This is a genomic window from Clostridium sp. X, from assembly GCF_055755365.1.
Window position 1 is genome coordinate 1898258 of the sequence record NZ_CM146912.1, and the last position, 57671, is coordinate 1955928.

Here is a 57671-nt window from a genome sequence, read left to right on the forward strand (position 1 = left end):
TTTGATGCAAACGGAGACGCTAATAAGTCAATGGCATATATAAAAACAATTGAAAACGGTGCATTCAAATTCTTAAAAACTCAGTCTGTAGCAAAGTAAATCATAAGCAGATTATTCAAAATATGCACGGTTGGTAAATTATTTACCTACTGTGCTTTATTATTTAAGAGATTAACATTTTTTACTACATAAAAGATTTAAATAAATGAAAGGAGGTTTTTCTTTATGCAAAATTCATCTTATTATATACAACTGTTGTTGTCAGGGGTAACTGTTGGTAGTCTCTATGCACTAATTGCAATAGGATATACAATGGTTTACGGCATACTGAGGCTCATTAACTTTGCACATGGTGAGATTTTCATGATGGCTGGGTTTTTTATGATTTATATTGTGACTTCTGGTGTGCCAGTTTATATTTCTATTCCACTTGTGCTGATTTTAACTGTAGTTTTAGGTGTTGTTGTTGAACGTGTGGCATATAAGCCTTTAAGAAATACCTCGAGAATGTCAATAATGATATCGGCAATAGGAGTGTCATATCTTTTACAAAATTTTGCTACATATTTCACTGGAGGACTTGCAAAGCCATATCCTTCAATACCAGTTATATCAAATACAATTAATATTGGTGGGATATCAACAAAGCTTATAACTATAATTACGCCTATTCTTACAATAGTCCTTGTTATTGGCCTTGTAATATTAATTAAACGTACAAAAATTGGTATGGCTATGCGTGCAGTATCAAAGGATTTTGAAGCCTCTCAGCTTATGGGTATTAAAATTAATAGTGTTATTAGTACCACATTTATAATAGGTTCTTTTCTTGCAGCTGTAGGGTCTATTCTTTATTTTTCATATTATGAGCAGGTAACTCCGACTATTGGGGCAATGCCTGGACTTAAAGCCTTTGTTGCAGCAGTATTTGGAGGGATAGGTTCAATTCCTGGGGCTGTAATAGGTGCATATATAATTGGTATCTGTGAAACCTTTATTAAATCTAATAGCGATTATTCAATATTCAGTAATGCTTTTACTTTTGTATTATTAATAATAATATTAGTAATGAAGCCAAACGGTCTGTTTGGAGAAAAATTATCGGAGAAGGTGTAGATATGAAGAAACGAACTAAATTAATAGCATCACTAATTCTTACAGCAGTGCTTTTAGGTTTTTTGCTCTACATAGATAATTCTTCATTAAAGAGTTCAATGCTTTCAACGGTTCTTCAAAAGGGTGTTATATATGCCTTGGTTGCTGTATCAATGAACTTGCTGAATGGATTTACTGGATTATTTTCTTTAGGGCAAGCTGGATTTATGCTTATAGGAGCGTATACCTATGCAATATTAACTATTCCTGTAGCACAGCGTGAATTTGTATATCAGTATTTTGATGGAGGAATAGTACAGTTTACAGTTCCTGTACTTGTAGCAATAATAATTGCAGGAATTATTGCGGCATTAACAGCATTTTTAATAGGACTCCCTGTATTAAAACTTACAAGTGACTATCTTGCTATAGCAACTTTAGGTTTTGCAGAAATTATAAGAGCCATAATACAGTGGAATAAAATAGGACCTCTAACAAATGGATCTAACCTTCTGCGTAATTTTCATACATATGATTCAATACTATTTCCTTTTGGTGTTTCAGCAGTATGTATATTTATAGTTATTCTATTAATACGCTCAACTTACGGCCGTGCTTTTATGGCTATACGTGAGGATGAGATTGCCGCAGAAGCAATGGGAATAAATCTGTTTAAACATAAGATGATGTCATTTATCATAAGTTCTTTCTTTGCGGGTATTAGTGGAGCACTTCTTGCAATGTTCCAAACAACTGTACAGGCAATGGCGTTTACTTCTGCAATGACATATGAAATACTTCTTATAGTAGTAATAGGAGGAATCGGCTCTATTACAGGAAGCATTCTTGCATCATTCCTGTTTGTTGCTAGCAGTGAGTGGTGGATGAGATTCCTTGATGAACCTATGTTCATAGGAGAATTTCAAGTTCCTTTCCTTCGTACAGGCTTTAGAATGGTAGTATTTTCAATAGTTATAATGATAGTAGTACTTTTCTGGCGTAAAGGTATTATGGGAACAGGGGAATTTTCATGGGATGGAATAGCTAGATTCTTTAAAGACCCGTTTAGATTAGTTTCAAGGAAAAAAGGAAAACGGGAGGTACAGGAAAATGCATGATAATTCAATACGAGAAAGTATACTTCGCTTAGAAAACATTACAATGCAGTTTGGAGGAGTTGTTTCTGTAAGCAATCTTTCAATGGAGATAAATGAGGGTGAAATAGTATCACTTATAGGTCCCAATGGAGCAGGAAAAACAACTTCATTCAATGTAATCACAGGAGTATATGCCCCAACTAATGGTGCAGTATATTTTAAAGATAAAAAAATAATGGAAAATTGTCCTAAGGGAAAAATGAAAAGTCTATATGCTGGTGAAAATAAGGACATGTATAAAAATACAATAGAAAAAACACCGGATCAAATTACAAAACTTGGTGTTGCAAGAACCTTCCAGAATATTCGTCTTTTTAAGGAACTAAGTGTGCTTGAAAATGTTCTTATTGCAAAACATATGCGTCAAAAGGCCAATGTTTTTACTGCTACTTTTAGGATGAATCGTAATGAAGAGAAGGAGAATAGGGAGGAGTGTTTGAAGCTTCTTGAAATTCTTGGACTTGCAGACCTTAAGGATGAAATTGCAAGCTCATTGCCTTATGGAAAGCAGAGAAGACTTGAAATTGCAAGGGCTCTTGCCACTGAACCTGAGCTTCTGCTTTTAGATGAGCCTGCTGCAGGGATGAATCCTCAGGAAACAATGGAACTTTGTGAGTTTATCAGAAGAATAAAGGACGATTTCAAACTTACAATATTTTTGATCGAGCATCATATGAATCTTGTTATGGATATTTCTGACCGCATATATGTAATTGATTTTGGTAAGGAGATTGCATCGGGTACTCCAGCTGAAATTCAGAATAATCCTCGAGTAATAGAAGCATATTTGGGGGTGAGCGGAGATGAGTAGTATTTTAAAAATTGAAAATCTTGTTGTTAATTATGGTGGGATTGAAGCTGTAAGAGATGTTTCAATAGATGTAGAAGAGGGGAAAATTATAACCTTAATAGGTGCAAATGGAGCAGGTAAAAGTACAGTTCTTCGTACTATTGCTGGACTTGTTAAGCCTAAGCAGGCTAATATAACATTTCAGGGAAAAGATATAACAGGAAAACAGCCTGATTATATAGTTTCTCAGGGTATTACATTGGTTCCGGAAGGACGTCGTGTATTTCCTAATCTTACTGTATTAGAGAACCTGAAAATCGGGGCATATCTTCGTAAGGATAACATTCAAGCAGATATTGACCATGTGTATGAGCTTTTTCCAAGGTTGAAGGAGCGTTCATGGCAGCTTGCAGGGACATTATCAGGTGGAGAGCAGCAGATGGTGGCAGTTGGTAGGGCAATAATGAGCCGTCCTAAGCTTATTATGATGGATGAGCCATCCCTTGGACTTGCTCCACTTATTGTGCAGGGAATATTTGATATTATAAGAACTATAAATAAAGAAGGCATTACTGTTCTTTTGATCGAGCAAAATGCCAATATGGCACTTAAGGTTGCTGATTGGGCATATGTACTTGAAACAGGTATAATTACAAAAGAAGGTACAGGACAAGAGCTTCTTTCTGACGAAAGCATTAAGGAAGCATATCTTGGTAAGACAAAATAGACTGTATCCTATTTTTACTATGGTACCTGGTTATGGATGTAAAGTGCCACAATTTTTAGCAAGTTCGGCGCAAGCCCCTCACAAAGGGGCCAGACCCTTGTAAAAATAAAAACTGATAATTTGTTTAGATTATAACAAAACAGCCTGACACTCCTAAGTGCCAGGCTGTTTATTTAAATACTTAATAAAATTATTATTTTTCTTCAAGTTTTTCTTTAGCAGTCTCAACTTCAAATCCATCTACGAAATTTTTTATGTCTTTTAACTTCGTATCTTCTGGAACTGAATCTGGGATTTCTAACTTCTTGTATAAATCCTCTATTTTTATACCTGTTCCTATTGATACTTCCCTTATTGTCATGTAACCTTTTAGCTCTTCAACACTGAGTTTAGTTTCAGAAGTTATTGCCTTAGGCAGTACGTCAAATAAACCAACAGATTTGCTTATTAGCAATCCTCCACAGAAAATCGATATTACAAGCAAAATAACTGTAAGAGGCCTTATAACTTTTCCTGAAGTATTATATTGCAGCGCATCTTTTTTAGGACATGAAAGTACACAAGTTTGACATCCAATACATTCCGCTGAAGTAACTTTGTCGCACTCAGCTACATTAATATTTACAGGACAGCTCTTGCTGCAAATTTTACAATTTACACATTTATCTTTATTTCTAACAATTTTTGATGGACTTAATTTTGACACTATACCATATACTGCTCCCATTGGACAAAGATATTTGCAGAAAAATCTATCATAAAGCATAGAACCAACTATAACAATAATCAAAAGTATAAATGCAACTAAGTATTCACCAGTTAAAGTGGACAGTCCTTCAGTTATATGTCCATAAGCTGCCCAAGGATCATAGGGATCTATCCATAAGCCAGCAGTTTTCCATGCAAAAATTATGGTTATTATTAGTATCACATATTTTAAATACCTTAGAGGCTTGTCTATTTTTGCGGGAATAATGAACCTCTTACGGAATATTTTTTTCCCTATTAAGCCAAAGAACTCTTGAAGTGCTCCAAAAGGACAGATGAATCCGCAGAAGCTTCTCCTAAATAATATTGATACAAGCAAAGTTATTGTCAATAAAGTCATTGTTCCTAGGAATATTTTTTGAATATAAGTACCACTAAAAATTACACTGTATAATGACTCAAGCCCACCGTAGGGACATAACGCATGAATTGATGGAGCTTCTCCACCACCAATTAACTGATGCAAATATGCTTCAATTGTTATAAGTACAAGAAAAGAAGCTAATAGTACCCATCTTATATATTTAATGAATTTATTATTTTTCATAATAAACATTTCCTTTCACATTATATTTTTATATACTTCAAAGAACATTAACTTTTTATTTAAAGTTAATAAAAGAGTTTATCGTGAGTATTAACTTCATTCTTTATTGAATAAAATTCTTCTGTATTTATTTCACCTTTTGCATATCGCTCTAAAAGAATTAGTTCAGCAGGTTCCGGGAATTCTGTATCCTCAATTACTACTTTTCTTTCTACATATTCATCAGAATCTATTTCTCCTTTAGCATATCGTTCCTTTAATATATATAGAATCTTAGTGTAGTTGTTTGAGCCATTACCTTTGTTTATAAATCTCAAAATGTATAGAAATATAAATCCAACTATTAACAGAGTTATTAACCAATCAAGCCCATTGAGTCCATATCCAATAGAATGACCATATCCCATAGAATCACACCTTCCATATTCAAATTTTACATTGTATACTTATAAATGAGATACGGAATAGGTTTGCTATTCCGTATAAGTCCATGCAATTCAAAATTTACTTAGTCAGGCTTGAATTATTTAAACATCCACCGCCTTGCATACCTCTACCTCTATTTTGTCCGCCCATTCTTTCGTTCATTTGACCTGGAGTGGTGCAGTTAGCAATATTTTCAGTAATTCTTTCTTTAGAAAGCTCTCCCTGTTCTTTAGTTAAAGTACCATTAGCAACGGCATCATCTATAATTTTAATTCTTTCTTCCAGCATGGAGCTTTTAAATTGATCATTTGTTATACCTTTTTCTTCAGCTAAGCTATATAATGTTTTGCCAGAATTTACGGCATCTGTTATTTCTGTATCAGTTACACCTTTACCTTTAAGTATATTGGTTATAACGTCAAATCCTCTAAAGCCTGTAATTCGACCTAATCTAGTACCTTGATAGTAGCCGGTATTAGTGTCAGTTGTAGCAGCATAGGCTGTTGCACCTAACCCAACAAGTAAAGTAATAGCGAGTGTTAAGATTAAATTTTTCTTTTTCATATATTTCAACTCCTTAATGTTTTTTTAGGTTGGTTAAAGTACTAAAGCTTTGCAAGTAATATGATTTAATCAACCTTATGTTTATATATTACTTTTAATTTTTGATAAAGCATTGTGGTAATTGTGATGGAAATGTGAAAATTTATAAAAAAATCATGTCTTCATATAGTTAAGTGATAAATATTGAATGAGTCACAAAAGGGTCAGACCCTTGTAAAAAGATGTAAAATTATTTTGTCATGAAATATAAGAAATAGACGTATTCATATGAGAATAGGGAATAGAGATAGTAAATAAAGTGGGGGAGCCGAAGAGGGATTTAATATATAAATAGAAGTAAGAACAGTAGAGTGTGAATATTCTACTGTTTTTCGCGTTAAGTAGGAGTTTAGTGAAGAGATGAAAAAGTCTGAGATGTTTAAACTATACGAGGAAATGATGGTGCTTTTAAAAAATACTCTTACAGCTATTGATAAGGCCTATGAAGATGGTAAAATAGAGATTAACAGAGTTCTTGGCTTCAGATGGAGTTTTTATCTTACTCCCCAGCATAAAGGCATAGTTAGGCTATACTATTGTTTCCATGTTAACTAACTTAGGTGGTTGACCAGCAGGTGTAGCTGTAACGTAAATTTTTACAAGACCAACTCTAGGTGCTAGTGTTACAGTTGTGGCTTTAGCTATAAATAAGTAGTTAATTCCATTTACAACTTGAGTAGCAACAGCTATAGGTTCAAAAGTAGAACCTACGAATCCTTTCAAAGCAGTATCGAGAACTTTTTTATTTTCATCACTAACAGGTACTTGTACAGACCATCCTCCAGGTATCAGATTACCCCCTCCTTAATTAATGGTTAGATAAAGATATGATTTATAATAATATATTGCTATGGAAGTAAAAAATTGCAAATATATTTTACTGCTTATATAAAATGATAGTTCTTTTAGGATAGGCGATTATAATGAAATCTTTGAGGACTTAGAGTTAATAGTGCAACTAATCAATTAAAACTTAGCAGTTTCTGTAATATGTTGAGCTTTAATTGGTTTTTTGTTATTTTAAAATAAAATTTCATATTAAGTTAGTTATTATTTTTATTATAGAATTTTTAGTGTTTGAGATTTATTCAAGTAAGTTTATAACAAAGATAAAAATTAATTGAGAGATATATAAGAAAATAATTAGTAAAAATATTGAGCAGGGGGGATAAAGATGTTAAAAGAAAACATAGAATTAATTGAGAATATAGTTTCTGTAATTGCAGAAGAAGCAGGATAAGGGGTTATATTATGCAACGAAAATGGAAAAATAATAGTAGCCACAATTAAAAGCAGAATTGGTAACGAACATGAAGGATCCAAAAAGATATTAAGAGGTGAATGTAACGAGATAGCAGTAACAGAACAAATGTGTAGCGAATTTAAACTTAAAGGAAAAGATGTAAGAGCTGGCTATAACTGCTTAATTAAATTTGGTGATAAACGCATAGGAAGTATTGGTATTACAGGGGACCCTGATAGGGTAAAAATTGGAGTGAAAATTGCAGCAAGAAATATAGAGATGTTTTTATATAAAATACAGAAAGAAAAAGAAAAAAGTGAAAAATTGACCACATTTATACAGGAAACATTCCTTATTATTAATGAGATAACTGTACATGCTAATGAAATTGAAATAATGACAACTAACTTAGACAAAATAGCTGATAAAAATAATAATAATGTAAAAAACATAACAGCAGTGATAAATGTAATAAAAGAAGTCTCCGAACAAATAAACATATTAGGTCTAAATGCAGCTATAGAAGCAGCTAGAGCAGGAGAAAATGGTAGAGGTTTCAATGTAGTAGCAAATGAGGTAAGGAAGCTAAGTCAAAGAACAAGAACGTCGACAGTTGATATAGAAAATACCATAACAGGCATCAAAAAATCTAATGGGGAGCTGATGACATCTTTGATGAACACTCGAAGAATAATAGGTAGTCAGTCTAGTTCTTTGAATAAGCTAAATGAAACGTTAAAAGAACTGGCATAATCCTAGCTAGGATTGTCCCGCATACGGTAAGCCTTATTGCAAAGAGGGAATAGACGAGTTTAAATGCGAATACCTTTTGCAAAAAAGAGCCACAGAAAAAACTGATGAAAATCAGCTATATAAATATACTCTATATTAAATGGGGTAAAGGTAGAATTTTGCTCTGATAAATAGTTTTTAAAATATAAGTATTTAATTGAGGATTCATTTACTTTTAGAGGTTTTTCCTACATTCTTTAAGTGGTGAACTAGCAACGCAATTACAGGAATTATAACTGCTAAAGGTATATGAGCATATGTTAGTGTAGGCACTTGACCTATATATATATGCTGAGGATAATTTTTAGCGATTAATAGTGAAGTAATCATAATAATTACGCCTAAGGGGATGGCTAAATATTTGACCTCCTTTGATTTTATAAGCTGTGCAGCTCCTAGCATTGCTCCATACATAAAAAAACTTATTTTTATAAATGCTCCAATTAGCATAATAAGAACTATAAATATATCTAACCTGTCAAAAGTTTCTCCTATTTTAATCATACGAATTGTTTGTAATAATGGGAAGAGAGAGTTAGAGGCAAAATCTACTCCCAAAACAGATATAAACATTATAGTATTTATGGAAATAAGTATTCCTTGAGCTATAATTCCCATTACTGCGGCTTTTCTCACCTTTGAGGTTTCAACTACAGAGGAAAAGAACATAGTAAATAATATACTTTCACCATAAGGAAAAGTGATAAGCTTCCAACCTTCTTTTATGACCGGAATTATCCCATTTTCGAGGACAGGCTTTAAGTTATAAAGCTTTAAAGCATAGGGTGTTGTTAAAAGAAATATCCATATCATGATGAAGAAAAATACCAATAGTGGTAAGAATAAATGCGCTGCTCGTGAAAGATTTTCAAATCCAAGGTAGGCAGAGTAGCCAATAACTAACATAAATATTAATGCAGATATACTTGATGGTAATCTTGGCATTATGGAAATTGCTATAAGGTCTATAATGTCTCTTAACACTCTTGCAGCTTCATATGCAAAAAAGACAGTGTATAATACACCAAGGATATAACCTAGAAATTTTCCGAAAATTTTAGGCATATATGTTACCACAAGTATCTTGTGGATATTTACTCCATAAACTTGTATATATAATTTGTAATATGACTCCTGGAATAATATAAATAAGGAGTGCTATCCATGCATCTTGCTTTGCCTTAGGTGTTATTAAAAAAAGTATAGCACTTCCATAAGGTACTAATATAATAGAAGAAAATATCTGATAAGCTGATATTCGTACTTTCAAGATAAACCTCCTTAAAAATTAATGTAGTTATACTATTCTTGTATTGGCTTAGAAATTATCCCTGGCCACTGTAAATTTGAATTAACGTTAATATCAACTTCTATGGTTGGAAAAATATGTTCCCAGTTATTCTCTAGTTTTTTCCAGACTTCTGGATAGTCTCTATATATTATACCTCCAAAATCAAAAATATCTGCATTAAGTTCCTTTTGTGCTGCATTCAAGGCTAGCTGAATTTCTTTTTTTATAGCTTTTTCCTGAACTTCATTTAACTCATCCATTACTTTGTAATTTTCCATAGGATTAAGGTTAGCAGTCATTTCTTTTAAGTTTCCTTTTGCATTAATACTTATTTGCATAATTACACTGTCATCTTTTAAAATAGGTTTTACCTTACTGCTTGCTTTTAATATTTCAAAGGTTACTATTTCATTAGCTTGATCTAGAACAGATATATTTCCAGTTTTAACTTTACCCCTTATCCATTGCATGCCTCTAGTTTCATTTGCATCTAAATAGCCTATAAGCTTATTTTTCTTAAATACAGCAGTACCTGCCATTTTAAATTTAGCATCTGTATATTGCATATTATTCATCTCAACAACTCCAAGTATAGAAGTTCCTGTTTTACTGCTTAAAGCATTGATGAAATCAAGCCTAGAAACTACAGGGAATAATCCTGTAATTTCCTGAGTTTTCATTAAGTTTGCTATGGCATCAGCAGGGATTTTATAATCTTTAGTTACGTTGGATATTATATTTGAGGCTCTGCCTTTTGTTACAAGTAAGTGGGCATTAGGTCGAACAAGAGCAGAACGCAATGAAGCATCAATATATAGTGATAAACCTGCTTCAGCTAATTCCTGTCCTAAAACTGTAAATTCACTGTGTCCCCAAAATAGGGGTTTACCAAGTATTGTAGATATATTTTTTATGGCATCAAAAGGAGAAATGCCTGTTGCACTATAAACTAGTACATCTGTTTGAACCTGTTCACTTACTCCTTTTTGAGAAGTCATCTTACTTGAGGATTCCTTTTGTGAGTTCAGTATTTGTACAGTAATCATATATGTATTATCTTCAATTAGATCAAACCCGGAAGCCATAACTACAGCAAGAGTTTCAACTTCTTGTTTTATTCCTTTACAGCCTGTAGATGAAATGGTTGTAATTAATATCATGAAGATTGTAATGAGTTTCTTCATAAATTACTCCTTTGTATCCTTATCATTTATAGATTTTTCATGCTCTTCTTTTATTGAATTTGTTCGAGATACAGGTTCTTTTTTTATAGATTTTCTTCCCACAATAAGCCAGGACCTTTTAAATTTATTCCAATGAGGACGTCTTAAAAATACATCGAGTAATTCATCTGGGATAATAGGAGCTAAGGGGCTCATGTATGGTACACCAAAAGAACGCATGGAAATAAGTTTCATTAACATTACTAGAATTCCGCAGGTTAGTCCTAATAAACCAAAGCTGCCGCCAAGTATTAAAAATAAAAATCTAGGAAGAGTAATGGCAATAAACATATCTGTAGATGGCACTGCATAGGAGGCTATAGCGGTAACACCAACTACAATTAATAAGGGAGTACTTACTAAACCAGCTGCTACTGCTGCTTCACCTAATATCAAGGCACCAACAACGCTAATAGCCTGACCAACACTTCTTGGCATTCTGACGCCAGATTCTCTTACTACCTCAAATGCTAGCAACAGCAAAATACATTCAGTCAATGCTGGATAAGGTACACCGGAACGAGCTTTTATAATAGTAATTAACAAAGGTGTTGGAATAAGTTCTTGATGGAAGGTTACTACTGCAATATAGCTTCCAGGAAGAAGAAGACTTAAAATAAGCGATATATATCGTATTAATCTATTAATAGTAGCAGGAATAAAGTTTAAATAATAATCTTCATTTGTTAGCATAAACTCTACGAATATGGCAGGAACAGTTGATACTACAGGTGTTCCGTCCACCAAGATTGCAATACGACCTTCTAATAGTTTTCCTGATGCTACATCAGGTCTTTCCGTAGAAAATATAGTAGGAAAGGAACTTAAAGGATTATCATTAATATATTCTTTTATATAATTAATTCCTAGAACAGCATTTACATCGATTTTACTTAGCCTTTCTTTTAACTCGGATACGATTTTTTTATTAACTATGTTGGAAAGATAAATAATACTAACATCTGTTCTGGTTTCCCTTCCTAATTTTAAAGATTCAATTTTAAGATTTGTACTTTTAATTTTCTTTCTTATAAGTGTTATATTAGTAGAAATGGATTCGGTAAAACCTTCTCTAGGGCCACGTATCGTTGTTTCTACTTCTGGTTCCTCAATAGTTCTACTAGGTGGATTATTAATGTTAACAACTAATGCTTCAGCTATTCCATTTATAAACTGAACTAAATTTCCACTTAATATAGAATCAATAACTTTATTTATATCTGTGTAAATGTCCTCATTTCTTACTCCAAGTAAGTATTGAGAATATTCTTTACTGCCTAGATTTAAAGAAGCGTCTTCATTTTTCGTGGTTAACTTTCCAATAATAGATTGTTCAATAGTAGATATATCTATCATATTATCTATGTATACAAGCATTGAAGTAAATGCAGGGTTATTTGCAATATTCACTTCTCTAATAATTAAATCTGGAGAATTATTAAATACGCTATATAAATTTTTTTTGTTATCTTCTAATATACTTGAAATACGTATATTTTCATCTCTAGGTGGGGTAGTATTTGCATTTTCACTATGCTTATTACTATTTTCATCTCTCAAAGAGAAGATGCTTTTAATAAAATCAAACATTTAACTCACCTACCTCTAAATAATATTGTGTCAAAAACTAAGAAATTTATACATATAATAGCAAATATAAACTTTCAGTTTATGTTATGACCTCGGAGGGCACTAGCACAAGTGGGTTACTAGAAGGTATCTATAAATTAAAAGAGATAGTCACTTAGAATAGAAATTCAAGTGACTATCTTTTTTGGTTAGATTAGATTTATCTTGTTCTGAAGCATAAAGGCATATTTAGGCTATACTATTGTTTCGATATTAACTAATTTAGGTGGTTGTCCAGCAGGTGTAGCTGTAACATAAATTTTTACTAGACCAACTCTAGGTGCTAGTGTTACAGTTGTAGCTTTAGCAATAAATAAGTAGTTAATTCCATTTACAACTTGAGTAGCAACAGCTACAGGTTCAAAAGTAGAACCTACGAATCCTTTCAAAGCAGTATCAAGCACTTTTTTATTTTCATCACTAACAGGTATTTGTATAGACCATCCTCCAGGTATCAGATTAACCCCTCCTTAATTAATAGTTAGATATAAATGTATTTTATGGTATTATATTAATATAAAATTAAATAATTACAAATAAATTCTACTGCTTATATAAATAAGAGAGATATAAGAGCTATCTACAGATGGAGCCTATATAGTGAAAAAGGTTCTAAAAAACAGGAGAGTATGTACCTCTGAACATGCAAATTGAGAAAAAGCCTAGGATATGAAGTTGAGTAATTGATTTTTATAAAATATTGTGATAATATGTAAATATATTATAAAAAATGTATAATATATGAAAAAAATGAAATTTAATAAATCAAAATCGGGTACAGTGAAAAGTCCTCTTTAAATATGATCACTTTGAGAATTTGGAGTTAATAGTTCAACCAATTAAAACTTAGCAATTTTTGTAATATGTTGAGCTTTAATTGGTTTTTTGTTATTTTAAAATAAAATTTTATACTGAATTAGTTATTATTTTTATTACAGGATTTTTAGTGTTTGGGGTTCATTCAAATAAGATTATAACAGAGATAAAAATTAATGGAGAGATATATAAGAAAATAATTAGTAAAATATTGAGCAGGGGGTATCAAGATGTTAGAAGAAAATATAGAATTAGTTGACAATATAGTTTCTGTAATAGCAGAAGAAGTAGGAGAAGGGGTTATAGTGTGCAACGAAAATGGAAAAATAATAGTAGCCACAGTTAAAAGCAGAATTGGTAACGAACATGAAGGAGCTAAAAAGATATTAAGCGGTGAATGTAACGAGGTAGCAATAACAGAACAAATGGCTAGTGAATTTAATAAACGTAAAGGACAATCTATAAGAGCAGGATATAACTTCTTAATTAAATTTGGTGACAAACGTATAGGAAGTATTGGCATTACAGGGGAACCTGATAGAGTAAAAATGGGGGTAAAAATTGCATCAAGAAGTATAGAAATGTTTTTAGATAAAATACAACAAGAAAAAGAAAAAAGTGAGAAATTGACTGAATTTGTACAGGAAACTTTAGTTATTATTAACGAGATAACTGGAAGTGCTAATGAAATTGAAGTAATGACAACTAACTTAGAAGAGATAGCTAATAAAAATAGCAATAATGTAAAAAATATAACAGGAGTATTGAACATAATAAAAGAAGTCTCCGATCAAATAAACGTACTGGGGTTAAATGCAGCTATAGAAGCAGCGAGAGCAGGAGAACATGGTAGAGGTTTCAATGTAGTAGCAAACGAGGTAAGGAAGTTAAGTCAAAGAACAAGAACCTCAACAATTGATATAGAAAATACCATAACAAGCATCAAAAAATCCAATGGGGAGCTGATGACATCTTTGATTGACACTCGAAAAATAATAGGTAATCAGTCTAGTTCTTCAAATAAGCTAAATGAAGCGTTAAAAGAAATGGCAAAAGCTTAGACAGGATTAGATACCTGTGAAAAGATGAAAAAATAAGACGAATCATCATAATTATAGATGTATTTATATGAGAATAGGGAATAGAGATAGTAAATAAAGTTGGGATGTCGAAGATGGATTTAATATATAAATAGAAGTAAGAACAGTAGAGTGTGTATACTCTACTGTTTTTTTGCGTTAAGTAGGAGCTTAGTGAAGAGATAAAAAAGTCTAAGATGTTTAAACTATACGAGGAAATGATGATGCTAAACAGTATTTTATAAAGAAATTGCGAACGAAAGACTGATTATATTCGTCTAATAAGTATAGATAATTAAAAAAAGGATTTTTACATTAAGATAATAGGAGGAATTTATATGAAATCAAAGAAATTAATAGTGGGAATAATAGCAGCAAGCCTTGTAATAGTACCAACTGCAACTGCATTTGCTACAGGTGCAGGTATAAATCTTTCAAAAGATATAGTAATTGAAGATGTAAGGCCTATAAGCACACCCATAAGAGAAGTAAAGCGATCTAATTTTAATAGTTATGCTGGAAAAGTTAAAAGCATAAAGGAATCTGAAACACAAAAGGGAACTAAGATTGTTATAGTTGAAGATAAGCAAGGTGGAGAAGCACATTTCAATATTAATGAAAAGACTTATTTTATAAATAATAAAGAAATAAAAGAGGGATTAAGTATAACAGGATACTACGATGCAACAAAACCTATGATAATGATATATCCTGCACAGTATACAATTGATGCCGTAGTTGTAGGAGATATAAAAGAGACAGTAAAGGTAGATTTATTTGATGATAATCTAATTAGTAAAGATAATCAGCTAAAAATAAATGTTGATAAAGATACGACTGTCATAACTGAAGAGGGTGGAAAATACAAAGGTAAACTCAATAATAAAAATCTAGTAGTTATATATGATATTGCAACAAAGAGTATACCAGCACAAACAAGTCCCATAAAAGTAGTGGTATTAGATAAAGAGCCAGTTATTGAGAACAATGATGATGTGAAAAATGGCAATAAGGTGGACACTGAAGTAATCAAACTTTTAAGACAAATAATTAGGACGTTCTTATCAAAATAATATTGGGATTGTTACAGTTAATCTTTTAATGATATAATAGTGCAAGCTACTTTTAGAATTATTATTACCAAAAACAAACAAAAGGAGAATTTATTATGTTGAACGAATTTAAGAAGTTTGCACTTAAAGGAAATGTTGCAGATTTAGCAGTAGGTGTAGTAATAGGTGGTGCCTTTGGCAAGATTGTTACATCTCTTGTTAATGATATTATCATGCCAGTAGTTGGCTTGTTACTTGGAAAAAGAAGTTTTAGGGATTTATTTATAACACTAGGTGAAGGGGAATTTGCTACATTAGATGCAGCACAAAAAGCTGGTGTTCCAACTTTAAATTATGGATTGTTTTTAAATAATATCCTTGACTTTTTAATCATAGCTTTTTCTATATTCATAGTTATAAGACAAATGAATCGTTTATTTAAGAAAAAAGAAAAAGCTATTCCAGCACCTGCAAAGGTAAAGTCTTGTGGATATTGCTATAGCGAAATACATGTAGATGCTACAAGATGTCCTCATTGTACATCAGAATTATAAGCAAGATCATTCTCTTCGATCTTTCGGAAAGGTACAGGCCATCCAGCCGTAAAGTGCCATATTTTTATAAGTTATCTATAAATAAAAGAGATAGTCCATGAATAGAACTTCAAGTGACTATCTTTTTTGTTGCCTCAAATTTATATTGTTCTGCAGCATATATTCATGATGACATTTGCAGCCCTATTACCATTTGTCGTAATGTATACTTTCTTATACTTTTTCTGTTTAATATAGCATTCATGTAGAGGACTCCTTTCAGAATAAATAATTTGGTATGTTCCATAGAAGATGGTAAAATATAAATAATTGTAACCTAAAGATGTTAATAAGTTAATGGATTAATTAAGAACAATAGATAAGAAAGGAGTTTCAAATATGATAAAATTGGTGTATTCAGAAGTTTATAGTACTATTGATTTTTACGATAAATTAAGGTTGAAGTATAAAGAATATTTAAAGCCTGAGATCATTTCAATTGTTATGATACAGTCTGAAGAGGAAGTTTTGTTAGAAACAATAGAGATTGAAATGACAGAAATTGGCCTTGAAAAACAAACAATAAAAAGAATAAATCTAGGATTTATAAAAGATGGTGAAGATTGTGAAAGCGAAGAAGCTTTTTTTAATTCAGAGGACACCATAGAGTGTAATGTTATAAAGTTTATTGATAAGTTTACTCCATATTCTATTGTAAACACTGTAGATTTATTTCATGAGGAAGCTTGCGAAAAAATAAAGAAAAGATATAAAACCTTTGGGATAGATAGTTAAAGGTAAAATAAAAACACTAGAATGGCTAGTGTTTTTTATTCTGAGTTAAAGATTTTCTACAAATTGAATTTTTAATCCATTTGGATCTTTTATAAAGAAATATCTTACATGTGGATTTGGCCGAATAGGACCACTGTGAATATCTATACCCTTTTCTTTAAGTGATGCTAATGTATCATCAACCGACTTTACTTCAAAGCCTAGAGAAATATCTGTGCCCATATTTACTTCATTATTATTTTTATCATAAATCAGTTCGACTTGTGTATCGCCATCGCCTAAAAATGCAATTTCAACTCCAGGGCCAGCTTGAAATCTTTTGTCTAATGTAAGTCCAACTATTTCTTGATAAAACTTTAATGATTCTTCCATGTTTTTAACTTTTAAAGTAACCCAACAGAATTTCATAGTAACACTCCTTTTGTATATGTCTTAATAGGTATATTATACCATATTGTTTTAAAAGTCTCTTTTACTCTATGTTATTATTTTTATTAAATTCAGACTATGTATACCATACAGGACAAAGATCAGAGTCAGATGAATATTTCCTAAACATTTAAGTGCCTAGTAGTGCATTTTATTTTTAAAATAAATTTTGGCAGCTTTATAACCTTGGTTATAGAGTAAATTATATGTGTTGTCTACGGTACTAATATTAAAATCAACAGGTGAAACGGTGCCTGTGAAAATTTGAATAGATCTTACAATACCTTGAGGGTTATGATTGAAAATCTATAAGATAAATCTGTACCAACAATGTACAAATTGCGCAGCTATCTGTTCTTGCACCTGCAGAGGTGCCGGCTACTTAAGATATAGTATTTAAAATTATTAAAATATAAATGCGCTATGGATAAGTACTATTCTATAGTGTTTTTTAGAAATAAATCTCATTTCTTTAACTTTTCTGATAAAACTTTATTGTATTCATTCAATGTTGCATCTAAAACCTTACTCATACGTACTACCTCTTCATCAATTAAATTCCCTTGTTTTTTGTGAATTAAATACAATAATTTTTCTCTTAAAATTTCAACATCTTTTAGCAAGTCTTCTATTTCAGGCAATATAAAACACCTCCTTGATATAGTATTAGCATTATAAGAGATATTAATAACTGAAATGTTAAGAGGTAGCCTCTTAACATTCTTTAGCTGGGTGATTCTTTTGGGAACTGCTAGGTTTATTTTAAATACTATTACCATAAACATAATGTATTAGTAGATTTTTTTATAGTCTGGCATTATAATAATATAAACAATCTTATTATTCTAAATTTTGACATTATAAAAGCTAAATAATGTCAAGATATACTACCAATAAATTCTTAGAACTTCATATGTAAGAGAAATCTATTGGTCAACAAAAATATAGAAGAATTTGATATTAAGGGGAGGTAAAGATGTCAAATAGAGCATTATTAAAAGAAAGAAAAAAAATTATACTATATGCTTTTAGTATTTTTATAACACTAAGTCTAGCTTATTTATTAATTACTTTAGTGATTCAGAGTAATTCAGATAAAATATATAAAAAAGAAATCATTAGTAGTGAAAAAAGATTAGTAGATTTAGAGAGGAGAAATATATCAAACAAGGTAAATGCACTCATATCTGATATATTGTATATATCAGATAGTTTAAAAATTAGTAATACAAGCATTGGAAATTATTCGGAATTAAAACAACAATGGATAGCTTTTTCTAATAGAAAAAAGATATATGATCAGATACGCTTTATTGATAAGGACGGAAATGAAGTGATTAGGGTAAATTATGCTAAAGAAGGTTCATATATTACAAAAGAAGAGGAGCTTCAAAATAAGAAAAATAGATATTATTTTACAGATACAATTTTTTTGAATGAAAATCAGATATATATTTCACAATTAGATATAAATGTTGAAAATGGTAAGATAGAAGAACCAATAAAACCAATGATTCGTTTATCAAAGTCATTTTATGGAGAGAACGGTAAATTAGAGGGAATTATTGTATTGAATTATTTAGCAAATGATATGTTGGAACATGTAAAAGATATAGCAATGATGAGTAAAGGAAGCGTAAATATACTTAATTCAGATGGATATTGGATTTATAATAGTCAAGATAGTAGTAAAGAATGGGCATTTATGTATGACAATAGAAAAAATGAGAGTTTAAAAAATGAATATCCTGATGAATGGCTAAAAATAGAAAAAGAAGAAAAGAGTTCTTTTATCACTTTAAATGGAATTTATAATTATACTAATATATTTAAAAATTATGAATTTGATTTGAATAATGATAAAAATTCACTTGTTCTTGGTTTTGGTGACTTGTATATTGGGTCAAATATACCTTTGAATTCACAAAATGGGAAGCTTTTTTCAAATAATACATTTGAAGCATTATTTATTGTTTTAAAGAAAAATTATATTGTATACTTTTTAATATTAGGAATATCATTAATTTTTTCTATACTTATTACAATGAATAAAATAGAAAAGGATAAAATAAAGTATTTTTCTGAATATGATGCCATGACAGGGGTATATAACAGACGCGCAGGAATTGAAAAGCTTACTGCATTATATAAAGAAGCGATGAAAAATACTAGAAAAATAAGTATATGCTTTATTGACATTAATGGACTAAAAGAAGTAAATGATTTTTTAGGACATGAAGCAGGTGATGAACTTATTTTAAGTGTTATAAGTGGTATAAGAAAAAATATTCGAGAAAATGATTTTGTAGCTAGACTTGGTGGTGATGAATTTTTAATCATATTAGAAGGCTTGAATGAACAAGAGTCAGAAAACATTTGGAAATGTATTAATAAAGAATATGAAAATATAAATAATAATGAAAATAGAAAGTATATTATAAGTGCAAGCCATGGAATTGAAGAGTTTCAATTTAAGTCTAATGAATACATTGAGACTATTATCAATCATGCGGATGAAAAAATGTATAATGAAAAACGGATTATAAAGAAAGATTTAAAAGTCGTTAGATTATAATGTTCAGTATTAATAAAAATGAAATTTGTACAAGCATAGCACTTTAAGTAGAATAATTAAAATATATCGTATTTTATGAGATTGGAGATAATCATGTTATTAGATAATATGGAGGATTTTATACATTTTAATATTTATATTTTAATTATAGTTAATATAGGAATATTATTAGCGATATATTATGAAATTTTAAAAACAAAAATTATTAAGTATAGGATAGATAAAATCACATCTGAGTTAGAACCATTAATAAATTCTTATTTGGAAGGTCATGACAATCTAAGTATTATTAAATCAAAAATACACAGTAATTATAAAAAGAATGTTGCAATTGATATAATTAATAATATATCTGAGAATAAGGAAAAAGACATTAGTGAGATTGTTATGAATTTAGAACTGGATAAATTTTTAATTAAAACTGCAAAGAGCAATCCAAATATGTTTTATCTAAGGAAATTAGCTTTTTTGAAAAGCCCATCTGCATACGAAATCCTTACTAAGTATTCGGAGTCAACAGATATGAATATTAAATATATATGTTATTTTGGTCTCACGATGATGAATGTTGATCATGAAAAAAAGTTTAAAATAATACATCAATTATTAAAATCTGATATCTATAGTGATCGTATTATAGAAATGCTTATTAATGTAAACTTAGTAATTGAAGATTGGATGAAATTATTAGAGGAAGAAGAAAGTGAAATAGGGAAGGTTATCATTCTGAAAATTCTTTCAGAACAAGAGGGAATAAAAAATGAAAAATGTTCTGATTTATTGTTAAAATACCTTGATGATGTAAAAGAAGTTAGAATCGCAGCAATTGCTGCAATAAGCAATAGTAGAAATGAAAAATATGTGGATAAACTTTTTGAAATTTATAAAAGTGATTCAATATGGGAGATTAGAGCAGCTATTACAAAAGGTATGATAAATTATAATTCTGCTGTCACTAAGGATAAGCTATTGGTTATGATAAAAGACAAAGAATGGTGGGTAAGATTTAATGCAGCAAGAGCAATTTCTTTATTAGGAGAAGAGGGTATCTATCTTTTAATTGATTTATCCATTGATAAAAGTGATGAAAAAACAGCTGCATTAGCTTACTATTTCTTAAATTCTAATAAAGATGTTTATGAAACAATAAGGAATATAGAGGGATAAATATGGATGTGACTATAAATGTTATTAATATCATAAGTATTATAATAATTGGATATTTTTTCAGTGTAAGTTTATTGTATATTATTTTAATTATTTTATCTTCAAGACGGTTGAGACAATTCATTAATATTATAAATAATGATATTACCATTGTTAGCAATTATACAAAACCTATTTCAATCATAGTACCTGCCTATAATGAGCAAGAAACAATCATTGACAATATTAAATCACTATTAGATTTGAACTATCCAATATATGAGATAGTACTGGTTAATGATGGCTCAAAGGATGAGACATTAAGTAGAGTCATTGAATGTTTTAATTTGAGAAAGATTGACTTAGAAATTAATATGCAAATTCCCTGTAATGAGATTAAGGGGACCTATGGTTCCTTTGATATCCCTAATCTTGTTGTAGTAGACAAGGTAAATGGTGGGAAGTCAGATGCTTTAAATGCAGGAATAAATATATCAAGATATCCACTTTTTTGTGGTATTGATGCGGATTGTATAATAGAAAAAAATGCATTATTACGAATTGTAAAACCATTTTTGAAAAATGATGAAACAATTGCTGTTGGTGGAATAGTTAGAATTGCAAATGGTTGTGAAATAAAAAGTGGAAACTTAATAAATGCCAAACTTCCTAGAAAATTAATTGTTGTTTTCCAAATATTAGAATACTTTAGAGCCTTCTTGACTAGTAGAATTGGATGGGAGAAAATAAATGCTTTACTTATAATTTCTGGTGCTTTTGGTGTATTTAAAAAATCAGCAGTAATAGAAGTTGGTGGTTATAGTAAAACAATTGGTGAAGATATGGAATTAACATTAAGATTGCATCAATATTTCCGTAAAAATAAAAGAGATTATAAAATTGATTTTACATCTGATGCAGTTTGTTGGACACAAGCTCCAGATACTATTAAAGGAATGAGCAATCAAAGAATAAGGTGGCATAGAGGACTTATTGACTCATTGCTAAAACACAAAAGAATGTTGTTTAATCCTAAATATGGAGTGGTTGGAATGCTTTCTATGCCATATTTTGTTTTTGTTGAAATGCTTGGACCAGTTATTGAAACTGTAGGGTATATTATATTAATAATTACAATTGTTACAGGAAATTTATCGGAGTTTTTTTTAGTTGTATTTTTAATGGCTTATTTATATGGACTATTATTTTCTCTTACTGCCATATTATTTGAACAGTTTTCATATAAAAGATATAATAATGTTTTTGAAATAACAAAATTAATAATATTGAGTTTTCTAGAACAACTTTCCTACAGACAATTAACTGTATTTTGGAGAATAAGAGCTTTTTTTAATTATAAAAGAGGAAGTAAAAATTGGGGAACTATAAAAAGAAAAGGATTTTAGAATGATAAACGCAACATTAATGAGAGGATGTATAAAAAGTGGAGAATAATAACTTTTATTTAAATATGATACAACTTGAAGAAAATGCTCGTAGTCTATATATGAAGTTTTCAGAAATATGTGATTTAAGAATAAAAAAAATTATTATAAATTTTGCAGAAGAGGAAGAAAATCATAAGAAAATCATAAAAAGTATATTTTCACATCTTATAACTGATGTTGAACTAAATGATGAAATTTTAATGCTGATTCAAGAACAAGAGTTATATCGCAAGGAAATGGAGGAAAATGTATTTAACAATAGGGATAAAGATTTTTTTGTTTTTGCATTAGGCATTGAGAAAAGTTCCATTAATATTTATTCTAAAGTTCTGGAAAATATTAAAGAATATTCTAAAGAATATTCTTTGTTTAAAAAGTTGATTGAAGAAGAAAAAAAGCATATGATATACATTATAAAAAAAATTCATGAATTAAAGTAAATAGATGTATTAACTATAAAAAATTTTTGGAGGAATTCTTATGTTTAATTTTAATTTTTACAACCCTGTCCATATAGTTTTTGGTAAAGATCGTTTAGCTGAACTAGATAATTTAGTACCAAAAGAGGCAAAGGTACTTGTACTTTATGGTGGGGGTAGTGTTAAGAAGTTTGGAACTCTAGATAAAGTTATAAGCAGTTTAGGTAACCGCACAGTTTTAGAGTTTGGTGGGATAGAAGCAAATCCACAATATACTACATTAGTGAAAGCTGTGGAAATAGTTAAAAAAGAAAACATTGATTTCTTACTTGCTGTAGGTGGGGGCTCTGTAATGGATGGAACCAAATTTGTAGCCTTGGCATCAGAATATGAAGGGGAGAATGCATCAGATATACTATTAAACAGATCTACCCTTTCGAAATTACAAAAAGTAAAGCCAATAGGGACTATTGTTACTTTACCAGCTACAGGTTCAGAAATGAATGCAAGTAGTGTAATAACTTATGAGCATGGAAAGTTTGCCTTTGCAAGTAAACTTGTATATCCAAAGTTTTCAGTTTTAGACCCAACTCTTACATTTACTCTTCCAGCTAGTCAAGTGGCTAATGGTATAGTAGATACTTTTATTCATACAACTGAGCAATATCTTACTTTTCCTGCTGAAGGAAGATTTCAGGATCGTACAGCAGAGGGAATACTAAAGACATTAATTGAAATAGGAAGAACAACTATAGATAATCCAACAGATTACGATGCAAGAGCAAATCTTGTATGGTGTTCAACAATGGCACTTAACGGATTAATTGGTGCTGGTGTTCCACAAGATTGGGCTAGTCATATGATTGGACATGAACTTACAGCTATGTTTGGTATTGATCATGGAAAGACACTTGCCGCTATAGCACCATCCGCTTGGACTGTACTAAAAGATCAAAAACGTGAAAAGTTGCTTCAGTTTGCTGATAGGGTATGGGAGATTACTGAGGGAGATGAGGATAGCAGAATAGATGCTGCCATTAATAAGACTCGTGATTTCTTTGAAAGTCTTGGAGTGAAAACTCATTTATCAGACTATAATGTGACTGCTGATAAAGTTGATGATTTGGTTGAAGCTTTAGAGAAACATGGTATGACAAAATTATCTGAGACAAGAAAAGCTACTCCAGAAGTTAGTCGTAAAATTATAGAAGGTGCTATGTAATTTAAGATAATAAAAACAGACACTCTTAATAATGATGAAGAGTAGTCTGTTTTTTGGCAAATAGAAACGTCTGGTTTCTGTTACCAACTTGGAGGAAACTTTTTAACCAATAATTTTATAGATATGGAGATGATATTATGAAAAGGAAATTAGGAAGCATGATTATTGTATTAGTTTTTGTAGTTTCTACGCTACTTATTGTTGGTTGCTCAAAAGAATCAAAGAATGTTGGACAACCTGAAAATGCAACCACTGAGAAAGCTACAAAAGAAAAAATTAAGATTGCAGTGTTAAAAGGGCCTACAGGTATGGGAATAGTGAAGCTTATGGAAGAGAATAAAGAGAGTTATGACATTTCCTTATATGATTCACCTGATCAAATAGTATCAAAAGTTGTAAATGGAGATGTAGATGGAGCAGCAATACCATCTAATTTAGCACCAATTTTATATAATAAGACTAAAGGGGAAGTTCAACTAGTTGGAATTAATACCTTAGGAGTTCTTTATATTGTTGAAAATGGTGATACTATAAAAAATATAGAAGATTTAAAAGGTAAAACAATTTATATAAGTGGAAAAGGTGCTACCCCAGAGTTTGTCTTAAATTATTTATTAAAACAAAATGGATTAGATCCAAATAAAGATGTTAAAATTGAATTCAAAGCACAACACAGTGATGTAGCTTCATTATTAGCATCAAAAGAAGCATTAATTGCTGTTTTACCTGAACCCTTTGTAACAACAAGCCAAATGAAAGATAAAGATTTAAAGATAGCAATTGATTTAACTAAAGAATGGGAAAAGGCATCAAATAATACTAGTAAGTTAATAATGGGAACATTGGTATTTAGAAAAGACTTCTTAGACAAAAGAGGAGATGAAATAGATGAGTTTTTAACTAAATACAAAGACTCTGTAGATTTTGTAAATAAAAATGTAGTAGAAGCAGGAAAACTAATAGAGAAGAATGGAATATTACCAAAAGCTAAAGTAGCAGAGATGGCTATCCCAAAATGCAATATAGTATTTATAAGTGCCAAAGAGGGAAAAGAATCTTTGAATGAATTTTACAGTGTTTTAAAAGATAGCGACCCTAAATCCATTGGAGGAAAACTTCCAGATGAAAATTTCTATTATAAAGAAAAGTAGAAAAATAATTATATTAATATTTTGGATACTTATTTGGGAGCTCTGCTCCCTTTTTGTTAATCAAATTCTTTTTCTTCCTTCTCCTTTTGTGGTTTTTAAGGTTTTGATGAGTCTTATTGGAGATGCTTATTTTTGGAAAAGTGTTTTTTATAGTATGGCTAGGGTTATACTAGGACTTTTTTTATCTATAGTTATAGGAATAATAATAGGAATTGTTGCAGGGCTTAACAAGTTTATAGAAGAACTATTAAATCCACTAATTATATGTATTAAAGCTACTCCAATTATGTCAATAATAATTCTTGCTCTTGTATGGTTTAAGTCTGATTATGTATCTGTATTTACTACAATACTCACATGCTTTCCTATAATATATACAAATGTATTACAAGGTATAAAGTCTGTAGATATAAAGTTAATTCAAATGGCTAATATATATAAAGTAAAGAAAAAATATATAATAAAAGATATTTACCTGCCAAGTATAAAGCATTATATAGTTTCAGGTATATTAATGTGTTTAGGACTAGGGTTTAAAGTTTCAGTAAGCTCTGAAGTTTTAAGTACACCTAAATATTCTATAGGCCTAAATTTATTAAATTCTAAATCCATGTTAGAGACAGCTGAGCTTTTTGCATGGACCATTGTAGTAATTTTATTGAGTTATATTTTTGAAACAGTATTTAAAAAATATATAAAAAGAATGGACAAATAGACTTAATTAAGGTGATATTTATGAATGTTAAAAATGATTATGAAGTACAGATAAAGAATTTATATAAATCCTATGGAACTCATGTGGTTTTTGATAACTTGAATATAAATTTTATAAAGAATAAAATTACTGTTATTTTAGGACCTTCAGGTTGTGGAAAAACCACGTTGCTAAATATTATTAGTGGTATTGAAAGAAAATACAGTGGAGAAGTAATTTTAAAAGATAGCAGTATATCTTACATATTTCAAGAAGATAGACTTATACCCAACCTTACAGTTTTTGAAAATGTAGCTTTTGTATTGAAATCCACAATGAGTAAGGAAGAGACTAGAAGAATAACAGATAGATATTTAAATCTAGTTAAACTAATGGAATATAAGGATATGCTTCCTGAAGAGTTAAGTGGAGGAATGAAAAGAAGAGTTACAATTGCTAGAGCTTTTGCATATAAAAGCAGGCTCTTATTAATGGATGAGCCTTTTAAAGGATTAGATCAAAAATTAAAAAATGAAATAATAGAAGAGTTTTTAAAAGTTCACAATGAGGATAAGAGAACAATTATATTAGTAACCCATGATATTAAAGAGGCAGAAGCTTTAGGAGATGAAATTTCAATGTTGTTAGTATGATATTATAAAGAATTAAAATATGAAATGAGGGAGAGTTTATGATAATCACTTGCAATAATATTTTAACATTGCCACATTTAGAAAGAATGAAGATTGTGGCAGGTAGAGATGGATTAGATAGAATTATAAGCTGGGTTCATGTAGTAGAAAACCCTGAACATTCTGCATGGTTAAAGGGAGGAGAACTACTTTTAATAAGTGGAATAAATATTAAAGGTGATTTAAAAGCTCTTTTAGATTTTATTAAAGATATACATTCTAGGAATGTTGCTGGAGTAGTTATAAATGTAGGACCTTATATTGAATCTGTACCAAAAGAAGTTATAGATTTAGGAGATTCGCTTAATTTTCCAATTTTTGAACTGCCCTTTGAGGTGAAATTTATAGATATAAGTCAAAGTGTATGTAGAGCTATTTTTATGAGTAAAATAGAGCAAGAATCAATGGAAAGCTTTATTGAAGATATTATTTATACAGATTCAACTGTTACAGATGATGTTTTAAATAGAGCTATTCTTTATGGGTATAAACCTGAAAAAAGCTATTATTCATTTTTTATTAGCATTAATAATTTTGAAACATTTGTTAAAAATAATCAAATAGCTGAAGAAGAGAAAATTTTGCAAATTAAGCAACGGATTCAACATATTATAATAGATATAATGAATAGATGGAACAAGAAATCAATTTATACAATAAGAAGAGAGTCTGTCATTCTTATATTTCCAATAAATAAAAAAGATAAGGTTAATTCTATTGCAGAAGAAATAGTAAATAATATTAGGATGAAAATACAAGGTATCACTGTAAATATAGGCATTGGAAGACCCTGGAGCCATTTAAAGGATTTTAGAAAAAGTGTTCATGAGGCACAAAAAGCTTTGAAAATTTTAAAAATAGGTGAAAAAAAAGATAGCATAAGTAATTATAGTGACATGGGCATATATAGATTATTTTTTGAAATAGATAAATACGAAGAAATGAAAGAACTTTATCATGAAACTTTGGATGAATTAATTAATTATGATTTGAAAAATTCAACTAATCTCGTTGATACTTTAGAAGCATATATAGAGGAAGGTGGCAATCTAACTAGCACATCAAAGAGACTTTTTATTCACAAAAATACAGTAAAGTATAGAGTTAAAAGAATAGAAGAAATATTAGGATGTGATCTTAGAAATATAAAACATTTATTTAATTTTAGTATAGCATTGAAAATAGGAAAATTTTTAAAAAGTATATAAAAAGACAAATTAAAGGCAATATATTTGTCCCTTTGGGACATATATATTGCCTTTTTAATATGGTAAATTATTAGTATAATAATTATTAATTTAATAATAAAAAATATTATTAATTATTGAATTGATAATAAAACTAGGAAATAATTAATATTTGATAATTAGATAAAGAAATGTGAGGAGGGGGAATACAGTGATAAATTTTGATTATTATATGCCAACAAAACTTTTATTTGGTGCTAAAAAAGTTTTGCAGATAGGAAAGATAACAAAAGAATATGGAAATAAAGCACTAATAGTTACAGGAAGGAGTAGTACAAAGAAGACAGGAGTTCTAGATAAAGTAAGAGCATGTTTAGAGGAAGAGGGTATAGAAAGTGTTGTTTTTGATAGGGTAGAATCTAATCCTTTAATTGGAACTGTGGAAGAAGGAGCAAAATTTGCAAAAGAGGAAAACTGCGATGTAGTTATTGCACTGGGAGGAGGAAGTGCATTAGACGCTGGCAAAGCAATTGCTTTATTAGTTGAAAATGAAGGTGATATATCAGAGTATATATTCGGAAAACAGGCTATGGGAGCTCTTCCCATAATAGCAATAACAACTACCGCAGGTACTGGAAGTGAAGCAGACTGTTTGGCAGTACTTACAAATCCAGAAAATAATGATAAGAAATCTTTAAAAACACCATTCACTTATCCAAAAGTTTCAATTATAGATCCTGAGCTTATGACTACTCTTCCCAAAAGAATAGTAGCGTCAACATGTATAGATGCTTTATGTCATGCAATGGAGGCTTATGTTGCTGAAAGAAGTAATCCTATCAGTGAAATAATGGCACTAAAAGCTATAGAACTTATAAGTGAAAATATTGAAAAAGTTTATAAAGATCCAAATAATATTGAAGCATGGGGTGCTATGGCATTAGCAAATACATTAGGTGGAATGGTTATAGATGCGTCAGGGGTAGCTCTTGCTCATGGACTTGAGCATCCTGTAAGTGGACTTTTAAATGTAGCTCATGGAGAAGGCTTAGCAGCAATAATAGTTAATTGGGCTGAATTTAGTTATAGTTCATCAATGCAGAAGTTTTCTAATATAGCAAAAGCATTAGGTGAGGAGATAGAAGGATTACCACTAGAAGAGACAGCTAAAAAGAGTGTTATTGCAATAGAAAAAATTCTTGAAAAAGTAGAATTAACACCTACCTTATCTGACCTTGGAGTAAAAGAAGAACACATAGAATGGTTGGTTAACAATTCATTAAAGACAATGATTTATGCAATAAATAACAATCCAAAGGTAGCAACATCAGAAGAAATAAGAGAACTTTATATGAAAAGTTTGTGATTCTAATTTTAAAAGGGGGATATTATTATGAGTAAAAGTAATGAAAAATTTGAAAAAGTTTTAGGTAAAAAAGATATTTTTGCTCTTGCTTTTGGAGCAATGATTGGCTGGGGCTGGGTGGTACTTGCTGGAGATTGGGTGACAAAAGCAGGTGCACTTGGAGCTATTATAGCATTCTTATTAGGTGGCATAATGGTGCTATTTGTTGGACTTACTTATGCAGAATTGACTTCAGCAATGCCTAAATGTGGTGGAGAGCATGTTTTTAGTTATAGAGCATTAGGACGAAATGCATCCTTTATATGTACATGGGCAATTATTTTAGGCTATATATCAGTTGTAGCCTTTGAGGCAGTAGCTTTTCCAACAGTGTTACAATATCTATTTCCCGCATATCCAAAGGGACTTATGTATAATATAGCAGGTTTTGATGTTTACTTTACATGGGTTCTTGTTGGAGTTATAAGTTCAATTGCAATAGCTGTAATTAACTACGTAGGAGTAAAGCCAGCAGCTTTCTTGCAAGGTGTCTTAACTATATGTATAGCACTTATAGGATTAACATTATTTTCAGGATCATTAGTAACTGGAAACCCTGAAAATTTTAAACCTTTATTTGTAGATGGGGGTAAAGGAATACTTGCAGTTGCAGTTATGACTCCCTTTATGTATGTAGGATTTGATGTTATACCACAAGCAGCAGAAGAAATTAATGTTCCATTTAAGAAAATTGGACAAATTTTGATTTTATCAGTTGTTATGGCTGTTATTTGGTATGTAATTATAATAATTGCAGTATCATTGGCACTTTCAGATGCAGAAATGAGTACTTCTACATTAGTTACTGCAGATGCTATGGCAAAGGTGTTTAATGGTAGTTCAATAGCTCCAAAAATTCTTATAATTGGAGGAATTGCTGGAATAATAACAAGTTGGAATTCCTTTTATGTTGGTGGAAGCAGAGCTATATATTCTATGGCTGAATCAAATATGTTACCAGCTTTCTTAGGAAAATTACATCCTAAATACAAAACGCCATGTAATGCAGTTCTATTAGTAGGTGTAATATCATCTATAGCACCTTTCTTCGGAAGAAAAATGTTGGTATGGCTTGTTGATGCAGGTGGATTAACAATAGTTGTGGCTTATTTAATTGTATCAATATCTTTCTTAGTATTAAGAAAGAAAGAACCTAATATGCCAAGACCATATAAAGTTAAAAATGGCACATTTGTTGGTATTGCTGCAATAGCTTTAAGTTTAGGAATAACGCTAATGTATTTGCCAGGAGCACCAGCAGCATTAGTATGGCCATATGAATGGGCAATGATTATGTTCTGGTGTGCATTAGGTATAGTATTTTATGCTTGGGCTAAGGTATCTAATAAAAAAGCTAGAATTAACGAGGCGGATTATTTACAAGAATTATTGGAAGAAAAATATATAGATGTACAAGAATGTTTAGAATTATAAGAAAAATATGTAGGATAGAAAAAATGTGAGAAAAATTGAAAATATTAAAAGTACTTTTAAAATATATAACTTGTTTTAAAAAAATGGAGGTAATGAAAATGATTGAAGAAAGAATTGCAAAGATAGTAACTGAAATACCAGGTCCAAATTCTAGGGAACTTCTAGAAAAGAAAAATAAATATGTAGCAAAGGGAGTTGCCAGTGCAACAGAGTTATTTATAGATGAAGCTAAAGGAGCTCTTATTAAGGATATAGATGGAAATATATTTATTGATTTCATTGGCGCAATAGGTGTTCAAAATATAGGACATAGTGATGATGGTGTAATAGAGGCAGTAAAAAACCAAATAGATAAATACATTCACCCTTGCTTTCATGTAAATATGTATGAACCTTATGTGGAATTAGCAGAGAAACTAAGTACATTAGCTAAGGGAAATTATGAAAAAAAAGTTATGTTTTCAAATAGTGGAGCTGAAGCTGTAGAGAATGCTATTAAAATAGCAAGAGCTTATACTAAGAAAACAGGCATAATATCTATGCAAGGTTCATTTCATGGTCGTACTAATATGACTATGTCTATAACAAGCAAATATAAGCCATATAAAAATGGATTTGGACCATATGCTGTAGAAACATACAAAGCTGATAGTGCTTATTGTTATAGATGTCCACTTGGATGCAAGTACCCAGAATGTGGTATAGCCTGTGCAGAGAAGTTAAGAACTATGCTAAAGACAACTGTATCTCCTGAAATGATAGCATGTTTAATAGTTGAAGTTGTACAAGGAGAGGGTGGATTTATACCTCAACCTAAAGAATATATGCAAGCTCTTCAATCTATATGTAATGAAAATGGAATTGTGTTTATAGTAGATGAAGTTCAAACTGGTTTTGCAAGAACTGGAAAAATGTTTGCATATCAAAACTATGGGATTGAACCAGATCTTATGACTTTATCAAAATCAATTGCTAATGGATTACCTCTTAGTGCAGTGGTAGGAAAAGCTGAGATAATGGATGCTCCTTGTGTTGGGGGTATAGGGGGTACTTATGGTGGAAGTCCTTTAGCATGTGTAGCTTCACTTAAAGTTATTGAGAAAATTGAAAAAGATAATTTATCCTCTAAGGCAGTAGAGCTTGGATCATATATAAAAGAAAGATTAAGTATTATGAAAGAAAAATATGATGTAATAGGTGATGTAAGAGGATTAGGTGCAATGATAGGTGTTGAATTTGTAAAAAATAGAGATACAAAAGAGCCTAATGCTGAAATAGCTAAAAAAATAATAGATAAGTGTTATAAAAAAGGTGTATTGCTTATGGGGGCAGGTCTTCTTGGAAATGTAATTCGTTTCTTACCTCCTATTATAATGACAGATGAGCAAGTAAAATATGGAATGGATGTGCTTGAAGAAACTATTGGGCAGTGTTTATAGTTTAATATTATTTATAGAGGTGTTGTATGGAAAATATAGTTGTAGAAGTAATTGAAAGTAAGTGTAGTCACTACAGAGTAGGAGATAAGATATATATAGAAGATGCATTAATAAATATGGATAAAACATCTAATGTATGTCTTATGGCAGTTCAATCTTTTTTTCCTTTTATATATGCTGCGAGAAAAGGAGTTACGCCAGAACAAATGGGATTCGGAGAAAAGTTAGTTGTTCAGTGTCCTGATTATTGTGCTCCTGTGGTATTTGAAATAAAAAGAGAAAGAAGCTAAAAGTTAATAGTCAGCCGATTAACTTGAGACAAGAAAAGCTACTCCAAAAGTTAGTCGTAAGATTATAGAAGGTGCTATGTAAATTAGCATAATAGAAACAGACACTCTTAATAATGATGAGAGTAGTCTGTTTTTTTATTATCTTTTTTATAACAGGTGGGACGAAGTTCGGATTAAGGAATATTATGATATAGGAGATTTTGGGGTTTTATCATTGATGGACAATCTATAAGACATAGAGAGGGGATTTGTATGTTTAGGTCATTAAAATCTAAAATAATAGGATTAGTTTTGATAATTGCTTTAGTTCCATTAATAATAAGCAATGGATTTCAGCTAAATTCAGCTAAGGAGATATATACTAATGAAGTAAAGGCAGAGTATGAAAATATAGCAATAAGAGAAGGTGAAGTTATAGATTCTTGGATTAAAGCTAAGATAGCTTTATTAGAAAATACCTACAATAATAATGCAGAGTTTAAGACAGGAGATAAGAATACAATGATTCCTATACTAGGTGAATTAAAAAAGTATTATGTGGATGTTTTACGTTTTTGTTTTATTGATAAAAACGGTATACTAACTAATTCACAAGGATTAGAAGTTAATGTATCAGATCAAGAACATTTTAAAAAGGCAGTAGAGTCAAAGAAAATTGTAGTTAGTGATATAATCAAAGATAGCATTAGTGGTGGGAAAATTATTGTTTTTAATAAGCCTATTATTAATGAAAAAGGTGAATTAATAGGAGTTCTTCAATGTGTTGGCAATGCTGGTTTTATAGAAGGACTTATTTTAGATACTAAAGTAGGGAGAACAGGGTATGGATATTTATTAAGCAAAGATGGGGAATTTTTAGTGCATAAAGATACTACTAAAGTAGGAAACGATTTTAAAAATATAAATTCTGATGGATGGAAAATATTTAAGGATAGTGTTTTTAAAAATAAATCAGGATATATGGAATACTTTGCTAGTGACAATACAGATAGGATTGCCGCTTACAACACTGTACCTTTAGTGGGATGGAAATTTATAATTACAGCTGAAACTGAAGAAATATTTCAGGAATATAATAAATCAAGAAGTATAACGGTTATATTAATTTTAATTACTTCAGGTATTACAGCTATTTTGGCATTCATCTTTGCATCTCATATAGTGAAACGAATCAAGAAGTTAATAAGTATTGTAGAAAATACTGCAAAATTTAACCTAGTAAATGATGGAGAGTTTGAGGAAAGCTTTAAAGAATATAAAAATAAAGATGAAATACAAAGTGCAATTCAAGCTGTAATTAATATGAGAAAGGAATTAAGGGAGTTAATAAATAATATTAAAGAAAAATCTAATAAGGTTTGGAAAAGATCTGATAATCTTTCACTTATAACAGACGAAACTTCAAAATCTATTGAGGGAGTATCCCATGGAACAGATGAGTTGGCCCAAGGAGCTTATGAGCTTGCTAAAAACATGGAAGACAGTGCTATGAAATTAAACAGTTTATCACAAGAAATTGATGGTATAACTAAAGCAACAGATAGTATGAAAGAGTATATAGAAAGAACAAAGAATGCAAATGAAAAGGGTATGAATATTATAGACAATTTAGAAGTAGCAGTAAAAACTAATGTATTAGTTTCAGAGAAAATTGAATCACAAGTAAATCTATTAGATAAAAATTCAGAGTCTATTGAAAAAATAACAGACACTATAAAAGGTATTGCAGATCAAATTAATCTATTATCATTAAATGCCGCTATAGAGGCAGCTAGAAAAAATTAAAATGGATGAATCAAAAACTGTTATTGATGAAACTAGTATGGCTTCAAAAAATACAAGAGTTGCTTTTGTTGATATAGAAAATGCTACTAGAAATATAATATTAGAAGTAGATAAATTAATTGTGAGTATTAATGAAATGAATATAAATAAAGATGGAGTTATTAGTGCTGTAGAAGGAGTATCTGCTATTGCAGAGGAGTCGGCTTCTACTACTGAAGAGATTGCAGCTTCAATTCAACAGCAGTTTGCAAGTATGGAGCAGCTAGGTCATTCATTTAAAGATTTAAAAGTTATAGCTGAATCACTTAATGTATTGGTTAAAAAGTTCAGGACGTGAAAAATTTTATATAAAAGCAATAGAGTATTGAGATTCCCTTAAATTGATGTTTAGGGGAATTTATTTTATTTAAATCTTATTGGTAAATAATGGTTAAGATTTATATTTTATGAATTAAAGTATAGTCTCCATCAAGATAAGTCCTGTTATCCTGTTAATACTATCTATCAACTATTTACTGCTTAAAGAGTTATATATTAAAGCCGGAATAAAAACGTTACTCCAGGTAATACTAGTTCTTGAGATTTATTTTTTAAATCTATTTTTAGGAGGGCTTTTTAATGAGTAAAAATAAAATCATAAGCAAAGGTGAGCATGAAGCCTGTATGGAAAAAGCAAAAGAAATGATTGATAGAGGTTGTGGTATGGGTCAAATTATGGAAGAGACTAATCTTACAGCAGAAGATATAGTAAAAGCTAAAAAGAAATGGGTAGATCGCTCTTAAGCCTCAGATATGTTGATACAGGATTAATCAAAAGAAGAATTAGAAGGAGATAAAAAAGCTATGAAAAATAAACCAGATGATAGAAGAGATAACGTAGATAGAATTCAGCACAATATTAGTAACACTATTCAGAATATTGAACTAGCAGAAGAAATGATTCAAATAACAGATGATAAAAAGATGAAAAATACACTTATAGAAAAGAATGAAAGAAGAGAAGAAGCTCTTAAAGGCATGAGAGAAGAAATTAAAGATGAGGCAATAGCTAAAAAGAATGGATATTAGTAATAATCAAGGTATAGTCTTTAAATTAGACTATACCTTTTATGATTTTGATATTAAATTTCCTATAAAATACCTGAGAGAACTAAGTTCATATGTCCAATAACTATTATTCCCATAATTAAATCAATAATAAAGCCACCCACTATTGGTATTGTAAAGAATGCTTTTGGCGATGGTTTCTTATATTTTTCTACAACGGCAGTCATACTTATCATTGCATTAGGTGTAGCTCCCATTGCATATCCATAAAAACCTGCACTCATTACTGCACTATCGTAATTTTTCCCTGTAAAATTAAATACTATAACTACTGAATATATAGCAAGTATAACTACCTGACCTAGTAGTATTACTATTAGAGGCAATGCCATCCCTACAATCTTCCATATTTCTAAGGACATGATTGTCATAGCAAGAAATATATTTAAAAATACATTACCAATGACGTTGATTTCTTTCTGAGGGAGTGTTACTTTTCCTATATCGGCAGAATTTCGAATTATTGCTGCAGCAAAGATAGCGCCAATATATGCTGGGAAAACTAAGCCTGTTTTATTGATTAATACTGAAATTACAGAGCCTATGCCCATGGCTAACATAATAAGAAGAAAACCCTTACTAAAGTCATTTGTGCTAATAATATCAGCATCATTATCCTCTGTTCTTAATTCAGAGTAACCATTCTCTTCCTCACTTTTAGCTTCGTCCTCCTCTTCAGATATTTGAGCTAACCCTTTTTTCTCTATAATATATCTTGCTACTGGACCAGATACTATTCCTCCCATGACTAGACCAAAAGTGGCAGAGGCAATGGCAATAGGCAATCCTCCAATAGCACCATTAGACTCTATGATAGGAGAAAGTGCAGCAGCAGTCCCAACTCCGCCCATAAGTGATATAGAACCTGCGCACATACCTATAAGAGGATTTAAGTTAAAGGCTTTTGCAATACTGATTCCCCATATATTTTGTAGCAACAACATAACTATTGAAATTAGAACCATAACAGCAATTGAAATTCCACCCTGTTTAAGAATCCTAAAGCTTGCTGTAAAACCAATGGTTGAGAAGAATCCAATCATAAAGAAATTTTTTAAAGTTTGATCAAATATAAAAGAGAATGTTCCGGTTTGTATTCCAATTAAATGTATCAAAGCAAAGATAAGTCCGCCAACAACCGGGGCTGGAATACAGTACTTTTTAAAAAGTTCTACTCTTTCTACAATAATATCACCTATTAAGAATACTATTACTCCGATGCCTACTGCTTGAATCAAATTTACGTTAATAACCATAATACACTCCTATCAAATGAAGTATTCCGCATTTTCGGTAAACTAAAACTTTTGTAGTATATTCTCTCCAAAAATAATGTTAATATGATTATGTTAAAAATTATAAACGTTATAAGTAGTTATTACATAACATATATTATTAGGAATAATACAAATGAGGTGAATTCTTATGAGGAAATTAGTATTGTTTTCATATAATTATGGTAAGGATAAAATGAAACAATTGGAGCAGTTAGGTTATGAAATAATAATTGAAAAAGAAAAAGGGCTACATTATATAGAAGAATTTAATGATGTAGAAGTTCTTGTAACATATGATCCTTTTGATACATTAGATATTTCAAAGATGAAAAATTTAAAATGGATTCAGTTATTAAGCATTGGGTTTAATCAAGTACCTAAAGATGTATTGAAAAATAATAGTATTAAGGTTACTAATAATAAACATGGATATGTAATACCTGTAGCAGAATGGATAGTTGGAAAGATTTTAGAGATATATAAAAATTCTAATAATTTTAATGAAAATAAGAAAAAAAGAGTATGGAGAATGGACTTTAGTTTAATGGAATTATGCGGTAAGACTGTAGGAATAGTTGGTACAGGAGCTATAGCCGTAGAGACAGCTAAGAGATTAAGAGCATTTGATACTCGTGTGCTAGGTGTAAATAGAGATGGAAGACCTATTGAGTATTTTAATGAAACCTACAGTACTTATAACTTAAATGAAATGTTAAGGATTTGCGATATTGTTATTTCTCTTGTTCCAAGTACACCTGGAACTTATCATTTATTTGATGAGAGTAGATTTAATTCTATGAAAGAAGGAGTTGTATTTATTAATGCGTCAAGAGGAGATGTAGTAGATGAAGAGAAATTGATTGAAAGTCTGAAAAATAATAGAATTAAGGCTGCTGCTTTAGATGTCTTTGAAAAAGAGCCTTTAGATAAAGAAAGTGTATTATGGGATTTGGAAAATCTAATAATTAGTCCTCATAATTCATGGGTATCTGAAAGTCGAGATGTAAAAATATATAGTACCATATATGAAAATCTACAAAGATATCTTAATGGTGAGGAACTTATAAACTTAGTAGATATGGAAAGAGGCTACTAAAGCATGCCTTAAGCACAGTGGAAGGAGAATCTAAATTGAATAGATTGTTACTGGACTTACTTAGAGGAGATGGATATATACTATATACTAGACATGGGGAGGCAACAGTAGGAGAAGACCAACCTAATTTAAATTATTGGTACTGTTCTACTCAAAGAAATCTTTCGGAAATGGGTAGAAGACAAGCGGTTTACTATGGAGAAATTCTCCGTAACTTACGAATTCCTATTAGTTATCCTATTATAAGCAGCCTCTTTTGTAGAACTATAGAAACTGCACAATTAGCTTTTGGAAGGACTAATGTTTTAGTAGATCCATTTTGGTTTGAAATTTATAAGTTGAGTGGGGATTTGTCTATTGCAGAACGGAAGAGAATATTAGACTCTCTCAGGGCAAGACTAGAAATAAGACCACCTCAGGGAAGTAATAGAGTTATTATCGCTCACAGTTTTCCAAGCGGAATTGGTCTAGGGGAAATCCCTAACATGGGAATAGTTGTTATTAAGCCCTTAGGACAGGGAAATGGTTATGAAATTGTTGATAGACTATCTTTAGAAGAATTAGCAAATTTGTTAAGGTAGCTCAAAGAGGAGCCCGAGTTAAGTATATTTTTGTTAACGAGGGCTATTTATTTGCTTTAATAATTAATACATATCCTAGTGTATCACTATGTTTATTGCAGAAATATTGGAAGGAAATGAAAGAACTAAAGACTACATTGAAATAGACGATCTTTTTTGATGTTTTATTGAAGAATATTTATGATAAGATATTCCTTGTCGCTTCGAGAGAGCGAAAAAAAAACAATTTCAACTAAAAAAAAGTCGTTGACAAAACAACTTAAAGTTGATACAATAATTAAGCTGTCGAAAGGCAGTAAAGAAAATTTGGTCTTTGAAAATTAAACAGAATTAAGGTAAATAAAATGCCAGTCAATAACTTTAAGTAATGAGTAACAGATTAAACTTTTAAATTGAGAGTTTGATCCTGGCTCAGGACGAACGCTGGCGGCGTGCCTAACACATGCAAGTCGAGCGATGAAGTTGCTTCGGGAACGGATTAGCGGCGGACGGGTGAGTAACACGTGGGTAACCTGCCTCAAAGAGGGGGATAGCCTCCCGAAAGGGAGATTAATACCGCATAACATTATCTTCTCGCATGAGAAGATAATCAAAGGAGCAATCCGCTTTGAGATGGACCCGCGGCGCATTAGCTAGTTGGTGAGGTAACGGCTCACCAAGGCGACGATGCGTAGCCGACCTGAGAGGGTGATCGGCCACATTGGAACTGAGACACGGTCCAGACTCCTACGGGAGGCAGCAGTGGGGAATATTGCGCAATGGGGGAAACCCTGACGCAGCAACGCCGCGTGAGTGATGAAGGTCTTCGGATTGTAAAGCTCTGTCTTTGGGGACGATAATGACGGTACCCAAGGAGGAAGCCACGGCTAACTACGTGCCAGCAGCCGCGGTAATACGTAGGTGGCAAGCGTTGTCCGGATTTACTGGGCGTAAAGAGTATGTAGGCGGATATTTAAGTCAGATGTGAAATTCCCGGGCTTAACCTGGGCGCTGCATTTGAAACTGGGTATCTAGAGTGCGGGAGAGGAAAGTGGAATTCCTAGTGTAGCGGTGAAATGCGTAGAGATTAGGAAGAACACCAGTGGCGAAGGCGACTTTCTGGACCGTAACTGACGCTGAGATACGAAAGCGTGGGGAGCAAACAGGATTAGATACCCTGGTAGTCCACGCCGTAAACGATGAATACTAGGTGTCGGGGGGTACCACCCTCGGTGCCGCAGCAAACGCAATAAGTATTCCGCCTGGGGAGTACGGTCGCAAGATTAAAACTCAAAGGAATTGACGGGGACCCGCACAAGCAGCGGAGCATGTGGTTTAATTCGAAGCAACGCGAAGAACCTTACCTAGACTTGACATCTCCTGAATTACTCGTAACAGAGGAAGCCCTTCGGGGCAGGAAGACAGGTGGTGCATGGTTGTCGTCAGCTCGTGTCGTGAGATGTTGGGTTAAGTCCCGCAACGAGCGCAACCCTTATCGTTAGTTGCTACCATTAAGTTGAGCACTCTAGCGAGACTGCCTGGGTTAACCAGGAGGAAGGTGGGGATGACGTCAAATCATCATGCCCCTTATGTCTAGGGCTACACACGTGCTACAATGGCCGGTACAACGAGAAGCAAACCCGCGAGGGGGAGCCAAACTAAAAAACCGGTCCCAGTTCGGATTGTAGGCTGAAACTCGCCTACATGAAGTTGGAGTTGCTAGTAATCGCGAATCAGAATGTCGCGGTGAATACGTTCCCGGGTCTTGTACACACCGCCCGTCACACCATGAGAGCCGGTAACACCCGAAGCCTGTGAGGTAACCGCAAGGAGCCAGCAGTCGAAGGTGGGATTGGTGATTGGGGTGAAGTCGTAACAAGGTAGCCGTAGGAGAACCTGCGGCTGGATCACCTCCTTTCTAGGGAGAAATGAAAGCTCACAGCTTTCATAGACTGGAAATAATTTATCCTTAATTCTGTTTAATTTTGAAAGACTAATGTCTTTCATTAATTGTTCTTTGAAAATTGCACAGTGAATATTAAGAAATCTACTAAAACTAAGTAATTAGTTTTAGTAATAAATCTCACTCAGTATATCTGAGGAGTGAAGTCTTGTATAACATTTATGTTTACAAGCGTCTAACGATCAAGTTAGAAAGGGCGCACGGTGAATGCCCTGGCACTAGGAGCCGAAGAAGGACGCGATAAGCTGCGATAAGCTACGAGTAGGCGCACACAGCCTGTGATTCGTAGATTTCCGAATGGGGAAACCCACATGATAAACATCATGTACTATATACTGAATTCATAGGTATATAGAGGTACACTCTGGGAACTGAAACATCTAAGTACCAGAAGGAAGAGAAAGAAAAATCGATTCCCTCAGTAGCGGCGAGCGAAAGGGGAAGAGCCCAAACCAGAAACTTTGTTTCTGGGGTTGCGGATAGATCATAACGCTTCAATCTTTTTAGTCGAAGAGAACTGGAAAGTTCTGTCGTAGAAGGTAATAACCCTGTAGGCAAAAAGAAGAGAGAAGTAGATCTACTCCAGAGTACCACGAGACACGTGAAACCTTGTGGGAAGCTGGGAGGACCATCTCCCAAGGCTAAATACTACCTAGTGACCGATAGTGAAGCAGTACCGTGAGGGAAAGGTGAAAAGAACCCCGGAAGGGGAGTGAAATAGAACCTGAAACCGTGTGCCTACAATCGGTCGGAGCACGTTAATGTGTGACGGCGTACTTTTTGTAGAACGGGCCAGCGAGTTACGATATGTAGCAAGGTTAAGCACCTACGGTGCGGAGCCGAAGGGAAACCGAGTCTGAACAGGGCAACTAGTTGCATATCGTAGACCCGAAACCGGGTGATCTATCCATGGCCAGGATGAAGCGGAAGTAAAATTCCGTGGAGGTCCGAACCACGTTGGTGTTGAAAAACCATGGGATGAGCTGTGGATAGCGGAGAAATTCCAATCGAACTCGGAGATAGCTGGTTCTCCTCGAAATAGCTTTAGGGCTAGCGTCGGGTAATTAAGTAGTGGAGGTAGAGCACTGAATGGGCTAGGGGCTGACAACAGTTACTGAACCCTATCAAACTCCGAATGCCACATACTGGTACCCCGGCAGTCAGACTACGAATGATAAGATCCGTGGTCAAAAGGGAAACAGCCCAGACCATCAGCTAAGGTCCCAAAGTGTAAGTTAAGTGGGAAAGGATGTGGGATTTCTAAGACAACTAGGATGTTGGCTTAGAAGCAGCCACTCATTTAAAGAGTGCGTAATAGCTCACTAGTCGAGAGATCCCGCGCCGAAGATGTAACGGGGCTAAAACTTACCACCGAAGCTATGGATGTGTACTACGTACACGTGGTAGAGGAGCTTTCTGCACAGGTAGAAGCCATATCGTAAGGAGTGGTGGACAGTGCAGAAGTGAGAATGCTGGCATAAGTAGCGAGAAACAGGTGAGAATCCTGTTGGCCGAATATCTAAGGTTTCCTGGGGAAGGCTCGTCCTCCCAGGGTTAGTCGGGACCTAAGCCGAGGCCGAAAGGCGTAGGTGATGGACAACTGGTTGATATTCCAGTACCACCAAAATGCGTTTGACAAATGGGATGACGCAGGAGGATAGGATGTGCGCACTATTGGATGTGCGTCTAAGCACTTAGGATGTTGAGTAGGCAAATCCGCTCAATTTAAGTCTGAGGTGTGATGGGGAGCCCTATGGGCGAAGTATCTGATTCCACGCTGCCAAGAAAAGTCTCTATGGAGCAAATTGGTGCCCGTACCGCAAACCGACACAGGTAGATGAGGAGAGAATCCTAAGGCCGTCGGAAGAATTGCTGCTAAGGAACTCGGCAAATTAACCCCGTAACTTCGGGAGAAGGGGTGCCTCCGAGAGGAGGCCGCAGTGAACAGGCCCAAGCAACTGTTTATCAAAAACACAGGTCTCTGCTAAAGCGTAAGCTGATGTATAGGGGCTGACGCCTGCCCGGTGCTGGAAGGTTAAGGGGAATGCTTAGCGCAAGCGAAGGTATGAACTTAAGCCCCAGTAAACGGCGGCCGTAACTATAACGGTCCTAAGGTAGCGAAATTCCTTGTCGGGTAAGTTCCGACCCGCACGAATGGCGTAATGATTTGGGCACTGTCTCGGCAGCAAATCCGGTGAAATTGAAGTGCAAGTGAAGATGCTTGCTACCCGCGGTTGGACGGAAAGACCCCGTAGAGCTTTACTGTAGCTTAGCATTGCATTTCGGTATTGTCTGTACAGGATAGGTGGGAGACTAAGAAGCGAGAGCGTCAGCTTTCGTGGAGTCGTCCTTGGGATACCACCCTGACAGTACTGGAATTCTAACTGGCGGCCATGAATCTGGTCACAGGACATTGCTAGGTGGGCAGTTTGACTGGGGCGGTCGCCTCCTAAAAGGTAACGGAGGCGCTCAAAGGTTCCCTCAGCGCGGTCGGAAATCGCGCGTAGAGTGTAAAGGCAGAAGGGAGCCTGACTGCGACACATACAGGTGGAGCAGGGACGAAAGTCGGACTTAGTGATCCGGTGGTTCTGTATGGAAGGGCCATCGCTCAACGGATAAAAGCTACCTCGGGGATAACAGGCTGATCTCCCCCAAGAGTCCACATCGACGGGGAGGTTTGGCACCTCGATGTCGGCTCGTCGCATCCTGGGGCTGTAGTCGGTCCCAAGGGTTGGGCTGTTCGCCCATTAAAGCGGCACGCGAGCTGGGTTCAGAACGTCGTGAGACAGTTCGGTCCCTATCCGCCGTGGGCGTAGGAAATTTGAGAGGAGCTGTCCTTAGTACGAGAGGACCGGGATGGACTGACCTCTGGTGCACCAGTTGTTTCGCCAGAAGCACAGCTGGGTAGCTATGTCGGGAAGGGATAAACGCTGAAAGCATCTAAGCGTGAAGCCCACCTCAAGATTAGATTTCCCATAGCGTAAGCTAGTAAGATCCCTGGAAGACTACCAGGTTGATAGGTTAGGGGTGTAAGTGCAGTAATGTACTCAGCTGACTAATACTAATAGATCGAGGACTTGATCTAAAATATTAAATTCACTGTGCAATTTTGAGAGAACAATCTCAAAGGAAACTCCTGAACTAACGTTCATGAGTACTCTGGCTCTAGAAAATCATAGATTTAAAGAGCCAGAGCATCTGGTGATTATGGCGTGAAGGATACACCCGTACCCATCCCGAACACGATGGTTAAGCTTCACAGCGCCGATGGTACTGCACTGGAGACGGTGTGGAAGAGTAGGACATCGCCAGGTAAGTTAAAAACACTAAGCAAACGCTTAGTGTTTTTTTATTTTATAAAAGAGTATAAACGATTTATATACAAAAGAATTGAATCTAAAAATCATATTTGAAAAATGATTAAAAGAATAGTATATTTTTAAGTAATCTTCATATAATATAAATAATGTATTCCGCGATAGCTCAACGGTGGAGCACTCGGCTGTTAACCGATAGGTTGAAGGTTCGAATCCTTTTCGGGGAGCCATTATATATTAATTATTACATATTAAGATAAAAGCACTAAAAAAAACTGCCTGTTATAAAGTAGACAGTCAAATGATAGAAGATATTAAGTTGATAAAGTCACATATTCATTGAACTTTATCAACTTAATATCTTTTGTAATTTTTTTGTATCGACAAAAGGAATAGTCCTTTGATAATTATAGCTACTTCAATTTTAAAGAGTGATAAAACAGGTTCAGTTGATGGAACATTAATTATGGGTAGATTTATAAGTGAAGTATTTATAAAAAGACTTGAAGAAACAAAATCTGAACCTTTATCAGATAAAGAACAGTATCAAGAATGTTTAAAAGTCCTGATACTGTTTTTTTTTATTGGACTATTTGTGAACTTTAGATTCCAATAGTTAATTTTAGGTGAACAGTTGGGTGGATTTATTGAAAAGTACTTCAAAATTTATTAACATAGTCATGGGTATATTTTAGTTAAAGATTTAGTATAGCTATAGAATCTATGGATCATGTGGTAATTAATTTGTAATATTATAAAGATAAATCTCTATAATATTGAGGAGGAAGGTATTTGATTGATTTTAACTTAGAAATAAAAAAAGTACAACCTATAAGTATTGAAGATATGGAATCAAATCAGTATGAAGCTAATGACAATATTAAAAAGGCTGTTATTCTATATAATAAAGCCGTTGCTGAAATAAAAATAAAGGATTTAGATTCAGCTATAAAGGATTTAAAAAAGGCGTTATCCTATAATGACGAATTTGTTGAAGGAATAAAGCTTTTGGGATTGTGTTATGTTAATAATAAAGAATATAGAAGGGCAGAAAAAACTTTTAAAGAGCTATCAGAATACGAATTATATAGTGATTTAGCAATAGAATATATAAAAAACTCAATAATTGAAAGAACTATGTCCAAAACCATGAAGTCTATAAAAAGATATGAAAATAGTTCTAGCGATAGTTCAATTGATAATAAGGAAAATAATAAAACTACTTTTAAGGAACATCATAAAAAAATATTTATTATAGGAGCTTCAATCGCCATTAGTATAGCTGTTTTTACTATAAGCTACTTAATCGGAATAAATCTTGAAAGTACTTCAAAAAAAAGCCAAGTTACTAGCAAGGCAGTAGATTCATCCAAAAATAAAATAGATGAAACTTCTAAGGATAATGAAAGCAAAGAAGATACTGAATTAAATAAAGATATCAAAAATGTTCAGAAAGAAGATAGTACAAAGTTTGAAGAAGAGAATAATAAAGACGAAGATTTATTAGAAACTGATAAATTGCCATCAGACATGAATAAAAATAATATATGGAATATATACAATGAGGGAAACAGTTTATATAAGCAAGGAAAATATGGAGAAGCACTACCAAAGTTAAAGATAGCTTATGAAGTTAAACCAGATCCAGATCTTATGCCCTGGATTACTTATCAAATAGGAAACTGCTATAAAGAAGCTAACGATCATGCTAAAGCTATTGAGTTTTTTCAGAGGGTTAAGGATAACTATCCAAATTCTCAATATGTTTCTTCTGCGGAGAGAATGATAAATCAAATAGAAAGTAATAAAGCTAACAGAGAGTAAATATATGCCAGCACCATTAAATATTAGAAGATATTTGATGACGCTGGTATTTTAATTTTAAAGAAAGTATTATATCTATCAGACCTATCAGAGTTATGTTGAAGTCTAAAGATAAACTAAAAAAAGTAATATACTAACCCATGCGTATCAACATAAGATAAAGCTATTTATAAGGAGAATTGGCTAGATATGTTGACGTATATTATATTAAAGATAGATAACTAAAAATCAGAGAGTTAAGTTCATGATAAGATATTCCTTGTCGCTTGGAGAGAGCAGAAAAAACAACAGCTAATCATAAGTAAATAGTTGCTAAACAGTAACTTAATGAAATTGTGATTAGAGAAGGAAAAGCTCTTAGAAAGATGACATCAACTAAAAAAAGTTGTTGACAAAATAACTTAAAGTTGATACAATAACTAAGCTGTCGAAAGACAGTAAAGAAAACTTGGTCTTTGAAAATTAAACAGAATTAAGGTAAACAAAATGCCAGTCAATAACTTTAAGTAATGAGTAACAGATTAAACTTTTAAATTGAGAGTTTGATCCTGGCTCAGGACGAACGCTGGCGGCGTGCCTAACACATGCAAGTCGAGCGATGAAGTTCCTTCGGGAACGGATTAGCGGCGGACGGGTGAGTAACACGTGGGTAACCTGCCTCAAAGAGGGGGATAGCCTCCCGAAAGGGAGATTAATACCGCATAACATTATCTTCTCGCATGAGAAGATAATCAAAGGAGCAATCCGCTTTGAGATGGACCCGCGGCGCATTAGCTAGTTGGTGAGGTAACGGCTCACCAAGGCGACGATGCGTAGCCGACCTGAGAGGGTGATCGGCCACATTGGAACTGAGACACGGTCCAGACTCCTACGGGAGGCAGCAGTGGGGAATATTGCGCAATGGGGGAAACCCTGACGCAGCAACGCCGCGTGAGTGATGAAGGTCTTCGGATTGTAAAGCTCTGTCTTTGGGGACGATAATGACGGTACCCAAGGAGGAAGCCACGGCTAACTACGTGCCAGCAGCCGCGGTAATACGTAGGTGGCAAGCGTTGTCCGGATTTACTGGGCGTAAAGAGTATGTAGGCGGATATTTAAGTCAGATGTGAAATTCCCGGGCTTAACCTGGGCGCTGCATTTGAAACTGGGTATCTAGAGTGCGGGAGAGGAAAGTGGAATTCCTAGTGTAGCGGTGAAATGCGTAGAGATTAGGAAGAACACCAGTGGCGAAGGCGACTTTCTGGACCGTAACTGACGCTGAGATACGAAAGCGTGGGGAGCAAACAGGATTAGATACCCTGGTAGTCCACGCCGTAAACGATGAATACTAGGTGTCGGGGGGTACCACCCTCGGTGCCGCAGCAAACGCAATAAGTATTCCGCCTGGGGAGTACGGTCGCAAGATTAAAACTCAAAGGAATTGACGGGGACCCGCACAAGCAGCGGAGCATGTGGTTTAATTCGAAGCAACGCGAAGAACCTTACCTAGACTTGACATCTCCTGAATTACTCGTAACAGAGGAAGCCCTTCGGGGCAGGAAGACAGGTGGTGCATGGTTGTCGTCAGCTCGTGTCGTGAGATGTTGGGTTAAGTCCCGCAACGAGCGCAACCCTTATCGTTAGTTGCTACCATTAAGTTGAGCACTCTAGCGAGACTGCCTGGGTTAACCAGGAGGAAGGTGGGGATGACGTCAAATCATCATGCCCCTTATGTCTAGGGCTACACACGTGCTACAATGGCCGGTACAACGAGAAGCAAACCCGTGAGGGGGAGCCAAACTAAAAAACCGGTCCCAGTTCGGATTGTAGGCTGAAACTCGCCTACATGAAGTTGGAGTTGCTAGTAATCGCGAATCAGAATGTCGCGGTGAATACGTTCCCGGGTCTTGTACACACCGCCCGTCACACCATGAGAGCCGGTAACACCCGAAGCCTGTGAGGTAACCGCAAGGAGCCAGCAGTCGAAGGTGGGATTGGTGATTGGGGTGAAGTCGTAACAAGGTAGCCGTAGGAGAACCTGCGGCTGGATCACCTCCTTTCTAGGGAGAAATGAAAGCTCACAGCTTTCATAGACTGGAAATAATTTATCCTTAATTCTGTTTAATTTTGAAAGACTAATGTCTTTCATTAATTGTTCTTTGAAAATTGCACAGTGAATATTAAGAAATCTACTATAACTAAGTAATTAGTTGTAGTAATAATGAAACTCACTCAGCGAAGCTGAGGAGTACTGACTTGTTACCAAAATCGAAGATTTTGACAAGTCATGTATCTAACGATCAAGTTAGAAAGGGCGCACGGTGAATGCCCTGGCACTAGGAGCCGAAGAAGGACGCGATAAGCTGCGATAAGCTACGAGTAGGCGCACACAGCCTGTGATTCGTAGATTTCCGAATGGGGAAACCCACATGATAAACATCATGTACTATATACTGAATTCATAGGTATATAGAGGTACACTCTGGGAACTGAAACATCTAAGTACCAGAAGGAAGAGAAAGAAAAATCGATTCCCTCAGTAGCGGCGAGCGAAAGGGGAAGAGCCCAAACCAGAAACTTTGTTTCTGGGGTTGCGGATAGATCATAACGCTTCAATCTTTTTAGTCGAAGAGAACTGGAAAGTTCTGTCGTAGAAGGTAATAACCCTGTAGGCAAAAAGAAGAGAGAAGTAGATCTACTCCAGAGTACCACGAGACACGTGAAACCTTGTGGGAAGCTGGGAGGACCATCTCCCAAGGCTAAATACTACCTAGTGACCGATAGTGAAGCAGTACCGTGAGGGAAAGGTGAAAAGAACCCCGGAAGGGGAGTGAAATAGAACCTGAAACCGTGTGCCTACAATCGGTCGGAGCACGTTAATGTGTGACGGCGTACTTTTTGTAGAACGGGCCAGCGAGTTACGATATGTAGCAAGGTTAAGCACCTACGGTGCGGAGCCGAAGGGAAACCGAGTCTGAACAGGGCAACTAGTTGCATATCGTAGACCCGAAACCGGGTGATCTATCCATGGCCAGGATGAAGCGGAAGTAAAATTCCGTGGAGGTCCGAACCACGTTGGTGTTGAAAAACCATGGGATGAGCTGTGGATAGCGGAGAAATTCCAATCGAACTCGGAGATAGCTGGTTCTCCTCGAAATAGCTTTAGGGCTAGCGTCGGGTAATTAAGTAGTGGAGGTAGAGCACTGAATGGGCTAGGGGCTGACAACAGTTACTGAACCCTATCAAACTCCGAATGCCACATACTGGTACCCCGGCAGTCAGACTACGAATGATAAGATCCGTGGTCAAAAGGGAAACAGCCCAGACCATCAGCTAAGGTCCCAAAGTGTAAGTTAAGTGGGAAAGGATGTGGGATTTCTAAGACAACTAGGATGTTGGCTTAGAAGCAGCCACTCATTTAAAGAGTGCGTAATAGCTCACTAGTCGAGAGATCCCGCGCCGAAGATGTAACGGGGCTAAAACTTACCACCGAAGCTATGGATGTGTACTACGTACACGTGGTAGAGGAGCTTTCTGCACAGGTAGAAGCCATATCGTAAGGAGTGGTGGACAGTGCAGAAGTGAGAATGCTGGCATAAGTAGCGAGAAACAGGTGAGAATCCTGTTGGCCGAATATCTAAGGTTTCCTGGGGAAGGCTCGTCCTCCCAGGGTTAGTCGGGACCTAAGCCGAGGCCGAAAGGCGTAGGTGATGGACAACTGGTTGATATTCCAGTACCACCAAAATGCGTTTGACAAATGGGATGACGCAGGAGGATAGGATGTGCGCACTATTGGATGTGCGTCTAAGCACTTAGGATGTTGAGTAGGCAAATCCGCTCAATTTAAGTCTGAGGTGTGATGGGGAGCCCTATGGGCGAAGTATCTGATTCCACGCTGCCAAGAAAAGTCTCTATGGAGCAAATTGGTGCCCGTACCGCAAACCGACACAGGTAGATGAGGAGAGAATCCTAAGGCCGTCGGAAGAATTGCTGCTAAGGAACTCGGCAAATTAACCCCGTAACTTCGGGAGAAGGGGTGCCTCCGAGAGGAGGCCGCAGTGAACAGGCCCAAGCAACTGTTTATCAAAAACACAGGTCTCTGCTAAAGCGTAAGCTGATGTATAGGGGCTGACGCCTGCCCGGTGCTGGAAGGTTAAGGGGAATGCTTAGCGCAAGCGAAGGTATGAACTTAAGCCCCAGTAAACGGCGGCCGTAACTATAACGGTCCTAAGGTAGCGAAATTCCTTGTCGGGTAAGTTCCGACCCGCACGAATGGCGTAATGATTTGGGCACTGTCTCGGCAGCAAATCCGGTGAAATTGAAGTGCAAGTGAAGATGCTTGCTACCCGCGGTTGGACGGAAAGACCCCGTAGAGCTTTACTGTAGCTTAGCATTGCATTTCGGTATTGTCTGTACAGGATAGGTGGGAGACTAAGAAGCGAGAGCGTCAGCTTTCGTGGAGTCGTCCTTGGGATACCACCCTGACAGTACTGGAATTCTAACTGGCGGCCATGAATCTGGTCACAGGACATTGCTAGGTGGGCAGTTTGACTGGGGCGGTCGCCTCCTAAAAGGTAACGGAGGCGCTCAAAGGTTCCCTCAGCGCGGTCGGAAATCGCGCGTAGAGTGTAAAGGCAGAAGGGAGCCTGACTGCGACACATACAGGTGGAGCAGGGACGAAAGTCGGACTTAGTGATCCGGTGGTTCTGTATGGAAGGGCCATCGCTCAACGGATAAAAGCTACCTCGGGGATAACAGGCTGATCTCCCCCAAGAGTCCACATCGACGGGGAGGTTTGGCACCTCGATGTCGGCTCGTCGCATCCTGGGGCTGTAGTCGGTCCCAAGGGTTGGGCTGTTCGCCCATTAAAGCGGCACGCGAGCTGGGTTCAGAACGTCGTGAGACAGTTCGGTCCCTATCCGCCGTGGGCGTAGGAAATTTGAGAGGAGCTGTCCTTAGTACGAGAGGACCGGGATGGACTGACCTCTGGTGCACCAGTTGTTTCGCCAGAAGCACAGCTGGGTAGCTATGTCGGGAAGGGATAAACGCTGAAAGCATCTAAGCGTGAAGCCCACCTCAAGATTAGATTTCCCATAGCGTAAGCTAGTAAGATCCCTGGAAGACTACCAGGTTGATAGGTTAGGGGTGTAAGTGCAGTAATGTACTCAGCTGACTAATACTAATAGATCGAGGACTTGATCTAAAATATTAAATTCACTGTGCAATTTTGAGAGAACAATCTCATAGAAAAACACTAAGCAAATGCTTGGTGTTTTTAGTTTTTTGTCGATAAATTTTTAAAATATGTTATAATTAATGATATTACTTATAAGGAAAGTCTTAGGAGGTATGTAATGAATAAGTTAAAAGATAATGTAATTCTTTCTATTATATTGACTACTTCATCGGTTGCAATTTATTTCATTCAGTATTTGATTTTTAACAAAGCAGAGGACACCTTCTTTTATCTGTTTCAAGATATGGCATTTGTTCCTGTACAGGTACTTATTGTAACACTAGTTATCAATAGATTCTTAAACATTATAGAGAGTCGAAAAAAACTTAAAAAACTTAATGTTATTATAAGTTTATTTTTTACAGAGGCTGGAATTAACATTATGAAGGTTATGTCCAGTTTTAATCAAAATCATAATAAGCTATGTGAAATTATAAATATTGAAGAAATTATAAAAAATAAAGAAAATGTTGCAAAGAAAAAAGCAGGTGAGTTTGAATACTATTTTTATGCTGATCCGGACAGACTAGAAGAATTAGCACACATAATGAATGAAAATGAAGAATTTTTAAGATCTTTACTAATAAATCCAAATTTACATGAACATGAATCCTTTACTGATATGTTGTGGGCAGTTTTTCATGTTGCTGATGAAATTAAAAGTAGAGGAGATCTAACAAAGCTTTCTAAGGATGAAATTGAACATTTATCTACAGATTTACTTCGTGCTTATACATCCTTGGTTATAGAGTGGACTAGCTATATAATTTATTTAAAAAATGAATATCCTTTTCTATATACAGCAGCTATTAAAAAGAATCCATTTTGTCCTGCCGATACAAAATAAGGATTAAAGTCTTACAAGTAATTTTAGATGCAATGAGATAGGAGAATAATTTACTTATGAGAGAGCTAAGAAAATTTGTTATAATATTTATGGTTCTTAGTACATTAATTGTTGTAGGAACTATAGGATATAGGTATCTTTTAGATGTAAGTATAATAGATGCCTTATATATGACTGTTATCACTATATCTACTGTAGGATATAGTGAAGTTGGTATTATGAATACAGCTGCTAAGTTATTTTCCATATTTGTTATCTTCTCAGGTTTAGGTATAGCAGGGTATGCTTTTTCTAGCATTGTGTCTTTGTTTTTAGAAGGAGAGTTTAGAAACGCTTGGAGGAGAAAGAGGATGGAGATTAAAATATCAGGATTAAGTAATCACTACATATTATGTGGTGCTGGAGAGACAGGACAGAGCGTTATTGAACAATTTTTAAAGAGTAATGTACCTTTTGTAGTAATTGAAAAAGAGGAAGAAAAGGTAGCAGAGCTTATAGAAAATGATATATTAGCTGTACATGGAGATGCAACCCAAGAAGATATACTAGAAAAGGTTAGGATACATCAGGCTAAAGGGCTTATAAGTACCTTATCAAGTGATGCTGCTAATGTATTTACTGTCCTTACAGCTAGAGGAATGAATAAAGATCTTTATATAGTGTCTAGAGCAATAGAGAAGAACTCTCCAGAGAAATTAAAAAAAGCAGGAGCAAACAATACTGTATCTCCTAACGAAATAGGGGGGAGAAGAATGGCGGCTACAGTTTTAAAACCTTCCATTATATCCTTTTTTGATATTATAACTCACGCAGGAGATGTGGTTCTTGATTTAGAGTATGTAGTTGTATGTAAAGACTCAAAAATCATAGGAAATTCCTTAAAAGAAGTAAAGATACCTGAGAGAATAGGTCTTATAATATTAGCTATAAAAAAAGAAGGGAAAGAAAATATTATATTTAATCCTAGTTCTGACGAAATGCTACAGTTAGGTGATGTTATGATAGTTCTAGGAACAGAAGAACAGGTTAATAGACTAAGAGAGTTAGCTTATGATAGTGGAGAAACACAATTATGGGACTGCATATCAGGGTTATTTAATTGATATTAAGTAGAAACTAAGAAAGTATAATTATTTTAAATCTATTGCTTTGAGAGATTAATACTTGTCTGATTAAGTGTAAAACATTAAAAATCCAGTAAAAATAAAATTTTTACTGGATTTTTAATGTTAAATCTCTTCTGTGGGAAGAAATATATTAACTTTTTAGAGAGGTTAATACTTGTAATCATCAACCTCAACTTTATCTATCTCTTCATAAGGGGCAAGTGTAGAAACCATCTTCACTGAAGAGTTGGAATTATTTACACAGTAGTGAATTTCACCTGGCTCAATGTGGATAAATTGACCCTTTGTTAAATGGTTTACTTTTCCGTCTACTACAATATCAATTTCACCGTCTATAATATAAAAATTTTCTTCCATAATATTATGATAGTGAGCTTTAAAATCCTGATTTGCCTGAAACTGTACTAAAGCAAAGTTCATACGAGGACCTTTCATTAGATATTTAGGGCCACTATCTCCAAAACGATATTCCTTATCTTTTTCATCTATAATATACATACTTAATTCCTCCCAAACTTTTTATAGTTTTTTTATTTCATTTCTCATTTATAATTTTTACACTCCTGGTGCAATCCACATGTTTTTTGTAAGCTTTTGATTAGAAAGCTCCAATTGCGTAGCATAAACCTTGCGCCATGTTTCGTAAAGTTTTTGATACAAAGCGTGATTTTCAGGATTAGGTTTATAGGTTTTATCTATGTGTACTAGTTCACTGGCTGCTTTTGCTATATCAGGATAAATTCCTATTCCATGACCAGCCAGGATAGCAGCACCAAGAGCAGTTGCTTCTTTTATTACAGGCACACGAATTTCAAGACCAAGAACATCAGAAAGAATTTGGCACCACAATGGGCTTTTTGAAGCACCTCCTGCGAATACAATGCTTTCTGGCATGTTGCCGGTGGCTTCACGAACTAGATCGAGATGTCCTTTGGTGACCATAGCTGTATTTTCTAAAATTGCGCGATAAAATGTGTAACGATTGAATTTCACAGGATCTATTTCAAAATTTGTGAAAGTAGGAGCAGCATGTTTCCAGGAAATAAAATTCATAACGTCAGAGAATGCACATATCATACCGTAACTTCCAGGCGGAATTTCAGCAGCATTTCTATTCATAAGATCATAAGGATCTTTACCAGTTTTTTCAGCCTCTTCTTTTTCATGTTGACAAAAGCCGTCGCGATACCAGCGCATCACTAGTCCAGGATTAAAGGCTATAGCTTCATATTGACATAAACCAGGTATAGCATGGCAATTAACACGAACCCGGCAATCTGGATCAGTTTTACTATTAGCTATATTAAATTCATACTGCCAGAAGGTTCCACCAAACACAGCCGCTTCATTTGGATTCACAACTCCTACTCCGATACAACCAAGCTGTGAATCGCCACCACCGACAACAACAGTAGTTCCTTCCATAAGACCAGTATCTTCAGCACCTTTTGCATTTACTTTTCCAATTATAGAGCCGCATTCTGCAACGGGAGGAAAGATATCACTTTTAAGATTAAATTTGCTTACAATAGAAGAATCCCATTCACGATTCTCTAAACTAAAGATGCCAGTGGTGGAACCGTTACTAGGTTCTACGGCTAACTTTCCGGTGATTCTATAAATAAGCCAGTCATTGAACATTCCTATGGTAGCGATTTTTTCATATACATCAGGCATCTTGTTTTTTATCCAGAGAATTCGAGGAAGAGCACTGAGGGCATAGGTTTGACCAGATTCCCAGTATAATTCTTTTTCGAGTTCAGGATTCATACGTATGAGTTCTGCTACTTCTTCATTAGAGCGGGCATCTACATTTGCACAAGCCCATATTTCCGTGCCTTCACTGTCATACATCACAATTCCTTCACGCATACAGGTAGTGGATACAGCTGCAATCTCTTTAGGGTGGATTTTTGTTTCATTAATTACACCACGAATACAATTACATGCTAAATTCCAATTATGAATCCAGTCAAAGTCCATGCTTCCAGGCCAACGGGGGTCTTCGGCATGAGTCCATTCTTGCTGTACGCAACCAATCTGATTACCTTTCAAATCGAATAAAACGGCACGTACACTACCAGTACCAGCATCAATAGCCATTAAGTATTTTTCCATAAATGAACCTCCTTTATAATACATATAATATTTAATCCTCAAGATTTTCTAAAGGTTCTTTAGTATTTTTTAATAGTTGAAGTGCCGTGGATTCATCTGTAATTAAAATATCAATATAACCACCCTTTAAGGCAGCTTTAATTGCATCTACTTTATCATCACCTGCTGCAACTCCGATTACATTATCAAGGCTCCGAAGAGTAGAAAGTGGAGTTGATATGAGCCGATCTTCGATGTTAGATTCTAATAGATTTCCATCCTTATCAATGAAATGACATAATATATCCCCTACAGCGCCTTTCATTTTTAAATATAGAAGATCATTTTTATTTAAAATCCCGCTTTTGATAATTGTAGCATTTTCTTTAAGAGATCCAATGCCTACAACAGTTAAAGAAGAGAGCTGCACCATACGGGAAATCTCATTAACGGATGCTTCATTTCGAATTGCATCTACTACTTCTTTAGAAGACACTAGAAGAGGTGATGGAATTAGATAAAGCTTAGCATTGAATATAGTGGACATATTATTTGGAAGATAATAACTGACTCCTCCAGTCAGTGAAACTATTGAAGTAGGGTGCTCTACCATGGTTGCTAAGTTATTTAAGACACGGCTTTGTGTATCACCATAGCCCATGTTAATAAAGGTATTATTTTTATTGTCGATACGGTTGCTAATATACATAGCAGCTGCTCGTGCAATATTTTCATTTATGGAAACTGAACTTGGAGGAGAAGGCACAATAAAGGTATCTTTCAGAGCATATGTCTTGGCTAAAATTTCTTCTACTTGCATACGATTAACAGAATCATCCCTTATTTTAAATTGAACTATGCCTATGTTGCGTGCCTTCTCTAGTAATTTTACAACCCGTATACGGGAAATGCCCAGAAGCTCTGAAATACGTTGTTGAGTCATATTATTAAAATAGTAGTACCACACTGTTTTAGTCATAAGTGCTTCTTCGTAGTCCATTTCTATTGCCTCCGTCTTTATAGATTAATTGAACATTTGTTTCATTAGTAAACATATGATTATATTATTAAAAATATGACATTGTGGTATTTTTTGGTAAGTGCATAAATAAGATATAGTAAACTAACAATTATGAAAACGTTTTATCAGATATTTTCATGAACAAAAAATCGTTGTCATAACAAATGTTAATAATTCTGATTATGGGGGCTAAGAGTATGTTAGAGAATATTTCAAAAGATACTACAATAAATCCCAATAATACTCTTCTTTCTGTGCGTAATATTTATAAATCATTTGCTAAGAATCAGGTTCTTAAAGGAATTAACTTGGAGGTCGGTCCAGGTGAAGTATTAGCCTTGATTGGTGGAAATGGTGCTGGTAAAAGTACATTAATGAAAATTATCATGTGTATTTATCAGCAGGATATGGGTGATATTTATGTAGAAGGTAGAAAGGTTACAAGTACTAAACCTTTGGATGCAATGGATCTTGGTATGTATCTTGTACCCCAGGAGCCCATGCTTTTCCCAAATATGAGTGTGGAAGAGAATATAGTAATTGGGTTTAATGAAAAACCTGGTGAGTTACACAGACGTCTTATAGATCTACTAGAACAGCTTGGATGGCACTTAGATTTAAATCGTAAGGCATTAAGTTTATCAATTGCAGAACAACAATTGGTAGAAATTCTTCGTGGGTTACTGCGAAATTCAAAATTACTGATTCTAGATGAGCCAACTAGCGCATTGACATTTGATGAAGTAGAATCACTTTTTAAGATTATTAATGATCTCAAAAAAAAGAACATTGGCATCATATATATTACACATCGTCTTGCTGAGGTATTTGTTATTGCTACCAGTGTTGCAATTATGAGGGACGGCATTATCACTTTGAACGGACATATTAAGGATTTTACTCGTGAGATGCTTGTGCAAGGTCTTCTTCCACCAAATACTTGTGAGAGTGAGCAGTGCTTTAAAGGAAATGTACCAGATTATGAAAAATTAAAGCCTATCTTTAGTTTGAAAAATTATACTGGGTATGGATTCAAGGATGTTTCTTTTGATGTATATCCTGGTGAAATCTTAGGTTTAGCAGGGGTACTGGGTGCTGGCCGTTCTGAACTTGCAACTACAATTTTTGGAAAGGATGTAGTACTTGGCGGAAAAGCTTATCTTGAAGGGGAAGATATCACAGGAATGTCTACTTCGCAAATAATTGAAAAGGGTATCAACTATATCCCCGAAGATAGACGAAGAGATGGCATATTTAAGATTGGTGACATCACTATGAATACTACATGTGGATGTTTAAAGAAGCTTAGCAAGTTTTTTATGGATTTTAAATCAGAAAGAGAGATAACAGATCAATATATAAATGATTTACACATTAAAGTAACCGGACAAGATCAGCTTATTGAGAGTCTCTCAGGGGGAAATCAGCAGAAGGTTGTAATAGCAAGAATTCTTGCAACACACCCTAAGCTAATTATAATGGATGAGCCAACTAGAGGTATTGATGCTTCAGCCCGTGGTGATGTATATATGATTATTAATACATTAAAGGAACAAGGATTATCAGTTTTATTGATTTCCTCTGATATGGAGGAGATTATTGAACTTTCAGATCGGGCAGTTACCATGTTTCAGGGTCGAGTTAATCATATATTTGAGAAGTGTGACATCAATCAAAATAATCTAATGAGTGCTGCTTTTGGTGCTTATGAAGATAAAAAGGAGGGCATATAAAGTATGAACTTCATGAAGATGTTAACAAAGAGGAGAGAGTTTACTTCTATTTTCTTCTTACTTGCTTTGTATTTAGGTGTTGGAATGGTAAATCCCATATTTATTAAACTAGACAATATAATGCTTTGCTTAAATGGTGCAGCAGTTTATACATTATGTACAATAGGTATGACATTTGTTATATACACAGGAGAAATCGATGCATCCATTGGTGCAACTTTAGGTCTTTCAGCCGCAGTACTAGCTTCTATGATTAGGGATGGAAAGTCTTTTGGATTGGCAGTAGTAGTGGTTATTGTTATTGGTCTTTGCATAGGTATTATCAATGGAGTTGGAGTAGCTATTCTTAAGGTCCCATCAATTATTATGACTATAGGTATCAGCGGTATTGTGAGAGGACTTTCATATGTATACACAGGTGGTGCATGGGTTGAAAATGTACCAAGTAGCTTTAAGGCCATTTCTCAAAAAGGGGCAGCAGGACTATCGTGGTTATATATAGGAACCGTTGTTATTATGATTTGTATCCATATATATTTGACAAAAACAAGAAAAGGACGCTATTTCCATGCAGTTGGTGATAATGAGGAAGGGGCTAACCACAT

51 protein-coding genes, 1 tRNA gene and 5 rRNA genes (2 of these 57 running past the window's edge) are annotated in these 57671 nt (G+C 34.0%); 42 read left to right on the forward strand and 15 right to left on the reverse strand.

The features are described 5' to 3' along the window. The 5 genes from ACX0KU_RS09595 to ACX0KU_RS09615 all read left to right on the forward strand — a co-directional run. Positions 1-99: the end of an ABC transporter substrate-binding protein gene (locus ACX0KU_RS09595; RefSeq protein ID WP_472989641.1), read on the forward strand. 1098 nt of this gene lie to the left of the window's left edge; the window shows 99 of its 1197 coding nt (coding positions 1099-1197); its start codon lies beyond the left edge, outside the window; its stop codon occupies positions 97-99. A gap of 126 nt (positions 100-225) precedes the next feature. Continuing rightward, positions 226-1116 (forward strand): branched-chain amino acid ABC transporter permease, encoded by an 891-nt coding sequence (locus ACX0KU_RS09600; RefSeq protein WP_472989642.1) that lies wholly within the window; start codon positions 226-228, stop codon positions 1114-1116. Positions 1117-1118: 2 nt separating this feature from the next. Beyond that, positions 1119-2213: a branched-chain amino acid ABC transporter permease gene (locus ACX0KU_RS09605; RefSeq protein WP_472989643.1), complete on the forward strand. Its 1095-nt coding sequence runs from the start codon at positions 1119-1121 to the stop codon at positions 2211-2213. Further along, complete coding sequence (locus tag ACX0KU_RS09610; RefSeq protein ID WP_472989644.1) at positions 2206-3063, forward strand: ABC transporter ATP-binding protein; 858 nt, start codon at positions 2206-2208, stop codon at positions 3061-3063. The genes ACX0KU_RS09605 and ACX0KU_RS09610 overlap by 8 nt, the downstream gene beginning before the upstream one ends. Position 3064: 1 nt before the next feature. Next, positions 3065-3769: an ABC transporter ATP-binding protein gene (locus tag ACX0KU_RS09615; protein WP_472992433.1), complete on the forward strand. Its 705-nt coding sequence runs from the start codon at positions 3065-3067 to the stop codon at positions 3767-3769. Positions 3770-3962: 193 nt separating this feature from the next. Here the strand turns inward: ACX0KU_RS09615 and ACX0KU_RS09620 are convergent, their stop codons facing one another. From ACX0KU_RS09620 to ACX0KU_RS09630, 3 genes are all read right to left on the reverse strand, one after another. Next, the gene (locus tag ACX0KU_RS09620; protein WP_472989645.1) at positions 3963-5084 is read right to left on the reverse strand and encodes a 4Fe-4S binding protein; all 1122 of its coding nucleotides are present in this window, start codon (positions 5082-5084) and stop codon (positions 3963-3965) included. 65 nt (positions 5085-5149) lie between these two features. Further along, the gene (locus ACX0KU_RS09625) at positions 5150-5491 is read right to left on the reverse strand and encodes an SHOCT domain-containing protein (protein ID WP_472989646.1); all 342 of its coding nucleotides are present in this window, start codon (positions 5489-5491) and stop codon (positions 5150-5152) included. A gap of 97 nt (positions 5492-5588) precedes the next feature. Next, complete coding sequence (locus ACX0KU_RS09630) at positions 5589-6074, reverse strand: hypothetical protein (protein WP_472989647.1); 486 nt, start codon at positions 6072-6074, stop codon at positions 5589-5591. 399 nt (positions 6075-6473) lie between these two features. On the opposite strand from ACX0KU_RS09630, the gene ACX0KU_RS09635 reads away from it, so the two are divergent. After that, positions 6474-6668 (forward strand): hypothetical protein, encoded by a 195-nt coding sequence (locus tag ACX0KU_RS09635; protein ID WP_472989648.1) that lies wholly within the window; start codon positions 6474-6476, stop codon positions 6666-6668. Here the strand turns inward: ACX0KU_RS09635 and ACX0KU_RS09640 are convergent. Beyond that, positions 6642-6836: a hypothetical protein gene (locus tag ACX0KU_RS09640; RefSeq protein ID WP_472989649.1), complete on the reverse strand. Its 195-nt coding sequence runs from the start codon at positions 6834-6836 to the stop codon at positions 6642-6644. The two genes, ACX0KU_RS09635 and ACX0KU_RS09640, sit on opposite strands and share 27 nt — an antisense overlap. Before the next feature lie 523 nt (positions 6837-7359). On the opposite strand from ACX0KU_RS09640, the gene ACX0KU_RS09645 reads away from it, so the two are divergent. Then, on the forward strand, positions 7360-8109 hold the full coding sequence (locus ACX0KU_RS09645; protein WP_472992434.1) for a methyl-accepting chemotaxis protein: 750 nt from the start codon (positions 7360-7362) through the stop codon (positions 8107-8109). 204 nt (positions 8110-8313) lie between these two features. Here the strand turns inward: ACX0KU_RS09645 and ACX0KU_RS09650 are convergent, their stop codons facing one another. From ACX0KU_RS09650 to ACX0KU_RS09670, 5 genes are all read right to left on the reverse strand, one after another. Then, a complete protein-coding gene (locus ACX0KU_RS09650; RefSeq protein ID WP_472989650.1) occupies positions 8314-9213 on the reverse strand; it encodes a GerAB/ArcD/ProY family transporter in 900 nt (299 codons plus the stop codon). Next, entirely contained in the window at positions 9206-9418 is a 213-nt protein-coding gene (locus tag ACX0KU_RS09655; protein WP_472989651.1) for a GerAB/ArcD/ProY family transporter, read from the reverse strand. The genes ACX0KU_RS09650 and ACX0KU_RS09655 overlap by 8 nt, the downstream gene beginning before the upstream one ends. Positions 9419-9450: 32 nt before the next feature. After that, positions 9451-10623 (reverse strand): Ger(x)C family spore germination protein, encoded by a 1173-nt coding sequence (locus ACX0KU_RS09660; protein ID WP_472989652.1) that lies wholly within the window; start codon positions 10621-10623, stop codon positions 9451-9453. A 3-nt stretch (positions 10624-10626) separates the two neighbouring features. Continuing rightward, positions 10627-12252, reverse strand: coding sequence for a spore germination protein (locus ACX0KU_RS09665; RefSeq protein WP_472989653.1), 1626 nt, complete (start codon positions 12250-12252; stop codon positions 10627-10629). Between the two features lie 233 nt (positions 12253-12485). Then, positions 12486-12680, reverse strand: a complete 195-nt coding sequence (locus tag ACX0KU_RS09670; protein WP_472989655.1) for a hypothetical protein — start codon at positions 12678-12680, stop codon at positions 12486-12488. Between the two features lie 657 nt (positions 12681-13337). Here ACX0KU_RS09670 and ACX0KU_RS09675 point away from each other — a divergent pair. The 4 genes from ACX0KU_RS09675 (at position 13338) to ACX0KU_RS09690 (ending at position 16566) form a co-directional block, all read left to right on the forward strand. After that, a complete protein-coding gene (locus ACX0KU_RS09675) occupies positions 13338-14168 on the forward strand; it encodes a methyl-accepting chemotaxis protein (protein ID WP_472989656.1) in 831 nt (276 codons plus the stop codon). Positions 14169-14524: 356 nt separating this feature from the next. Next, on the forward strand, positions 14525-15259 hold the full coding sequence (locus ACX0KU_RS09680; RefSeq protein WP_472989657.1) for a hypothetical protein: 735 nt from the start codon (positions 14525-14527) through the stop codon (positions 15257-15259). 95 nt (positions 15260-15354) lie between these two features. Next, complete coding sequence (gene mscL, locus ACX0KU_RS09685; protein WP_472989658.1) at positions 15355-15792, forward strand: large conductance mechanosensitive channel protein MscL; 438 nt, start codon at positions 15355-15357, stop codon at positions 15790-15792. Between the two features lie 378 nt (positions 15793-16170). Next, a complete protein-coding gene (locus ACX0KU_RS09690) occupies positions 16171-16566 on the forward strand; it encodes a hypothetical protein (protein WP_472989660.1) in 396 nt (131 codons plus the stop codon). A 45-nt stretch (positions 16567-16611) separates the two neighbouring features. Here the strand turns inward: ACX0KU_RS09690 and ACX0KU_RS09695 are convergent, their stop codons facing one another. Both ACX0KU_RS09695 and ACX0KU_RS09700 read right to left on the reverse strand, forming a co-directional pair. Next, positions 16612-16974 carry a VOC family protein gene (locus tag ACX0KU_RS09695; RefSeq protein WP_472989661.1) on the reverse strand — a complete coding sequence of 121 codons (363 nt, stop codon included), beginning with the start codon at positions 16972-16974 and terminating at the stop codon, positions 16612-16614. A 485-nt stretch (positions 16975-17459) separates the two neighbouring features. Next, positions 17460-17636 (reverse strand): Spo0E family sporulation regulatory protein-aspartic acid phosphatase, encoded by a 177-nt coding sequence (locus ACX0KU_RS09700; protein ID WP_472989662.1) that lies wholly within the window; start codon positions 17634-17636, stop codon positions 17460-17462. A 335-nt stretch (positions 17637-17971) separates the two neighbouring features. On the opposite strand from ACX0KU_RS09700, the gene ACX0KU_RS09705 reads away from it, so the two are divergent. From ACX0KU_RS09705 to tlp, 17 genes are all read left to right on the forward strand, one after another. Next, entirely contained in the window at positions 17972-19570 is a 1599-nt protein-coding gene (locus tag ACX0KU_RS09705) for a sensor domain-containing diguanylate cyclase (protein ID WP_472989663.1), read from the forward strand. Between the two features lie 93 nt (positions 19571-19663). Beyond that, positions 19664-20737, forward strand: coding sequence for a HEAT repeat domain-containing protein (locus tag ACX0KU_RS09710; RefSeq protein WP_472989664.1), 1074 nt, complete (start codon positions 19664-19666; stop codon positions 20735-20737). Between the two features lie 2 nt (positions 20738-20739). Then, positions 20740-22122, forward strand: coding sequence for a glycosyltransferase family 2 protein (locus ACX0KU_RS09715; protein ID WP_472989665.1), 1383 nt, complete (start codon positions 20740-20742; stop codon positions 22120-22122). A gap of 38 nt (positions 22123-22160) precedes the next feature. After that, entirely contained in the window at positions 22161-22604 is a 444-nt protein-coding gene (locus ACX0KU_RS09720; RefSeq protein ID WP_472989666.1) for a ferritin family protein, read from the forward strand. Positions 22605-22644: 40 nt separating this feature from the next. Further along, positions 22645-23805 (forward strand): iron-containing alcohol dehydrogenase, encoded by a 1161-nt coding sequence (locus tag ACX0KU_RS09725; RefSeq protein WP_472989667.1) that lies wholly within the window; start codon positions 22645-22647, stop codon positions 23803-23805. A 137-nt stretch (positions 23806-23942) separates the two neighbouring features. Next, positions 23943-24956 (forward strand): ABC transporter substrate-binding protein, encoded by a 1014-nt coding sequence (locus tag ACX0KU_RS09730; RefSeq protein WP_472989668.1) that lies wholly within the window; start codon positions 23943-23945, stop codon positions 24954-24956. Beyond that, positions 24928-25671: an ABC transporter permease gene (locus tag ACX0KU_RS09735; protein WP_472989670.1), complete on the forward strand. Its 744-nt coding sequence runs from the start codon at positions 24928-24930 to the stop codon at positions 25669-25671. Before ACX0KU_RS09730 ends, ACX0KU_RS09735 begins: the two co-directional genes overlap by 29 nt. 20 nt (positions 25672-25691) lie before the next feature. Beyond that, the gene (locus ACX0KU_RS09740; protein ID WP_472989671.1) at positions 25692-26303 is read left to right on the forward strand and encodes an ABC transporter ATP-binding protein; all 612 of its coding nucleotides are present in this window, start codon (positions 25692-25694) and stop codon (positions 26301-26303) included. A gap of 38 nt (positions 26304-26341) precedes the next feature. Next, complete coding sequence (locus ACX0KU_RS09745; RefSeq protein WP_472989672.1) at positions 26342-27550, forward strand: PucR family transcriptional regulator; 1209 nt, start codon at positions 26342-26344, stop codon at positions 27548-27550. Positions 27551-27740: 190 nt separating this feature from the next. Then, positions 27741-28895, forward strand: a complete 1155-nt coding sequence (locus ACX0KU_RS09750; RefSeq protein WP_472989673.1) for an iron-containing alcohol dehydrogenase — start codon at positions 27741-27743, stop codon at positions 28893-28895. Positions 28896-28922: 27 nt separating this feature from the next. After that, the gene (locus ACX0KU_RS09755) at positions 28923-30368 is read left to right on the forward strand and encodes an APC family permease (RefSeq protein ID WP_472989674.1); all 1446 of its coding nucleotides are present in this window, start codon (positions 28923-28925) and stop codon (positions 30366-30368) included. A 98-nt stretch (positions 30369-30466) separates the two neighbouring features. Next, on the forward strand, positions 30467-31807 hold the full coding sequence (gene gabT, locus ACX0KU_RS09760; protein ID WP_472989675.1) for a 4-aminobutyrate--2-oxoglutarate transaminase: 1341 nt from the start codon (positions 30467-30469) through the stop codon (positions 31805-31807). A 26-nt stretch (positions 31808-31833) separates the two neighbouring features. Beyond that, positions 31834-32097 (forward strand): TIGR04076 family protein, encoded by a 264-nt coding sequence (locus ACX0KU_RS09765; protein ID WP_472989676.1) that lies wholly within the window; start codon positions 31834-31836, stop codon positions 32095-32097. Positions 32098-32349: 252 nt separating this feature from the next. Beyond that, positions 32350-33882 (forward strand): methyl-accepting chemotaxis protein, encoded by a 1533-nt coding sequence (locus ACX0KU_RS09770; protein WP_472989677.1) that lies wholly within the window; start codon positions 32350-32352, stop codon positions 33880-33882. A gap of 1 nt (position 33883) precedes the next feature. Beyond that, the gene (locus tag ACX0KU_RS09775) at positions 33884-34219 is read left to right on the forward strand and encodes a hypothetical protein (RefSeq protein ID WP_472989678.1); all 336 of its coding nucleotides are present in this window, start codon (positions 33884-33886) and stop codon (positions 34217-34219) included. A gap of 281 nt (positions 34220-34500) precedes the next feature. Next, positions 34501-34665 carry a hypothetical protein gene (locus tag ACX0KU_RS09780; protein ID WP_472989679.1) on the forward strand — a complete coding sequence of 55 codons (165 nt, stop codon included), beginning with the start codon at positions 34501-34503 and terminating at the stop codon, positions 34663-34665. Positions 34666-34725: 60 nt separating this feature from the next. Then, positions 34726-34950 (forward strand): small acid-soluble spore protein Tlp, encoded by a 225-nt coding sequence (tlp, locus tag ACX0KU_RS09785; RefSeq protein ID WP_472989680.1) that lies wholly within the window; start codon positions 34726-34728, stop codon positions 34948-34950. A 62-nt stretch (positions 34951-35012) separates the two neighbouring features. On the opposite strand, the gene gltS is transcribed toward tlp, so the two are convergent. Beyond that, the gene (gene gltS / locus ACX0KU_RS09790) at positions 35013-36245 is read right to left on the reverse strand and encodes a sodium/glutamate symporter (protein ID WP_472989681.1); all 1233 of its coding nucleotides are present in this window, start codon (positions 36243-36245) and stop codon (positions 35013-35015) included. Between the two features lie 169 nt (positions 36246-36414). Between gltS and ACX0KU_RS09795 the strand changes: the two genes are divergently transcribed. The 12 genes from ACX0KU_RS09795 to ACX0KU_RS09850 all read left to right on the forward strand — a co-directional run bounded on the left by ACX0KU_RS09795 (position 36415) and on the right by ACX0KU_RS09850 (position 52191). After that, positions 36415-37362 carry a phosphoglycerate dehydrogenase gene (locus tag ACX0KU_RS09795; RefSeq protein ID WP_472989682.1) on the forward strand — a complete coding sequence of 316 codons (948 nt, stop codon included), beginning with the start codon at positions 36415-36417 and terminating at the stop codon, positions 37360-37362. A gap of 35 nt (positions 37363-37397) precedes the next feature. Then, on the forward strand, positions 37398-37943 hold the full coding sequence (locus ACX0KU_RS09800; protein ID WP_472989683.1) for a histidine phosphatase family protein: 546 nt from the start codon (positions 37398-37400) through the stop codon (positions 37941-37943). Between the two features lie 388 nt (positions 37944-38331). Continuing rightward, positions 38332-39840 (forward strand): 16S ribosomal RNA (locus ACX0KU_RS09805). Positions 39841-40065: 225 nt separating this feature from the next. Beyond that, a 23S ribosomal RNA gene (locus tag ACX0KU_RS09810) occupies positions 40066-42970 on the forward strand. A 112-nt stretch (positions 42971-43082) separates the two neighbouring features. Next, a 5S ribosomal RNA gene (gene rrf / locus ACX0KU_RS09815) occupies positions 43083-43199 on the forward strand. The 16S, 23S and 5S rRNA genes sit together here with 1 tRNA gene alongside, the layout of an rRNA operon. Positions 43200-43357: 158 nt before the next feature. Next, positions 43358-43432 (forward strand) — tRNA-Asn (locus tag ACX0KU_RS09820). 170 nt (positions 43433-43602) lie between these two features. Further along, complete coding sequence (locus ACX0KU_RS09825; protein ID WP_472989684.1) at positions 43603-43818, forward strand: CHASE4 domain-containing protein; 216 nt, start codon at positions 43603-43605, stop codon at positions 43816-43818. Between the two features lie 176 nt (positions 43819-43994). Further along, positions 43995-45026: a tetratricopeptide repeat protein gene (locus ACX0KU_RS09830; RefSeq protein WP_472989686.1), complete on the forward strand. Its 1032-nt coding sequence runs from the start codon at positions 43995-43997 to the stop codon at positions 45024-45026. 530 nt (positions 45027-45556) lie between these two features. Then, positions 45557-47065 (forward strand): 16S ribosomal RNA (locus ACX0KU_RS09835). A 238-nt stretch (positions 47066-47303) separates the two neighbouring features. After that, positions 47304-50208, forward strand: a 23S ribosomal RNA gene (locus tag ACX0KU_RS09840). 151 nt (positions 50209-50359) lie between these two features. Next, positions 50360-51088: a hypothetical protein gene (locus ACX0KU_RS09845; protein WP_472989687.1), complete on the forward strand. Its 729-nt coding sequence runs from the start codon at positions 50360-50362 to the stop codon at positions 51086-51088. Between the two features lie 56 nt (positions 51089-51144). Next, entirely contained in the window at positions 51145-52191 is a 1047-nt protein-coding gene (locus tag ACX0KU_RS09850) for a potassium channel family protein (protein ID WP_472989688.1), read from the forward strand. Between the two features lie 171 nt (positions 52192-52362). Here ACX0KU_RS09850 and ACX0KU_RS09855 read toward each other — a convergent pair whose 3' ends face one another. Genes ACX0KU_RS09855 through ACX0KU_RS09865 form a run of 3 tightly spaced genes read right to left on the reverse strand, consistent with a single transcriptional unit; the run spans position 52363 to position 55312 of the window. Further along, positions 52363-52713, reverse strand: coding sequence for a cupin domain-containing protein (locus ACX0KU_RS09855; protein WP_472989689.1), 351 nt, complete (start codon positions 52711-52713; stop codon positions 52363-52365). 57 nt (positions 52714-52770) lie between these two features. Further along, complete coding sequence (gene lsrK, locus ACX0KU_RS09860; protein ID WP_472989690.1) at positions 52771-54333, reverse strand: autoinducer-2 kinase; 1563 nt, start codon at positions 54331-54333, stop codon at positions 52771-52773. A gap of 31 nt (positions 54334-54364) precedes the next feature. Then, positions 54365-55312, reverse strand: a complete 948-nt coding sequence (locus tag ACX0KU_RS09865; RefSeq protein ID WP_472989691.1) for a sugar-binding transcriptional regulator — start codon at positions 55310-55312, stop codon at positions 54365-54367. Between the two features lie 218 nt (positions 55313-55530). Between ACX0KU_RS09865 and ACX0KU_RS09870 the strand changes: the two genes are divergently transcribed. Both ACX0KU_RS09870 and ACX0KU_RS09875 read left to right on the forward strand, forming a co-directional pair. After that, complete coding sequence (locus ACX0KU_RS09870) at positions 55531-57066, forward strand: sugar ABC transporter ATP-binding protein (RefSeq protein ID WP_472989692.1); 1536 nt, start codon at positions 55531-55533, stop codon at positions 57064-57066. A 3-nt stretch (positions 57067-57069) separates the two neighbouring features. Continuing rightward, positions 57070-57671: the 5' portion of an ABC transporter permease gene (locus tag ACX0KU_RS09875; protein ID WP_472989693.1), read on the forward strand. The gene runs 406 nt beyond the window's last position; the window shows 602 of its 1008 coding nt (coding positions 1-602); its start codon is at positions 57070-57072; its stop codon lies beyond the right edge, outside the window.

Excerpts from the sequence above, each read along its gene's own strand:
- ACX0KU_RS09600 (WP_472989642.1), top strand. The coding sequence starts at position 226 with ATGCAAAATTCATCTTATTATATACAACTGTTGTTGTCAGGGGTAACT.
- ACX0KU_RS09605 (WP_472989643.1), top strand. The coding sequence starts at position 1,119 with ATGAAGAAACGAACTAAATTAATAGCATCACTAATTCTTACAGCAGTG.
- ACX0KU_RS09610 (WP_472989644.1), top strand. The coding sequence starts at position 2,206 with ATGCATGATAATTCAATACGAGAAAGTATACTTCGCTTAGAAAACATT.
- ACX0KU_RS09620 (WP_472989645.1), bottom strand. The coding sequence starts at position 5,084 with ATGAAAAATAATAAATTCATTAAATATATAAGATGGGTACTATTAGCT.
- ACX0KU_RS09625 (WP_472989646.1), bottom strand. The coding sequence starts at position 5,491 with ATGGGATATGGTCATTCTATTGGATATGGACTCAATGGGCTTGATTGG.
- ACX0KU_RS09630 (WP_472989647.1), bottom strand. The coding sequence starts at position 6,074 with ATGAAAAAGAAAAATTTAATCTTAACACTCGCTATTACTTTACTTGTT.
- ACX0KU_RS09635 (WP_472989648.1), top strand. The coding sequence starts at position 6,474 with ATGAAAAAGTCTGAGATGTTTAAACTATACGAGGAAATGATGGTGCTT.
- ACX0KU_RS09650 (WP_472989650.1), bottom strand. The coding sequence starts at position 9,213 with ATGCCTAAAATTTTCGGAAAATTTCTAGGTTATATCCTTGGTGTATTA.
- ACX0KU_RS09660 (WP_472989652.1), bottom strand. The coding sequence starts at position 10,623 with ATGAAGAAACTCATTACAATCTTCATGATATTAATTACAACCATTTCA.
- ACX0KU_RS09665 (WP_472989653.1), bottom strand. The coding sequence starts at position 12,252 with ATGTTTGATTTTATTAAAAGCATCTTCTCTTTGAGAGATGAAAATAGT.
- ACX0KU_RS09675 (WP_472989656.1), top strand. The coding sequence starts at position 13,338 with ATGTTAGAAGAAAATATAGAATTAGTTGACAATATAGTTTCTGTAATA.
- ACX0KU_RS09680 (WP_472989657.1), top strand. The coding sequence starts at position 14,525 with ATGAAATCAAAGAAATTAATAGTGGGAATAATAGCAGCAAGCCTTGTA.
- mscL (WP_472989658.1), top strand. The coding sequence starts at position 15,355 with ATGTTGAACGAATTTAAGAAGTTTGCACTTAAAGGAAATGTTGCAGAT.
- ACX0KU_RS09690 (WP_472989660.1), top strand. The coding sequence starts at position 16,171 with ATGATAAAATTGGTGTATTCAGAAGTTTATAGTACTATTGATTTTTAC.
- ACX0KU_RS09695 (WP_472989661.1), bottom strand. The coding sequence starts at position 16,974 with ATGAAATTCTGTTGGGTTACTTTAAAAGTTAAAAACATGGAAGAATCA.
- ACX0KU_RS09705 (WP_472989663.1), top strand. The coding sequence starts at position 17,972 with ATGTCAAATAGAGCATTATTAAAAGAAAGAAAAAAAATTATACTATAT.
- ACX0KU_RS09710 (WP_472989664.1), top strand. The coding sequence starts at position 19,664 with ATGTTATTAGATAATATGGAGGATTTTATACATTTTAATATTTATATT.
- ACX0KU_RS09715 (WP_472989665.1), top strand. The coding sequence starts at position 20,740 with ATGGATGTGACTATAAATGTTATTAATATCATAAGTATTATAATAATT.
- ACX0KU_RS09725 (WP_472989667.1), top strand. The coding sequence starts at position 22,645 with ATGTTTAATTTTAATTTTTACAACCCTGTCCATATAGTTTTTGGTAAA.
- ACX0KU_RS09730 (WP_472989668.1), top strand. The coding sequence starts at position 23,943 with ATGAAAAGGAAATTAGGAAGCATGATTATTGTATTAGTTTTTGTAGTT.
- ACX0KU_RS09735 (WP_472989670.1), top strand. The coding sequence starts at position 24,928 with ATGAAAATTTCTATTATAAAGAAAAGTAGAAAAATAATTATATTAATA.
- ACX0KU_RS09740 (WP_472989671.1), top strand. The coding sequence starts at position 25,692 with ATGAATGTTAAAAATGATTATGAAGTACAGATAAAGAATTTATATAAA.
- ACX0KU_RS09745 (WP_472989672.1), top strand. The coding sequence starts at position 26,342 with ATGATAATCACTTGCAATAATATTTTAACATTGCCACATTTAGAAAGA.
- ACX0KU_RS09755 (WP_472989674.1), top strand. The coding sequence starts at position 28,923 with ATGAGTAAAAGTAATGAAAAATTTGAAAAAGTTTTAGGTAAAAAAGAT.
- gabT (WP_472989675.1), top strand. The coding sequence starts at position 30,467 with ATGATTGAAGAAAGAATTGCAAAGATAGTAACTGAAATACCAGGTCCA.
- ACX0KU_RS09765 (WP_472989676.1), top strand. The coding sequence starts at position 31,834 with ATGGAAAATATAGTTGTAGAAGTAATTGAAAGTAAGTGTAGTCACTAC.
- ACX0KU_RS09770 (WP_472989677.1), top strand. The coding sequence starts at position 32,350 with ATGTTTAGGTCATTAAAATCTAAAATAATAGGATTAGTTTTGATAATT.
- ACX0KU_RS09775 (WP_472989678.1), top strand. The coding sequence starts at position 33,884 with ATGGATGAATCAAAAACTGTTATTGATGAAACTAGTATGGCTTCAAAA.
- ACX0KU_RS09780 (WP_472989679.1), top strand. The coding sequence starts at position 34,501 with ATGAGTAAAAATAAAATCATAAGCAAAGGTGAGCATGAAGCCTGTATG.
- tlp (WP_472989680.1), top strand. The coding sequence starts at position 34,726 with ATGAAAAATAAACCAGATGATAGAAGAGATAACGTAGATAGAATTCAG.
- gltS (WP_472989681.1), bottom strand. The coding sequence starts at position 36,245 with ATGGTTATTAACGTAAATTTGATTCAAGCAGTAGGCATCGGAGTAATA.
- ACX0KU_RS09795 (WP_472989682.1), top strand. The coding sequence starts at position 36,415 with ATGAGGAAATTAGTATTGTTTTCATATAATTATGGTAAGGATAAAATG.
- ACX0KU_RS09845 (WP_472989687.1), top strand. The coding sequence starts at position 50,360 with ATGAATAAGTTAAAAGATAATGTAATTCTTTCTATTATATTGACTACT.
- ACX0KU_RS09850 (WP_472989688.1), top strand. The coding sequence starts at position 51,145 with ATGAGAGAGCTAAGAAAATTTGTTATAATATTTATGGTTCTTAGTACA.
- ACX0KU_RS09855 (WP_472989689.1), bottom strand. The coding sequence starts at position 52,713 with ATGTATATTATAGATGAAAAAGATAAGGAATATCGTTTTGGAGATAGT.
- lsrK (WP_472989690.1), bottom strand. The coding sequence starts at position 54,333 with ATGGAAAAATACTTAATGGCTATTGATGCTGGTACTGGTAGTGTACGT.
- ACX0KU_RS09865 (WP_472989691.1), bottom strand. The coding sequence starts at position 55,312 with ATGGACTACGAAGAAGCACTTATGACTAAAACAGTGTGGTACTACTAT.
- ACX0KU_RS09870 (WP_472989692.1), top strand. The coding sequence starts at position 55,531 with ATGTTAGAGAATATTTCAAAAGATACTACAATAAATCCCAATAATACT.